General features: G+C 61.6%; 41 protein-coding genes and 1 pseudogene. 18 read left to right on the top strand and 24 right to left on the bottom strand.

Annotated elements, in window-relative coordinates:
* Positions 1–1256: recombinase family protein (locus V7066_RS25485; RefSeq protein WP_334185735.1), on the bottom strand; the 1256-nt coding region annotated here is incomplete at its 3' end.
* A 255-nt stretch (positions 1257–1511) separates the two neighbouring features.
* Here V7066_RS25485 and V7066_RS25480 point away from each other — a divergent pair.
* Positions 1512–1775 (top strand): DksA/TraR family C4-type zinc finger protein, encoded by a 264-nt coding sequence (locus V7066_RS25480; RefSeq protein WP_004212606.1) that lies wholly within the window; start codon positions 1512–1514, stop codon positions 1773–1775.
* 71 nt (positions 1776–1846) lie between these two features.
* On the opposite strand, the gene xth is transcribed toward V7066_RS25480, so the two are convergent.
* Genes xth through V7066_RS25465 form a run of 3 tightly spaced genes read right to left on the bottom strand, consistent with a single transcriptional unit; the run spans position 1847 to position 6152 of the window.
* A complete protein-coding gene (xth, locus tag V7066_RS25475; protein ID WP_048939609.1) occupies positions 1847–2674 on the bottom strand; it encodes an exodeoxyribonuclease III in 828 nt (275 codons plus the stop codon).
* Positions 2671–5190 carry a DNA ligase D gene (gene ligD / locus V7066_RS25470; protein WP_284110941.1) on the bottom strand — a complete coding sequence of 840 codons (2520 nt, stop codon included), beginning with the start codon at positions 5188–5190 and terminating at the stop codon, positions 2671–2673. Before ligD ends, xth begins: the two co-directional genes overlap by 4 nt.
* A gap of 20 nt (positions 5191–5210) precedes the next feature.
* The gene (locus V7066_RS25465) at positions 5211–6152 is read right to left on the bottom strand and encodes a GNAT family N-acetyltransferase (protein ID WP_279729628.1); all 942 of its coding nucleotides are present in this window, start codon (positions 6150–6152) and stop codon (positions 5211–5213) included.
* Positions 6153–6300: 148 nt separating this feature from the next.
* Here V7066_RS25465 and V7066_RS25460 point away from each other — a divergent pair, with 148 nt between their 5' ends.
* Entirely contained in the window at positions 6301–6513 is a 213-nt protein-coding gene (locus V7066_RS25460; RefSeq protein ID WP_103094708.1) for a KTSC domain-containing protein, read from the top strand.
* Positions 6514–6517: 4 nt separating this feature from the next.
* Here V7066_RS25460 and V7066_RS25455 read toward each other — a convergent pair whose 3' ends face one another.
* Both V7066_RS25455 and ku read right to left on the bottom strand, forming a co-directional pair.
* Positions 6518–6775, bottom strand: a complete 258-nt coding sequence (locus tag V7066_RS25455; protein ID WP_103094709.1) for a hypothetical protein — start codon at positions 6773–6775, stop codon at positions 6518–6520.
* A 3-nt stretch (positions 6776–6778) separates the two neighbouring features.
* Positions 6779–7681, bottom strand: coding sequence for a non-homologous end joining protein Ku (gene ku, locus V7066_RS25450; protein WP_103094710.1), 903 nt, complete (start codon positions 7679–7681; stop codon positions 6779–6781).
* Positions 7682–8143: 462 nt separating this feature from the next.
* On the opposite strand from ku, the gene V7066_RS25445 reads away from it, so the two are divergent.
* The 3 genes from V7066_RS25445 to V7066_RS25435 all read left to right on the top strand — a co-directional run bounded on the left by V7066_RS25445 (position 8144) and on the right by V7066_RS25435 (position 12004).
* On the top strand, positions 8144–9367 hold the full coding sequence (locus V7066_RS25445; protein ID WP_279776309.1) for a HEPN domain-containing protein: 1224 nt from the start codon (positions 8144–8146) through the stop codon (positions 9365–9367).
* A gap of 265 nt (positions 9368–9632) precedes the next feature.
* Positions 9633–10634, top strand: a complete 1002-nt coding sequence (locus V7066_RS25440; RefSeq protein ID WP_004212623.1) for an FUSC family protein — start codon at positions 9633–9635, stop codon at positions 10632–10634.
* Between the two features lie 977 nt (positions 10635–11611).
* Complete coding sequence (locus V7066_RS25435) at positions 11612–12004, top strand: hypothetical protein (RefSeq protein ID WP_004212624.1); 393 nt, start codon at positions 11612–11614, stop codon at positions 12002–12004.
* 547 nt (positions 12005–12551) lie between these two features.
* Here V7066_RS25435 and V7066_RS25430 read toward each other — a convergent pair.
* The 3 genes and pseudogenes from V7066_RS25430 to V7066_RS25420 all read right to left on the bottom strand — a co-directional run.
* The gene (locus V7066_RS25430) at positions 12552–12839 is read right to left on the bottom strand and encodes a hypothetical protein (protein ID WP_004212625.1); all 288 of its coding nucleotides are present in this window, start codon (positions 12837–12839) and stop codon (positions 12552–12554) included.
* 55 nt (positions 12840–12894) lie between these two features.
* Positions 12895–14036 (bottom strand): IS3 family transposase gene (locus tag V7066_RS25425; protein ID WP_442947377.1). Its coding sequence is split into 2 segments (ribosomal slippage): positions 12895–13796 and positions 13796–14036, totalling 1143 coding nucleotides; the frame shifts between segments, so codons are not numbered across the junction.
* Positions 14037–14256: 220 nt separating this feature from the next.
* A pseudogene (locus V7066_RS25420) lies at positions 14257–14376 on the bottom strand (DUF6766 family protein); the annotation flags it as partial.
* A 172-nt stretch (positions 14377–14548) separates the two neighbouring features.
* On the opposite strand from V7066_RS25420, the gene V7066_RS25415 reads away from it, so the two are divergent.
* Complete coding sequence (locus tag V7066_RS25415) at positions 14549–14920, top strand: PRC-barrel domain-containing protein (RefSeq protein WP_004212627.1); 372 nt, start codon at positions 14549–14551, stop codon at positions 14918–14920.
* A gap of 45 nt (positions 14921–14965) precedes the next feature.
* Here the strand turns inward: V7066_RS25415 and V7066_RS25410 are convergent, their stop codons facing one another.
* Positions 14966–15232, bottom strand: coding sequence for a DUF2171 domain-containing protein (locus V7066_RS25410; protein WP_004212628.1), 267 nt, complete (start codon positions 15230–15232; stop codon positions 14966–14968).
* 112 nt (positions 15233–15344) lie between these two features.
* A complete protein-coding gene (locus V7066_RS25405) occupies positions 15345–16196 on the bottom strand; it encodes an SDR family oxidoreductase (RefSeq protein ID WP_103094715.1) in 852 nt (283 codons plus the stop codon).
* A 106-nt stretch (positions 16197–16302) separates the two neighbouring features.
* On the opposite strand from V7066_RS25405, the gene V7066_RS25400 reads away from it, so the two are divergent.
* The 4 genes from V7066_RS25400 (at position 16303) to V7066_RS25385 (ending at position 18828) form a co-directional block, all read left to right on the top strand.
* Positions 16303–16911 carry a flavodoxin family protein gene (locus V7066_RS25400; protein ID WP_004212632.1) on the top strand — a complete coding sequence of 203 codons (609 nt, stop codon included), beginning with the start codon at positions 16303–16305 and terminating at the stop codon, positions 16909–16911.
* A gap of 385 nt (positions 16912–17296) precedes the next feature.
* Positions 17297–17593, top strand: coding sequence for a hypothetical protein (locus V7066_RS25395; RefSeq protein ID WP_004212633.1), 297 nt, complete (start codon positions 17297–17299; stop codon positions 17591–17593).
* 106 nt (positions 17594–17699) lie between these two features.
* Entirely contained in the window at positions 17700–18308 is a 609-nt protein-coding gene (locus tag V7066_RS25390; protein WP_004212634.1) for a DedA family protein, read from the top strand.
* A complete protein-coding gene (locus V7066_RS25385) occupies positions 18301–18828 on the top strand; it encodes an MgtC/SapB family protein (RefSeq protein ID WP_037491505.1) in 528 nt (175 codons plus the stop codon). The genes V7066_RS25390 and V7066_RS25385 overlap by 8 nt, the downstream gene beginning before the upstream one ends.
* 328 nt (positions 18829–19156) lie before the next feature.
* Here the strand turns inward: V7066_RS25385 and V7066_RS25380 are convergent, their stop codons facing one another.
* A complete protein-coding gene (locus V7066_RS25380) occupies positions 19157–20359 on the bottom strand; it encodes a mechanosensitive ion channel family protein (protein WP_334185733.1) in 1203 nt (400 codons plus the stop codon).
* Positions 20360–20948: 589 nt separating this feature from the next.
* Here V7066_RS25380 and V7066_RS25375 point away from each other — a divergent pair.
* The 3 genes from V7066_RS25375 to V7066_RS25365 are packed head-to-tail and all read left to right on the top strand — an operon-like array spanning position 20949 to position 24393.
* Positions 20949–22826, top strand: coding sequence for a sensor histidine kinase (locus V7066_RS25375; protein ID WP_159078589.1), 1878 nt, complete (start codon positions 20949–20951; stop codon positions 22824–22826).
* The gene (locus tag V7066_RS25370) at positions 22823–23248 is read left to right on the top strand and encodes a response regulator (protein ID WP_004212641.1); all 426 of its coding nucleotides are present in this window, start codon (positions 22823–22825) and stop codon (positions 23246–23248) included. The genes V7066_RS25375 and V7066_RS25370 overlap by 4 nt, the downstream gene beginning before the upstream one ends.
* A gap of 2 nt (positions 23249–23250) precedes the next feature.
* Positions 23251–24393 (top strand): ATP-binding response regulator, encoded by a 1143-nt coding sequence (locus V7066_RS25365; protein WP_334185732.1) that lies wholly within the window; start codon positions 23251–23253, stop codon positions 24391–24393.
* Between the two features lie 16 nt (positions 24394–24409).
* On the opposite strand, the gene V7066_RS25360 is transcribed toward V7066_RS25365, so the two are convergent.
* Positions 24410–24796 (bottom strand): response regulator, encoded by a 387-nt coding sequence (locus tag V7066_RS25360; RefSeq protein WP_004212645.1) that lies wholly within the window; start codon positions 24794–24796, stop codon positions 24410–24412.
* A 303-nt stretch (positions 24797–25099) separates the two neighbouring features.
* Between V7066_RS25360 and nhaA the strand changes: the two genes are divergently transcribed.
* Positions 25100–26479, top strand: a complete 1380-nt coding sequence (gene nhaA, locus V7066_RS25355) for a Na+/H+ antiporter NhaA (protein ID WP_103094718.1) — start codon at positions 25100–25102, stop codon at positions 26477–26479.
* Positions 26480–26516: 37 nt separating this feature from the next.
* On the opposite strand, the gene V7066_RS25350 is transcribed toward nhaA, so the two are convergent.
* Complete coding sequence (locus tag V7066_RS25350; RefSeq protein ID WP_159832381.1) at positions 26517–27299, bottom strand: N-formylglutamate amidohydrolase; 783 nt, start codon at positions 27297–27299, stop codon at positions 26517–26519.
* A 14-nt stretch (positions 27300–27313) separates the two neighbouring features.
* On the opposite strand from V7066_RS25350, the gene V7066_RS25345 reads away from it, so the two are divergent.
* The gene (locus tag V7066_RS25345) at positions 27314–28264 is read left to right on the top strand and encodes a transglutaminase family protein (RefSeq protein ID WP_103094722.1); all 951 of its coding nucleotides are present in this window, start codon (positions 27314–27316) and stop codon (positions 28262–28264) included.
* Positions 28258–29073 (top strand): transglutaminase-like domain-containing protein, encoded by an 816-nt coding sequence (locus tag V7066_RS25340; RefSeq protein WP_279731276.1) that lies wholly within the window; start codon positions 28258–28260, stop codon positions 29071–29073. The genes V7066_RS25345 and V7066_RS25340 overlap by 7 nt, the downstream gene beginning before the upstream one ends.
* Before the next feature lie 501 nt (positions 29074–29574).
* Here V7066_RS25340 and V7066_RS25335 read toward each other — a convergent pair.
* Both V7066_RS25335 and V7066_RS25330 read right to left on the bottom strand, forming a co-directional pair.
* Complete coding sequence (locus V7066_RS25335; RefSeq protein WP_103094724.1) at positions 29575–29997, bottom strand: glycine zipper 2TM domain-containing protein; 423 nt, start codon at positions 29995–29997, stop codon at positions 29575–29577.
* Between the two features lie 309 nt (positions 29998–30306).
* On the bottom strand, positions 30307–30627 hold the full coding sequence (locus tag V7066_RS25330) for a hypothetical protein (RefSeq protein WP_334185731.1): 321 nt from the start codon (positions 30625–30627) through the stop codon (positions 30307–30309).
* A 573-nt stretch (positions 30628–31200) separates the two neighbouring features.
* Here V7066_RS25330 and V7066_RS25325 point away from each other — a divergent pair.
* Positions 31201–31590 carry a hypothetical protein gene (locus V7066_RS25325; protein WP_146037180.1) on the top strand — a complete coding sequence of 130 codons (390 nt, stop codon included), beginning with the start codon at positions 31201–31203 and terminating at the stop codon, positions 31588–31590.
* Between the two features lie 517 nt (positions 31591–32107).
* Here the strand turns inward: V7066_RS25325 and V7066_RS25320 are convergent.
* Positions 32108–32464: a hypothetical protein gene (locus V7066_RS25320; RefSeq protein WP_103094727.1), complete on the bottom strand. Its 357-nt coding sequence runs from the start codon at positions 32462–32464 to the stop codon at positions 32108–32110.
* Between the two features lie 269 nt (positions 32465–32733).
* Positions 32734–32904 carry a hypothetical protein gene (locus V7066_RS25315; protein WP_170065827.1) on the bottom strand — a complete coding sequence of 57 codons (171 nt, stop codon included), beginning with the start codon at positions 32902–32904 and terminating at the stop codon, positions 32734–32736.
* A gap of 86 nt (positions 32905–32990) precedes the next feature.
* Between V7066_RS25315 and V7066_RS25310 the strand changes: the two genes are divergently transcribed.
* The gene (locus V7066_RS25310; RefSeq protein WP_293981887.1) at positions 32991–33497 is read left to right on the top strand and encodes a hypothetical protein; all 507 of its coding nucleotides are present in this window, start codon (positions 32991–32993) and stop codon (positions 33495–33497) included.
* On the opposite strand, the gene V7066_RS25305 is transcribed toward V7066_RS25310, so the two are convergent.
* Genes V7066_RS25305 through V7066_RS25280 form a run of 6 tightly spaced genes read right to left on the bottom strand, consistent with a single transcriptional unit; the run spans position 33494 to position 41523 of the window.
* Positions 33494–37249: a conjugal transfer protein TraG N-terminal domain-containing protein gene (locus V7066_RS25305; protein WP_103094729.1), complete on the bottom strand. Its 3756-nt coding sequence runs from the start codon at positions 37247–37249 to the stop codon at positions 33494–33496. The genes V7066_RS25310 and V7066_RS25305 overlap by 4 nt on opposite strands.
* Before the next feature lie 8 nt (positions 37250–37257).
* Positions 37258–38697: a conjugal transfer protein TraH gene (locus V7066_RS25300; protein WP_048939502.1), complete on the bottom strand. Its 1440-nt coding sequence runs from the start codon at positions 38695–38697 to the stop codon at positions 37258–37260.
* 46 nt (positions 38698–38743) lie between these two features.
* The gene (locus V7066_RS25295) at positions 38744–39343 is read right to left on the bottom strand and encodes a hypothetical protein (protein ID WP_048939484.1); all 600 of its coding nucleotides are present in this window, start codon (positions 39341–39343) and stop codon (positions 38744–38746) included.
* A complete protein-coding gene (locus V7066_RS25290) occupies positions 39340–40227 on the bottom strand; it encodes a conjugal transfer protein TraF (protein WP_048939485.1) in 888 nt (295 codons plus the stop codon). The genes V7066_RS25295 and V7066_RS25290 overlap by 4 nt, the downstream gene beginning before the upstream one ends.
* On the bottom strand, positions 40224–40820 hold the full coding sequence (locus V7066_RS25285; protein ID WP_334185730.1) for a S26 family signal peptidase: 597 nt from the start codon (positions 40818–40820) through the stop codon (positions 40224–40226). The genes V7066_RS25290 and V7066_RS25285 overlap by 4 nt, the downstream gene beginning before the upstream one ends.
* Positions 40792–41523, bottom strand: a complete 732-nt coding sequence (locus V7066_RS25280; protein ID WP_442947378.1) for a type-F conjugative transfer system pilin assembly protein TrbC — start codon at positions 41521–41523, stop codon at positions 40792–40794. Before V7066_RS25280 ends, V7066_RS25285 begins: the two co-directional genes overlap by 29 nt.
* Between the last annotated feature and the right edge of the window lie 125 nt (positions 41524–41648).

Genomic DNA, 41648 nt, shown 5'->3' with positions numbered 1-41648 from the left:
ACGCCCTTGATCGCTTTCAAAACCTTCTCGAGTTCAGCGCGATCTGCCGTGTCGGTTGCCCGGCGCTCGCGGTTCAGACGATTGGTCTCCTCTACGCAGGTGCGAATGGCCTTGGCGGCCACTTCGGGGCTCATCATCCGATCGCGGAGGCCATCGAGAACCCGCGCCTCCAGTTTCTCACGAGAGATGCTATGCCCGTTCGAACAGCTTCTCGTGTCGATATGGTTCGAACACGCAAACCGCCCCTGCCCGCGAAGGGTATAAGACCCGCCGCAGCATCCGCAGTAAACGAGGCCGGAGAGAAGGCTCCTCGGCCGACGGGTTCGGTTCAGTTTGTTGTGTGCCGCGCGCGTCGCTTCGATCACGCCGGCATACTGGACCGCTATATCTTCCTGTCTTGCCTTGGCTGCCTGCCACAGTTCCTCATCGACGATCCGTAGATCGGGGACGTCGGTGACGATCCATTCCGATTGCGGATTGATCCGTGACACGCGCTTGCCGGTCTGAGGATTCTTGAGATAGCGAAGCCGGTTCCAGACCAGCTTCCCGATATAGAGCTCGTTGTTAAGCAGACCGGTCCCACGCTTTGCGTGCCCCCGGATCGTCGTCGACGTCCAAAGTGTGCCGGTCGGCGCGGGTATGCCTGCTTCATTCAAGCGTCGCGCAATCGCCTGAGGGCTGAGTCCGTTGGCGAACTGCCGGAAGACCTGACGCACCACCTCGGCTTCGACGGCATTGATGCTGCGCTCGCCATGGACTGCCTCGCCTTCGCTGGAGAAGCGGCGAACAACGTCATAGCCGTAGCACAGGCCACCACCAGACTTGCCTTTCTCGACGCGTCCGCGCAGGCCACGATGGGTCTTCTTCGCAAGGTCCTTGAGGAACAGGGCATTCATGGTGCCCTTAAGGCCGACATGTAGCTCGGACACCTCGCCTTCAGCCAGCGTGACGATCTTCACGCCAGCGAATTGCAGGTGCTTGTAGAGCGTTGCAACGTCGGCTTGATCGCGGGATACGCGATCCAACGCCTCCGCGAGCAGAACATCGAACCGGCCCATCTGTGCGTCCTGAACGAGGGCCTGAATGCCGGGGCGCAGGATAACGCTGGCGCCGGAGATCGCAGCGTCCTTGTAGCTGCCTATAACATGCCAGCCTTCACGCTTCGCCTGCTCCCGGCATATTAGGAACTGATCCTCGATCGAGGCAGCACTCTGCTTGTCGTCGGAATAGCGGGCATAAAGGGCGACGCGGGTCATATCGTTCTCCTCGCGGAGAAATTAACATGATGCTCGTTACCTGCCAAATTGGGCGGCCCGCATTTAGGCAGTGGAGCATTCCTGCAGCTCACGAGGACAAGATAGCCTAGGCTTCAGAATGATCCATGGCGACGTTCCTCATTGGCGGACAAAGATTTCATAGGCGGGTACCGCTCGCATTCGAGTGCATCTTTGTAATCGCTTATGTCGCTCCCTATCTAGGGGGGTCGCAATTACTTGATCGAGGAATCCGACATGGCGAACGGATGGGCGCGCGATGGCGCCGTACAGGATCAGATCGATGATACGGTGACCGATGCTGTCTTGCGAGCCCGAGGCATGATGCCGACGGGCGAAGGTAGCGACGAATGCGACGATTGCGGCGAGGACATTCCGCAGGCTCGCCGCGCCGCCTTGCCGGGTACGCGGACCTGCGTTGCGTGCCAGGCGAAGCGGGATGCGAATATGCGCGCTGTCGGGATCAACCGGCGCGGGAGCAAGGACAGCCAGCTACGATAGACCTGTCGGTACGGTTCAAACCCGTCATTCAGCGCACTCGGGGAAAATCGTTCAGGGAAAAGCCTCTAATATCACGACATCGCATCGTTCTTCCTTGCCGATGCGGACTTCCGGCGGCGTACCGGCTTGCCGGCAATTTCGATCCAGACCGGTGCGTGGTCGCTGGTCTTTTCCCAGCCGCGCACGTGGCGGTCCACCTGCGCGTCGGTGAGCCGGTCGGTGAGCACCGGACTGAGCAGCAGATGATCGATCCGGAGACCGGCGTTGCGGGCGTAGGCGTTCCGAAAATAGTCCCAGAATGTGTAGATCGTCTCGCCCGGGTGGAGGATGCGCAATGCGTCGGCCCAGCCCTGGTCGAGCAGCCGGAAATAAGCCGCGCGCACCTCGGGCGCGAACAGCGCGTCGTCGAGCCAGCGCTCGGGTTTGTAGACGTCCAGTTCGGTCGGCATGACGTTGAAATCCCCGGCGAGCATCACCGGCAGGCCGGTTTCAAGCAGCCCCGCAGCATGCGCGATCAGGCGCTCGAACCAACGGAGCTTATAGTCGAACTTGGGGCCGGGTCTGGGATTGCCGTTGGGTAGATAGAGGCCGCCGATCAGGATTCCGTTGACCGCCGCCTCGATATAGCGGATGTGACTGTCATCGGGATCGCCGGGCAAACCCCGGCGGGTTTCGTGAATCTCGCCGACACGGCTGAGGATGGCGACGCCGTTCCAGCTCTTTTGCCCGTGCCAGATCGCATCATAGCCAAGATCGCGGATCGCTCGCAGCGGGAATTTCTCCTGCGGCGCCTTCAATTCCTGCAGGACGACGATGTCGGGCTGGCGTTCGGCCAGCCAACGCAGCAGCACCGGCAAGCGGCCATTGACCCCATTCACATTGTAGGTTGCGATGATCACAGGTCGGGAAGGATCTGATCGGCGCGCCCCCAATGGGCAAGGTTCTTCGACGCCGCGCGCTTCACCATCTCCGCTCCATCGCCGATATGCCAGTGCGATGGCTTGTCGAGATCGCGCAGTTCCTCCCAGGTCAGCGGAACCGCGATCGGCGCATATTCGCGTGTCCGCGCGCTATAGGGCATGACTGCGGTCGCGCCGCGCTGATTGCGCAGATAGTCGATGAAGATTCTGCCCGTGCGCTTCGCCTTGGCCAACGCGGCGGTGAAGCGGCCCGGCTCGGCCTGGGCGAGCGCCAAAGCAAAGCGATGTGCGAAGTCCTTTACTACCGGCCATTCGGCCGAGGGCGTGAGCGGCGCGATGACATGGACGCCCTTGCCCCCGGTGACCATCGGGAAGGTCGTGAGACCCATCTGAGCGAGCACGTCCTGCACATGGAACGCCGCCGAGACGACATCCTGGAAATCCAGTCCCTCGTCGGGATCGAGATCGAAAACCAGGCGATCAGCCTTCTCGACATCCTCGATCCGCGCGCCCCAGCCATGAAACTCGATCGTGCCCATCTGGACGCAGGTGAGCAGGCCGGCGGGCGTATCGACGAACAGATAGGGTTCGTCATGGCCGTCCTTCTCGCGGATGCCGACTTGTTTGACGTCGTCGCCAAAGCTGCCGGCGTCATGTTTCTGGAAGAAGCATTTCTTCGATCGACCCTGCGGACAGCGTACGAGGCTGATCGGCCTGCTGCCGGCCCAAGGCAGCATGATCGGCGCGACGATCTCATAATAATCGGCGAGCTGGCCTTTGGTGAGCTTGCCTTCCGGAAAGATCACCCGCTCGCGATTGCTGATCTTGACGCTGCTGCGGGCCGGGGTGGTCGCGATGGCAACCGGTGTCTCGGTCTCCAGCACGACGGCTTCGGGCTTCTTGTCCTCGCGAAGCCCAAGATAGCTCGGATGACGCAGCACGCCTTCGTCGGTGAACTCGACAAAGGCGATCTCGGCCACAAGCCTGGGTTCGATCCAATGCGCGCCGCGAACAGCGGCGCGGGGCGCGTCGACGGTCGGGCCTTTGCGCGCGAGCGGCGCCATGATTTCCATGAGCCGCTCGATCTCATCGGCGGTAAAGCCGGTCCCGGCCTTGCCGGCATAGCGCAGCTTCCCATTCTCGTTGACGCCGAGCAGCAGCGAGCGGAACCCGCGCTGCTTATCCGAGGGCGTCCAGCCGACAATGACGAACTCCTGCCGGCGGATACACTTGGTCTTGAGCCAAGTGCCCGAGCGCGAGCCGCTGTATCGCGCGTCGGCGCGCTTCGAGATCACCCCTTCGAGGCCGGCGCCGCAGAAGCTGGCTAGCAGCTTCTCGCCATTGCCGACGATGTGATCGGAATAGCGGATGCGCCCTTTGGCTTCGCCGATCAGCGCCGCCAGCTTCTCCTTTCGCTCGATCAGCGGCGACCGGGTCAGATCCTCGCCGTCCAGTTCAAGCAGGTCGAAGGCGAAATAGTCGATCGCGTCAGGATCGCTTTTGAGCGCCGCCTGCAGGGCCTGAAAGCTGGTACGGCCGTCGGGAAGGGTCACCACCGCCTCGCCATCGATCAGCGCGCTGCCGACGTTCAGCTTCAACGCGTCGGTGATCAGCCCGGCGAACCGATCGGACCAGTCGAGACCCGAGCGCGTATAGGCGCGCCCTTCGCCGCCACCGATCGCGAGGAGCGTTCGATAGCCGTCATATTTGAGTTCGTGCAGCCAGCGATCGCCCGGTGGGACATGATCGACGAGCGCGGCCAGCTGCACCGGCTGAAACGGCGGCAATAGGCCAGATTTCTTGCGGCGGGCGGGCGCGGCGGCGGGCGTTCTGGAATTGCCGGCCGCCGCAGGTGACGCTTTGGCGCCCGCCTTGCGCTTGCGCACAGCCTTGCCCGCTGCAATCTCCTCCATCGTGCGCCCCGTATCGACGCTGGTAAGATGGGTGCCGATCAGATCGTCTGAGCCGCCGGCGAATTCATCCTGCACCTTTCGCAAAATCCAGTTCTCGCCCTTTTCCTTGCCGCGCGGCTTCAGACGAAAGAGGATCCACTCACCCTGCATCCGCCGGCCGTGAAGAATGAAATGGAGGTGACCTTCGGGCAGCGTCTGGCGAGGATCCTTGCCGGGGATCGATTCCCAGGTGCCATTGTCCCACAGCATCACCGTGCCGCCGCCATATTCGCCCTTGGGGATCGTGCCTTCGAACCGGGCATAGTCGAGCGGGTGATCCTCGGTGCGGACCGCGAGGCGCTTGTCGTCGGGATTGCTGCTCGGCCCGCGAGTGACCGCCCAGCTCACCAGCGTGCCGTCCAGTTCGAGGCGGAAATCATAGTGGAGGCGTGACGCCGCATGCTTTTGGACGACGAACCCGTTGCCGCTCGTCGGCTCGGTTGCGCCCGACGGCTCGGCCGTACGGTCAAAGTCGCGCTTCTCGCGATATCTTGCGAGGCGCTCGTCGGCCGAAGTGTTGTTCGCTCTCGAGGCTCTGGCCATATTGATTTCCGATCACCCCGTTAATTCGTACGGTGGTGCACTCGTTCCCCGCTCGCCCCTTCGCCGATCGTGCGGACGAAGCGATAGCTTGCCTGTTCGAACTTCAGAGAGCGGAAGAAATTGTGGCTGTTGTCGATCGTGATGTCGCTCATCGCCTCGATTTGACGGCAGCCGGCCTTCGCCAGTGCGGTCTCGGCGGCCGCCACCATCGCCGTTCCGACGCCGCGACGACGATGGCGCTTGTCGACTATGAGCACTGTCACGCGCCCGATCGGGCCGCGGTGGACAGTCGCTACAACCGCCCATCCGCAGCAGCCGACGATATCGCCCAGCTCGGCGACCACCATGCCGGCCTTCGCCTTTCGGGCTGCCGCGAGATTGTCTGCGACCTCCCTGCTACCGAGCGATACGCCGCTGAGCTGGCCGAGAAGCGCCGCCAGCGAACCAGCATCGTTCGCGGTGACAGCGCGAATACGCAACTCCGGTTCGGGTGCGGGCAAAGGCTCGGGATCGGGCTGGGGCGCTGGCTCAGCTTTCGGGACGAGCCGGAGTGAAGGCTGCGGACGCGCCTTCTTGGAAGGTTTCCGTGCCGGACCTGGCTCTTCTCGTCTACGCGGCGCCGGACGATCTCGTAACACCGGTTTTGCCCGGCGGCGGATGGGTTCCTCGTCCTCCTCGGGCTCGGCCGGGCGGGGTTTGTCTCTGGGGGCAGGTCGGTCGGGCGTCGCGTCGGCCGACTGCTTCCATGTGCTTTGCTCGCTGCTACGCAGATAGTCCTGAATGTCGTCGGCGCTCGCGGTCAGGCCATCGTCGCCGATACCGAGCAGCGCCTTGCCGCCCGCATCGGTCAGGCCATATTTCCCGAAGTCGCCGGTGCCGGGCTTGCGCCGCCGCGATTTGACCAGTCTCAGCCCCCGGTGCTGCGCCATCTCGCGGAGCTCGTCGTCGCTGACCTCTGCCATCTTACGACGAGCCTGCCATGCCAGCATTTGCAAGTGCGGCAGGATCGCCTCGGCATCTTATGGGTTCCAGATGACGCGACGCCCGGAACGACACGCAACGATACGCAGTTCTCCAGATATGCGCGCGCACCGCTTCTCTCAGTCCGCTATGATCGATCGCATCGGCTTCGATGACGATCTCGGCATCCTGTCGATCTCGTTTCGCGATACTGGCACATATCTCTATTATGACGTGCCGGCCGAGACCTTCGAGGGCTTCTGCCATGCGGCTTCGGCCGGAAGCTTCTTCAATGAGCTGATCAAGGACCGTTTTCGCTACGCACGCGATCCCGAACGGCGGCGCTTCGGGCCGAACGCCTGATCGCTCAGGCTTCGCCAAGGGCACGATAAACCGACATCAGATGGCGAGAAGCGACGGCCCGCGCGCGCGGCGACCGGATCGTCTCCTCATTGGTCTCATGAAGCATGGTGAGCATGTCGAGCACTTCCTGGCGGGGTGTGCCGGTTTCTCGCAAGTGCGTGCCGATCAACGTCAGCAGATTGGCCCACAGCGTGATGGCGCCTTCGGCAAACGCTGCATCGTCGTCGACGGTCGCCGCTACCGAGTCTGATCTGTCCGCCACGGATCAGGCCCGCTTGCGCGCAGCCGGTTTCGTGGCCGGCTTGGCCGCAGCCTTCTTGGCGGCCGGTTTCGCGGCAGCCTTGCTGGTCTTCTTTGCCGCCGCCTTGGACGAGCCACCACCCGATGAGCCGAGCGAGTTCTTGAGCGCGGCCATCAGGTCGACGACGTTGGAACCACGCGAATCGCTGCCCTTGTCATCGCTCTCGATGTTAAGCGTTTTGCCCTTCTTCTTGCGCTCGATCAGCTCCTTGAGCGCGTCGGCATAGCGATCGTGAAACTCCCTCGCATCGAACTTGCCGGTCTTCTTGTCGATCAAGGTGGTGGCGAGGTCGAGCAATTCCTCGTCCGGATCGGTATCGCCGATCTCGCGGAAATAGCTCGTCGCCTTATTGACCTCATCGGCGTATCGCAGTGTCTCCATCACCATGCCGCGCCCGCAAGCTTTTATGCTGACGACATATTCCCGTCCGCGCATAGCGAGCTGGCCGAGGCCGATCTTGCGGGTGCGTCGGAGCGCCTCGCGCAGGACGATGAAGGCCTCCTCGGCGAGATCGTCGGCCGGCACGACATAATAGGGCTTCTCGAAATAGATCGCGTCGATGTCATGGCTATCGACGAACTGGGTCAACTCGAGCGTCTTCTTGCTCTCCAGTTTGACCCCCTCGATCTCGTCGTCGTCGAGCAGGACATATTCGCCCTTGGCATATTCGAAGCCCTTGACGATCTCATCGACGTCGACCGGGCCGATCCCCGGCACGACCTTTTCATACTTGATCCGCTGGCCCGAGGGCTCATGAATCTGGTTGAACGCGATCGTGGCGCCGCTCCTCGTCGCCGAATAGATTTCAACGGGAATGGAGACCAGCGCCAGTCGGATCTGACCTTTCCAATAGGGACGTGCAGCCATCGATCCTCTCCTTCGCAGATTCTCCTAATCCCTAATGCCTTCGGCTCGTTCCCGCGCAATCTGCATCGCCGCGTAATCTACGTCGCCGCACCAGGCAAAGGTGTCGATGACCGGTGCATGGGGCTGTCGCTAGCCCGCGATCAGCGGCTCGCTGGTCGGGATAAGGAACGGCATCAGCAAACTTTGCTTCCCTATGGTTGAGTGCTAGAAGGCGAGGGCGCTGCGAAAAGGGCAGGGCCGGGACTGCTAATCCCGCAAATGGCCAAGGAAGCTCGGGAAACTCTGTTTTCCGGGATGCCGCCGTGCATGTCCAAACCTTCGGGTGAAAGACGGCGGCGCATGTCATTTGCGTGTTAGCAGTCCCGGCGGCTCCCGCGTCCAGTGCGCGGGAGTTCGGGATCGTCACCGCATCCGCCTCGGCACTTCCGCCTCATCCGCCATGGATGCGGGATGGAGCTTCCCATGCACGAAAGCCGTGGAGACGATGCACCTTCCCTATCGGGCCGTACGGGCGATCACGTCACTGTCGAGGAATTCGAAAAGCTGCGACAGCGCGTTCCGCCGCGCGTCATGCATCTATGTCCCCACGACCGAATAGCGATCGAGCGCACGACGCGGATATTATGTGCCTGTCTCGATGACGGGCAGGAACGTGCGTTCGGGTACGGCTCGCTCTACTGGCTCATGCTCGTGGGCGACAACGCCGATCCGCAAAAGATCGACAAGCACCAACTTGAACTCTCCAAATTCGAACTCTGGGCATTCGTCGATCCCGAGTTCAATAAGGGAAGGGCACGCCATCTGGATGAGGCCCGACATATCATTAAAGCGGAAGTGGATCACCTGGCGACGATCACGTTGTCCATCTTCACCATCGATGAGCCCAAACGGTTCCGCGTTGAAGACAACCACTTCCTGACGGATCGCTATGACACGGGCATCGTTCTCTACGACCGCGCAATGGATGGACCGCGGGAGCCAAAGGCGCAGGCGCGTTTTGACAGGATTACGGCCGCTGCCATGAGGCTGCCCGAACCGCAGCATTCTGCCTTCGCCTGGTACCGGCGCCATGGGCTGGGCACGGTCAAGGGACTGGCGAAGTGCACACGCAGCTCAGCTAAAGAAGAGATGCACCTCGCTCAGGCCTTTGGGAAATTGCTCGGGTGCATCGGGGACGATGCCCTCCCGCATTCGCTTCGTCCCGGAGCGCGCAATCACCCATCCCACAACCTCAACCTCTATCACCGCCCCCAGGACTTCGACCGGATTCTGGCGGTGTCTCATTACCGTCACGCCCTGTATTTCCTGGAGACAGCGGAGGAGACCCTGCCGAAATACGGGCTTGATGTCCTCGTCCGCCATGCCGCCTATGCTACCGAGTTTGGGCTCAAGGCGATCCTTTTGAAGGCAGGCTACCACGACCACTTGATCCGCCGGCAAATCGGCCTCGATCTCGAGCATGCCTTGCTGGACGCCTTGAGGAACGGGTTGCCCGAGCCCTCGCCAGATCTGATGCGGTTGATTGGCCCGCTCTCTCGCTATCACAGCCAGGGCAGAACCCCGGAGCTGGCGCGGGCCGTAGGGGCGGCGGTGCCGCCTGACGAGATTGTGGGGACGGTCTGCGCGTTGATCCGGTCCGTAGGGTTGGTGACAGGCTATGAAGGGTTACCCGCCGATACCGGTTGAGGAAGCGTTCTGCGAAAGGAAAGTCCCGGAGTGGACCGCGCGCCGCACTGCATTGAAATGCACCGCCCAAGGTCCCGAATTACCGAGGATGTGAAGGGCTCCTCGACGGGAGAACCCTGCTGGCAGCTTCGTGGCATGTCGCAAGCCGTAGCCGGCAGTGATGAAACGGCAATGTATGTCGCACATGCCGCTCTCGTCCGCATGCGCATGTGGCAAGCGCGAGATCATCACGATAGGAGTGTCCTGCAGGAGGGCGCCCCGATTGATGCCTCAGTTCAAAGATATATTTCGATTCAACACGCATAGTGCTTTGTTGGCGATGCCAGGGTTCGCCCTGTTGCTTGTGGGCGGTGTGAGTGCCGGCGCCGCGATGCCGGCCTCCATCGCAGCGGGTGCGGCGTTCTCGGTCGGCTTCGGGGCGACCAAGCGAGTGTTTCATAATCGATGGGCCGCGATGACGCTGGCTGGAATCGGCATGACACTTGTCGCCTTTATCGGCACGATCCTTGGCAACGATCCATATGTGACACTGGCGGCGACAGCCCTGATGGGAGGTCTTTGCGGTGCGTTGATCAGCCGCGACATCGATTTGTGGTGGGTCTGGCTCCAGATCATCATTGCCTTTCTGCTGGCGCTGCACTTCCCCGGAAGCGTGCTCGATGGTCTGCGCCGGGCTGTGTTGGTGGCGGGTGGGTCTGCGATCCAGATCGCAGCGGTCGGATTGATGGTGGGAGTGATCGGCGAGGGAAAAGAAATTCCGGCAGCGCGCAGCGATCGGGCGACCCGACAGGAAATGCTGCTCCACGCGCTTCGAGCGGCGCTGTGTATCACCATCGCAAAAGTCGCCGCGGACAAGGCAGGTGTCGAGCATGGCTACTGGGCTGCCCTGACCGCTATGGTCGTTCTCAAGCCGGGGCTACGCGATACCGGTGTACGTGGCATCGAGCGAATTGGCGGCACGGTCGCCGGCATTGTTCTTGCGACGATAGTGCTGCATCTGCTGGCTGCGGTACCGCTTCCGCTGGCGGGTGCTGCTGTGTTGTCCGCTGGTTGTGCGTTCGGGTTCCAGAAAGCGCGTTACGCGGTTCTGAGCGCGGCCATCACCATGAGCGTCATATTGATGATCGCGCTGGCGGGCGGAGAGATCAAAGGCGCGGAAACCGACCGATTGCTCGCAACGCTGATCGGTGGCGCTGTCGCCCTGGCCGGGGCAATGATCGCACCGCGCCGATTGCCGGGTCAGCGCAACGCCGATGACAACGAATGAATCTGCTGCAAATTCATGCGATCACCATTCGAGCGGGGCGGTCGCGCTCTGGCCATACCCGCTCCCATAAGGAAGGCCGCAGCGTTTAACCAAGAACGGCAAACCGCTGCAGTCTCAGGCTGACAGTGCCGGTCCTGGTGCGTCGGTGATACGGGACACTGCAACGAGCCCGCCATCGCAGAAATCGATCGCAGCCTCAGCTCCTTGCCAAGCGCAGTAAGGCCAGCCAGCTTACAGTCACGTCCAGAAGATTCTCCCTGGCGATCCTGTCGATGCCGGAAATGCCCAGCAGCGCGCGAACCTGATCGAGCGAGACCCAAGATCGCGGGCGCGCCGGAGGAAGGACAGCCGACCCATAGTTCGCCCATGGTGCCGAGTTGGACATAGGGCTTGCTTTGCGTCCTGTAGGGATTGCTGTGCAGAACTGCCGCCCGATATAGGTGGCATCGATTGCTAAGTGCCCACGTCCTTCATTCTCCCACATACCGACACAAGGTGCGCGCCTTGGAATGCCCGGTATGCCCAACCACAGCGTTGGGAAGCTGTACGGCTTCAGGATAGCGTTTCAACGCTCCTATCGACCGCAGTGGAGAGAATAACGGCTGTATCCTGCCAGGCGGCAGCCCCTCTTTCGGGGGCCTGGCAGGGCGTAACAACATCCATGACGCGGCTTGTGGCCCAAGATCGGCCGCCACGCACCGAAGCCGAAATGCCTCGGATCGGAACGAGAAAGACTGTAAGAACGGCCTTGTCGAGGCCCAGGAAAGAGATCGCCTGCTTTGAGCTGAAAGAGAACTTTCTTTCCGCCTTGCATAGGCTTGTGCCTCAAGGCATCCCATTAGGGGGATCAGGCTGAGGGCGGCGTACCCTGACAATGCTGCACAGCCCCCGCAGCGGTGATGAGAAAGGCTTCATCGCTAAAACGGACGGAAGGCAGGATGATGGATCAGCGTGTCACAGATCTTTGGAATCGCCTCATGGCTTACAATGAGGGCGACGCTATTCCGCTTGCCGCATTCCGTGACGAGGTTCTGCAGTTGCACGAGGCCATCACCGATGAGGAGAGCCGAATTGGCCTCATGCGGATCTTCAATCTTGTCTGTGACTTAGTGGCGGTGCATCTCGAAGAAACGGGGGGCGATCTCCACGCTTTTGCCGCTCATCGGCAAAGCCAGATTTGGATGTTCTTGCGGGCCGAAAGCCTTCTCGATGGCGTGCTGGACCGTAGCCGACTTCGTGATGTGACCGGGCGTGAGGTGCAGGCCGGTCGCATGACGCCGGACGATCCGCTGCGACTGTACGCCCTGGGCGATGATTCGGCTTTCGCCGAGTTCTTGGAAGCGCCGTCAGCGCAGCCGACGCGCCACTAGGACGGAACACCGGCCTGCGGGCTCGCAGCAAGAAACAGCGCAGCGAGCGGCGCAAAGCTGGCGCCGATAAACCACGACGCAGTCGCTTTTCTGCCTGCGCCGGTGTAACGTTGCTTGGGTGAAAGCTGCTATTCACCGGCCTTGAGGACTGTCCGAAGGAAAGGCCGAGGAGGATGAATCCGAGGATTATGTAGATGCACTCACCTGCGCTGCCTTGGCTGAAAAGCTGGGGAGCAAATCCACTGCGCGCCGCAATCATCCCAGTCGAGCAGCCCAATCGGATGGACGCTGGACCCTCCTTGCGTTCCTTCTCGCCTGGGCGATCGTTGTGCTGACAATCGGTGGGGCGATCTGTATTATCTCAACGTCAATATGATGCCGATGCCCGCGAGCATATGAGCACCATGTTCGGGCATTGATGGAACCGATGGCGAGCAGCCGAAATAACGCCAGCAAAATACCTGTGGTGTCTAGTTGCTCCCCAACAGTAAGACGGTGCTCCCGATAAAACGATCGGGGCCATTTGGTCATCCTGTCGGTACCGGCATCAAGTATCTGCAGTGCTCTGCGACGCGGCGGTGCCGGAAATGCCTGCTTTTGCGAGATCTGGATTTTGCGCGACCTGTTGGTCGACGCCGTCCTGGGCGCCCTCTTTCGCCGCCTGCTTGACCGATTTTTCGAACATGCGCTTCAGCACCCAACCGACCGCGAAAGTCACCGTCGCGGTGACAACGGCGCGAGCTGCGGTATCCTCGAGCGAGCGAAAGAGCTGTTTGCGGCGCTGGCGTCCATTCTGACCGGCAATGAGGTCGGCTACTTTCTCTCGTTTGCGCATTCGATCACCTCCTGGTTTCGGTCGTAGTATGCGTAACTAAGTAGCCCCTAGTTTTCTAGACGCCTTCTGCTTTCAAAATCTGCTGCCGTTCGAACTGTGCGGGGGACAGCATCCCGTTCCTGACCTGCTTGCGGACCGGATTGTAGAACATCTCGATGTAATCGAATACGTCTTGTCGGGCTTCGTCGCGCGTTTTGTAGGTCCGGCGCCGGATGCGCTCTCGCTTGAGCGACGAGAAGAAGCTCTCGGCTACCGCGTTGTCATGGCAGTTGCCGCGCCGGCTCATCGAATGCTCAAGATTGTGAGCCCGGATGAAGGCCGCCCAGTCCATGCTGGTGAACTGCGAACCCTGATCCGAATGGATCAGCACCCGCTGCTTCGGCTTGCGCCGCCATGCCGCCATGTGCAGCGCTTGCAGCACCGCATCGGTGGTCTGCCTGCTCTGCATCGACCAGCCCACCACGCGGCGGGAATAGAGATCGATCACGACAGCCAGATAGGCAAAGCCCTCCAGGGTGCGGATGTAGGTGATGTCCGTCACCCAAGCCCGATCGGGAGCTGCGACGTCGAACTGACGATCCAGAGTATTGTCGACCGCCAGGGACGGTTTGCCGCCATAGCTGCTGGGCCGGCGCTTGTAGCCGACCTGCGCCCTGATACCCGCCAGCCTGATCAACCGGGCAACGCGGTTGGGGCAGCAGGTCTCGCCATGATCCAACAGGTCATCGTGTAGCTTGCGATAGCCGTAGACCTTACCGCTGTCGCTCCAGGCCTGCCGCAGCAACTCTGTCTGACGAGCATCGTCCCGAGCCCGCTGGCTCAGCGGGTTCTTCTGCCAAGCATAGAAGCCGCTTGGCTGGATGCACAGGCACCGACACATCGACCGAACCTGGAACTGGTCACGATGCTCGGCAACAAACGCGTATCTCACTTTGCATCCCTGGCGAAATACGCGGTGGCTTTTTTTAGTATATCGCGCTCCTCGGTCACCCGGGCCAGCTCGCGCTTCAACTGGCGGATCTCGGCATCCTTGCTGGCATCGCCAGACACCACCTTTGCCAGTTGCCGCTTCCATGCGTACAGCGAATGCTGACTGACGCCGAGCCGCTCGGAAACCTCCGCTACCGGATACCCGCGCTCGGTGATCTGGGCCACCGCATCACGCTTGAACTCATCGCTGAAATTGGGCTTCCCCATCGTCGTCTCCTGTCCTCAAAATTAGGATAGAAGGCGTCCAGAAATCTAGGGGCTACTCAAACGCACGAAAAGGGAGAAGGGTGGCCGAGATAAAAGAACAGCCGGCTGGCAGATGATCCGAGCGCCCTTCAGGGCGATGCCGGGGAAAATCCTGAGGACTACAGTCCGCCCGCGAAAATGGTTCTCAGAGGCGTAGCAGGTTTTCAGCCGGCCAGCCTCGTCACTCGCCGGTTTGGGCATCTGGAGCGGCAATCTGCTTGGATACTGGTGCTTCACCTTGGCGGAAGAATAGGGAAAGTATGAGTAGGACCGCGGTCGAGAGAAATTCGCTCTCCCAGTTTTCGAAGACCCTTCGGCAAGCTTTTTACAGGCGACGCCAATTGACGAGGAAGTCTGGGAAGCGGTTGAGCAGCTTTTACGGGCAGTCCGACGATCAGGTATCACGAGGCGGGATACACCTTTCCCTCTGTCGCGTTCGCCTTGATCATTCATCCCATGGAAGGAGAGATGTCATGGCACAGACCGATATTGCCACGGACGAAACCAATCGGCTAATCGCCTCGAACAAGGTTGAGGGCACCACCGTCTACAACGCCCAGCGCGAAAAGCTCGGCTCTATCTACAATTTCATGGTCGAAAAGCGCTCGGGCAAGGTGGAATATGCCGTACTTCAGTTCGGCGGCCTGTTCGGGCTGGGGAGCGATTATTATCCGCTACCCTGGGACGTGCTGACCTATGATACCGATCAGGGAGGCTATGTCGTCAATCTCGACAAGAGCGTGCTGGAACAGGCGCCCCGCTATGCAGGCGACAGCGAGCCGGCTTTCGATCGCAACTACGGGCGAGAGGTATATGGCCATTACGGCGTCGACTACCCCTATTGATCGGACAGAAGTGGCCGGCCCGTAGGGCCGGCTACTTTTTCGCGCTTATGACGACTTGTCGCTGAGCGCCTCGCCACCTTCCTCCTCTTCCAGCAGAACGGCTGCCGATCCGGCTGCAGACAGACGTACCTGATTGCCTTCGACAGCGGCCACCAATCCTCCTGAAAAATAATGGTGATGATCGGAGTGCGAGCCGCTGTCGGCTTTCGTCATCTTGATCCGATCGCCCTCGACCTTGTCGACAGTGCCGATATGGACGCCATCTGCGCCGATGATCTCCATATGCTCCTTGATTTGGCTCAGGTCCGTCATCTCAGTTCCTTTCATCGGGTGAAATTTCTGTACCCATTTGCCAGGCCGGGCTCGATTTTCCCGTCGCCGGGCAGTTGGTTTGCGCTATGTCCCGTCGAGCGGCAGAAGCGATCTAGCCGTTCACAATGATCCCGCCATTTGGATGGAGCACCTGCCCGGACATGTAGCTGGAATCCTCGCAGGCGAGAAACAGGAAGGCCGGGGCGACTTCATTGGGCTGGCCCGGCCGACCCATGGGCGTGCTCTCGCCAAAATGCTCCAGCTTCTCAGGTTTTGCGCCGCCGCATGGGTTGAGCGGGGTCCAGATCGGTCCCGGTGCGACCGCATTCACGCGAATGCCATCGCCGACCAGATTTTCCGACAATGACCGAGTAAAGGCCGTGATCGCACCCTTGGTCGAGCTATAGTCGAGCAGATCCTTGCTGCCCTGGTACATGGTGACGCTCGTGCAGTTGACGATCGCCGCGCCCGGCTTGAGGTGCGGGCGCGCGGCCTGCGTCAGGAAGAACATGCCAAAGATATTGGTCTGGAAGGTTCGGCGCAGCTGTTCCTCGGTTATGTCCGTGATGTCCTCATCGGGATGCTGCTCGCCGGCATTGTTGACGAGAATGTCGATCCTGCCGAATGCATCGAGCGTCTTGCGTACGATCTCCTCGCTGAAATCCTTCTCGCCGATATCGCCGCGGATGGTGATCGCCTTGCGTCCTTCGGCCTCGACGATCCGCTTCGTTTCGGCGGCATCGTCGTCCTCGAGCAGATAGACTATGGCGATGTCAGCGCCTTCACGGGCATAAAGTGCCGCCACGGCGCGCCCGATGCCACTGTCGGCGCCGGTGATGATCGCAACCTTGTCCTTGAGACGCTCAGCCCCCTTATAGCGAGGCTGCCACTCGGGCTTTGGCTCGAGTTTGCTTTCATGCCCGGGAAGCGCATCTTCGTGGATCATCTGGGCGGTCTCGGTCATTGCGGCATCTCCTTTGGAGACAGAACCCTTTTCTTGCCGATGAGTTCTCCTGTCAGTGAACGGATGATCGCACGCCTGCGTCAGTCGACACCAAAGGAGACGATTGATGGCACTCAAGGCCCTGGCTCTCAATTGCACCCTTAAGAGCAACGCGAAGGAAGCCAGCTCAACCGACACCATGATCGCGGTGTTGAAACAGGCATTTTCCGACTGTCAGGTTACGATTACCGAGACAGTGCGGGCGGCAGCGCTCGATATCAGAGCCGGAGTAACATCCGACGAAGGGGACGGCGATGCCTGGCCTGCGCTGCGCGAGAAAATACTGGCGCACGACATCCTCGTCTTCGGCGGCCCGATCTGGATGGGGCAGATATCCAGCGTCGCCAAGCGCGTGCTCGAACGGATGGACGCGTTTCTCTCGGAGACGGACGATCAGGGCCGCATGCCCAGCTATGGAAAAGTCGCGGTGGCGGCGATCGTTGGCAACGAGGACGGCGCGCATTTTTCATCCGCCCAGCTTTTCCAGGCCCTGAACGATGTAGGCTGGACCATTCCAGCGGTCGCGGCATGCTACTGGGTCGGCGAGGCGATGGGGTCCACGGATTTCAAGGATTTGGCGACGACGCCGGAAAAGGTGACGGAAACTGCGAAGATGGTGGCTGGCAACGCCGCCCATCTGGCCGGCTTGCTGCAGAAAAATCCCTATCCCGGCTGAGCCAAAATTCTCGTTCTGATCAGCTTCCAGGGAGAAAGCTTTCGTGAAAGATACAGGATGGATTGCCGCAGGGGAGTTCGTCCGGCATCCGTCAATGGTCGGCTCGGCCTTTCCCGCAAGCGCCCGAATGGTGCGCCGTATGCTGGCCCCGTTGAACTGGTCTAACATCGAGGTTCTCGTGGAATACGGGCCGGGCAGCGGCAGATTTACCTTCGAAATGCTCAGGCGCATGCATTCGAAGCGCGCGTCGATCTGGCGAAGATCGCGCCAAAGCGCGATTTCTGACCACCAAGAAATTGCGGCGAGCCGATCGAAACAGATCGGGACGAATTGGCTGCTGCCGCGTTCAAGGGATTGGCGGTGGCAACCGACAAGGAGAAGGATCATGCCTCGCGGAGACAAGTCGAGCTACACCGACAAGCAGAAGCGCAAGGCCGAGCATATCGAAGAGGGCTATGAGGATCGCGGCGTAGGCAAGGAGGAGGCAGAGAGGCGCGCCTGGGCGACGGTCAACAAGGAGTCCGGCGGCGGAAAGAAATCTGGCTCTGGCCGCGGCAAGAAAGAAAACCACGAAAGTTCGCGCAAAGGTGGCCGCAAGGGCGGATCGAGTCAGAGCGCGGAAAAGCGCTCTGCGGCCGCGAAAAAGGGCTGGGAAACCCGCCGACGCAAGGGAAATGCCTGATGTCGACCCACAAGATGATGGCGCTGCACACGAATGTGAGTGGCGTGCATGACGCTGGGGTGTCCTGGTGACGCACTGCAAATCTTAATTTTCGGGATAGGCGTGTATGACGGAATGGATCACAGATATTGTCGAGCGGATGGGGTACTGGGCCATCGGCCTGCTCATGCTGCTTGAGAATGTCTTTCCTCCCATACCCTCTGAAGTGATCATGCCCCTGGCCGGCTACACTGCCGCCGACGGCGGCCTCAACATCATACTTGTCATCATATGCGGCACGATAGGGACGGTCACTGGCGCCGCCTTCTGGTGGTGGCTGGCAGGAAAATGTGGTGAACGGCGATTGAAAAAGCTGGCTGACCGCCACGGACGCTGGCTTACCTTGTCGGCTAACGAAATCGACCACGTTGATGCTTGGTTTGATCGGCACGGTTCCTGGGCCATTCCCGTCGCTCACATCATTCCTGGTCTGCGCACGCTGATCTCGATTCCGGCTGGCGTGTTCGGCACTCCTTTTCCAAGGTTTCTCATCTTGACCACGCTGGGATCGGCTGTGTGGAACAGCCTTCTTGCAGGAGCCGGATACTTCCTCGGCCGACAATTTTCGGCCGTCGATCGTTATCTTGGGCCTGCTGGCCTCACGATCATGGCAGCAGTGCTGCTGTACTACGTTTATCGCGTCATCACCTTTAAGCCGAGTGTCGAAAATGCTTGAGGACGATCTCTCCGTCACCCTCATGAGGCTCGGGCTCGCGACGCTTCTGGGCCTCGTGCTGGGGTTCGAACGCGAACGCCACGGCCATGATGCAGGCCTGCGAACACATGGTCTAGTCGCGCTGAGCTCAGGGATGCTTACCTTGTCTGCCCTGGAACTCGTGGAACACCATGGGGAGGGCGACCCTGTTCGCGTCATACAAGGGCTTGCACAAGCTATCGGCTTTATCGCCGGAGGCTTGATCTTTGTGCGCGGGGGCGATGTACGAAACATGACAACGGCGGCCAGTCTCTGGATGGCTGCGGCTGTCGGCATAACCGCCGGTGCTGGGCAGTATATTCTTGTGCTGGCAGGTACGGCCCTCGCCGTCCTACTCCTGGTCGCTGCGACCTTCGTTGAACGCATGCTGCCAAAAAATGGCGGATCGCCAGATAGCCAGAAATCGGTGCAGATGCCGAACCGGCGTGGCTCTGTCGTTCCCTCTCCTCCACCCGGTCAGCTTGGCGAGGAGGAAAAGTAGAGCCGCCTTGAGGAGCACCATAGCACAAGGCTTCGAGCCCTGACTGGGTTTCGCCCCCTGGAATCCGACCTAATGCAGGTACATGGAATTGGTCATAACGCGAGCGATGCCACGGCAGCGTGCGCCACACGCGGCCCAGAACCCACCCATAAATCGGCCAGGACGGCAGGGCTAACGGCCAGCCCGTGCTGCCGGTTAAGAGGAGTCCTTAGGAGCAGACTGTGCAGTTCGGGCCCGCAGGGCCCGCTGCTATATGGCGGGAAAGCTACATTTCCGCCTCCATCTGGCCAATTTCCGCAGAAACGCATGCGGGGCTTCGACGAAGGGCCTACAGCGCCCTTGCGTCGTCGTCAGATGACGTGGGGCTCGGATAGGGCATGATCAGCTTTCCGTCAGGGGCGGCGGTGAACGTCGTTTGCGTGGGATAAGGAATGGAAATCCCCTCCTGGGCGAACCTTTGCACGACCGCCACCATCAGCCGGTCGCGCAGCGGATGCGCCACGCCCCAGTCCTTGCCCGGCACGTCGACCAGCAGGCTGAAATCGAGCGAACTAGCGCCGAAGCTCTCGAACCCGGCCCTTGCCGCCTTACCGCCTTCCGCCTCGACAAGTTCGGTCAGGATGCCGGGAATGCGCGCGAGCGTCTCGGGCGGGGTCTCGTAGGCGACGCCGATGGTGAACGGCAAACGGATATGATCACGCCCGCTGACGTTCAGGATTTCCTTGTCGAGCAGGTTCTTGTTGGAGATGATCCGCAGTTCGCCCGTATAGGCGCGGATGCGCGTGGACTTGAGACCGATCGCCTCGATCGTGCCCGACGAATTGTCGAAGCTGATCTGGTCGCCCTTGGAAAACGGTCGGTCGAAGATGATCGCCAGCGCGGCGAACAGGTCGGCGAAGATACCCTGCGCAGCCAGACCTATGGCGATACCGCCGACGCCCAGACCCGCGACGAGGCCGGTAACGTTTACGCCGATGTTGTCGAGCAGCACCACGGCCGCCACCGCGAAGACCACCACGCTGACCAACAGGTGGATGAGGCCCATGGCATTAATTATCGCCTCGCCCTTGAAATGCTCGGCCGAGGTCTTGTGCTCTATCGCGCCGAGGATGAACTCGCGCGCCCAGATCGCGCCTTGCATCACCGCAGCCAGGGTGAACAGGAACGTTACCAGCTTGTCGAGCATCGGAGGCGTCTGCGCGTATCCGTCCACCGCACGGATGGCGACCATGATGATGAAGTAGTTGGTGGTCTTGGTGATGGCCCGGCCGACGATGGTACGCCAGTCGCCCCGCCCGCGCTCCTTTCGGCACAGACGCGCGCCAAGCCCGCGCAGGGCGTAGAGCGCGGAGACGATGGCGACGGCGATGGCCAATGCGATGATGATCTGCAGCCAGTATGCCTGGAACCACGAAACCGTCGATCGCGACAGGTCGCGAATTTGCGTGGATACGTCCGGGATGGCGGTTCTTGCGAGAGCTGGGGAAGTTGCAGCGGGCGTGGCTGCGGCGATAATCTGGATTACGCTCATCGTATGCACATGATCCTGCGTCTGTGGCGCGGTTGCGGATGGCGACCCGAACCGGCGGATTGGCGACGCTTGCACGACAGGCGCGCAAAGTGTCGGCGCGGGCCTCTAAAATGGACTGACCCCGAGTTTGTTCCCGTATCGAGTGATGAAGTCCCTCACGCTTTCGGGAATGCGACCGTAGCGGCGGCGATTGGCCTAATCTTGAACATCGTCAGCGCCCTACCGCTATCATCACCACGGGCACACGAGCATCACGATCATGATCATGGGCACCGTGACCATCGTCATGGATGAGCGCAAACGACAACTACCTGCGTTCGGCCTATCTGCCTGTTCTGGGCGGCGCACTAACGTCGATGAGGGAGATCGTCACGCTGCTGGCGAGGCATTGCCGGGGCTCGACGGTCCTCAACCCGCTGATGAATGTAATCGATTCGGTGGTCGTCGCGCGCCGCCGACGGGGAGAAAAGCCCGCAATGCCGAGCGGGATCCCTGGAATCGTCACCGGCTCGTACTCAGAGTCTGGCGCCCAACCAAACCCTAAAAACTGTTGCTGTTATTTTCCCACAGGCTGGGTATGCGAAGGGCGATGCGAGAGAACACCTACAGTCTGAATCGAACTTTCGGTTTCGCAATCGCGATGATCGCCCTCATTGCGCTCGTCGGCAGCGGAGGCGTCCTTATCACCTTGTCCCAATTGCATTCTGCGACGGCGTCGCGCTTCCGCTCTTCGCAGATCATTGTCGGACTGAGCGCCATCAAGAACGAGATGCTCAACCAGGAGACCGGCGCGCGAGGCTATTTGCTGACCGGACGTCGGACAAGTCTGCAGCCCTATGAAGAGGGGCGACGCAACTTCGACCATAGTATCGCGGAGCTGAAGGTTCTGCTGGCCACGAACCAACCTCAGTTGGATGCGCTTGAAGAAGCCGAACAAGCGGCGCGAAACTGGCAGCGTCAGGTGGGCGCCGTCATCATCAGGGACATGGCCTATCCCACGGCGCGCGATCACGCCCGTTCGATCGAAGCAGACGGGCAGGGCAAGGCCATGTTCGACACCTTCCGCGCACGGCTCGCCACTATCGAACAGCGCGAACAGGATTCGCTGGTTGTCCAGACCCGCCTGGTTGCGCGCGCGGAAGAAACCGCGCGGTTCACCCTGTGGGCTTCGTTGGTCCTGACATTGTTGATCAGTCTGGGGGTCGCAGTAGCCCTCAGCCGGTACATAGCCCGTCCCCTTGTGGGTTTGGCGGAAACGATGCGGAGGCTTGTCGCGCGTGACACGTCGGTATCCATCCCAAGCCTCAACCACCGCAATGAGGTTGGCGCCATGGCGCGTGCCGTCGCGGTGTTCAAAGACAGCCTCATCGAACTCGACCGCACGTCGGTCCTGCGGGTGACCGCGGATACCATGCCGGCGATGATCGCTTATATCGAGGCGGACAGATCCATCGGCTTTCTGAATGAGGAGTTTGCGCGCCGCTTCAGCGTTACGGCGGAGGACGTAGCTCATGTTTCGGGCCGAAATCTGGATCAATTGTTTCCTCAAAAGACGTTCCCAGGCGCTGGCGACGAACTCCAGACGGCACTCAGCGGGGAGGAAGTTCGGTTTGCCTTCCAGCTGCCCGATGCCGCGTCGCCGAGGGATTTCGAGGGTTACTTCCGTCCCCACCGCGCCAATAGCGGCCGTATCCTTGGGGTCGTCGCGCTCTTTACCGATGTGACGGATCGAAAGGAAATCGACCAGAAGCTGCGGCATCAGGCTCATGATCTCCAGCGTTCCAATGCCGAGCTCGAGCAGTTCGCCTATGTCGCCTCACACGATCTCAAAGCGCCTCTTCGCGGGATCGAGAACCTGGCGAGCTGGATCGAGGAGGACCTGGGTGACAAGCTGGAGGGCGATACCCGAACGAACATGGATTTGCTGAAGAGCCGGGTACGTCGGCTCGAGAGTCTGCTTAGTGATCTGCTCGCCTATTCGCGCGCCGGGCGCGACGACAATGTGATCCGGGAGGTTGATACGAGGGCGCTGGTCTCGGATCTTGCGGCCCTCATCAGCCCGCCGGAGGGCTTTCGGATCGAGGCGGACGCGAGTTTGCCTACGCTGGTAACCGCGCAAGCCGCGCTCACCCAGACGCTGCAGAACCTCATAGGAAACGCGGTAAAGCATCACCCGGATCCGGCCCATGGCCTTATCCAGGTTAAGGCGGCATCTGTGGGCAACATGTACGAGTTCACCGTCAGCGATAATGGGGCAGGGATACCCGAACAGTTCCGCGAACGGGTGTTCGGTATGTTCCAGACCCTCAAGCCAAGGGATGAAGTGGAAGGTAGCGGAATGGGGCTTGCGATTGTAAGGAAGCTCGTCGAACGGCAATCCGGACAGGTGTGGTTGAGCGAGAATGAGGCCCGCGGCCTCACCGTGCATTTCACCTGGCCCGCTATCTCCAAGGAATCTCGAGCATGAATCCAACCGTCAATCTGTTGCTCGTCGAAGATGACGAGGTCGATGTGCAAGGCCTAAAGCGCGCGTTCGCCAAAAGCCGGATCGCCAACCCGATCACAGTGGCTCGTGACGGCATCGAGGCACTGGAAGTGCTGCGGGGCGAAAACGGCCAGGAAAAGCTGCCCAAGCCTCACCTCATCCTGCTCGACCTCAACATGCCCCGGATGAACGGCATCGAATTCCTGGAAGCCATTCGGGCGGATGAGGAGCTGAAAGGCTCTGTGGTGTTCATGATCACCACCTCCAAGGCGGACGAGGACAAGGCGCGCGCCTATGGGCACAATGTCGCGGGCTACATCGTCAAGCAGGACCCGGCAAACACCTTTATGGAAGCCGTATCACTGCTTGAACATTATTGGAGAATCGTTGAGTTTCCGCGCTGACGATGCCGACCCAGACCCACATCCTCCTTATCGATGACGATGAAGTCGATCGCCAGGCCGTCCGGCGGGCGCTGTCGGCCTCTGACCTCACTTGGGTTCTGACGGAGGCAGCAAACGCTGCCGAAGGACTAGCGCTCGCAGGCGAGAAAGCCTTCGACTGCGTCCTGCTCGATTATCGCTTGCCCGATGCCGATGCCTTCGATGTGCTGGGGGCTTTGCTCGCTCCAGGGTGCGGTATCAATGCCGTTCTGATCCTTACCGGCGAGACCAACCCCGAGACGGCCCTCGATCTGATGCGAGCGGGGGCGCTCGATCATTTGAGCAAGGCGGAGCTCAACCCATCGGGCCTTGCGCGTGCAATCCGCTATGCCAAGGCAAGGCGCGCCTTTCTGGCGGAACTCGAGCAGGCGAAGCGGGAAGCCGAGGAAAAATCCCTCGCTCTCGATGCGCTCAATCGTCAGAAGGCCTTGCTGCTTTCGATCATCGCGCATGATCTGCGCAATCCCTTCCAGGCAATCATTGGTCTCTCGGACTCTTTGAGCCGGACCGCCGCGCAAAAGGATCCCGCGAAGGTTCAAATCCGTGCGCAGGCCGTGCAGGAGGCGGCAGTGCAGGCACACGCCCTGATGGAAAGCCTTTTCGACTGGGCACAGCTCCAGATGGATAGCGGCAATGTCGAACTCGAGATGGTCGATGTGGTTGCTATCGCACAGGAAGCGACGAGTGTGTGCCGCCACACGGCTGAAGAGAAGGGCGTATCGGTGTCATTCGATTGTGGCGGCGGGATGGTCCGTGCCCATCGCGACATGCTCGCGACGGTGCTGCGCAACCTGGTCGGCAATTCGATCAAGTTTACGCCAGCAGGGGGCGGCATCACCATCGCCTGCGAGAAAGGAACCGACGGGCGGTTCGTTATCCATGTTCGGGATTCCGGCGTAGGAATGTCGCAGCAGGCCATCGACAATCTCTTCCGCATCGATCGCCGCGTCACGACGCCAGGGACTGCGGGAGAGAAGGGGAGCGGGCTGGGACTACTGCTCTGCCGCGACCTTGTCGAACGGATGGGGGCAAGGATGGAAGTCGCCAGCAAAGTGGGCGAAGGAACCGCCTTTTCGCTAGTTTTCAAAGGCTTATCTAAGCAATAGCAGGAGCTTAGCCTCGTTACGCAGACAACATTTTGCTCACCGTGCGTAGCAAAACGGCGTGATCGACCGGTTTGGGCATGAAGATGGCGGACTGCGGCAGCGCGCCTCCATCAGGTGATATCGCGCCCGAGCACACGATTAGCGCGATTGGCGGATATGCATCATGGATATAGTTCGCGAGGCGCAGGCCGTCCATTGATCCGGGCATCTGAATGTCGGTCACGACAATGCGGATGGAAGGATGCGCTTTCAATAGTTCAAGTGCTTCGCCAGCATCGCCCGCTTCCTCCACCCGGAAGCCTGCATCCTCGAACAAATCCACCAAAACCATTCTGAGCAGCGGCTCATCATCAACGACCAGAATCTCCTCTCGGCAGATCGGATGGGCAGCGTCTTCCTTCATACCGCATAAAATCAAAATTCGGCGACATCGTTCCCGGTGGAAACAGAGTGTTAATCAGACAGTCGGCATTGCTCGAATAGTTCGCTGCGTGAAATAGTCACGCAAGGCTTTGCCGATCATGCGGCGAACCGGAATATCCCATGGCACGATCGCATAGTCCGCCGAGCGCCGGCAATCCTACTGGCACCTTCCTGCTTACCGGACATCTAACTTGCCTCTGCCCGACAGCATTTTGCAACGATTTCGCTTTGGTCGGGTTGGATGAGACATGCCCGGCGATTTTACCGAATCCAGGAACGGCAAATGAGTTTGCCCCCTCGTCAGTCGGGCCGCATCGCCGCCAGGGCCCATCACTCGCCCGCGGCTGCTATCCTTAGGAAGTTTGAACCGTTCTTCGTTATCGGCGAGGTATCCGGCGGCCCGCTGCTGATCGCGTCGATCGCCGCACTCGTGCTGATCAATACCGCTTGGGGTTCAACATACGCGCACATCTGGGACGCCCCCCTGAGGCTGACCTATGATGGCTGGGCAATAGCTAAACCCCTGTCGGGATGGATCAATGACGCGTTGATGCCGCTGTTTTTCCTCATAATCGGAACAGAGGTGAAGCGTGAGTTCGTGAAAGGGTCATTGTCTTCAGTTCGGACCGCGGCCCTCCCTGTCGTTGGTGCGATAGGTGGTCTCGTTGTTCCGGTGGCTGTTTACCTTGCCTTCAACCTTGGTACCCAAGCGCAGCATGGCTGGGGAACGGTAGCGGCGATGGATACGGCGTTCAGCCTGGCGATCGTCGGTATGTTCGCGACCTCCTTGCCGCCATCGCTTCGCGCCACGTTGCTCGCCTTCGCAGCGATCGACGATGTGTTTGGCCTGCTAGTTATAGCCTTTGCCTACACCGCTACGCTTCAACCCTGGTTTCTCGCACTGGCAGGAGCCGCATATCTTGGCATAATCCTGTTCCTGCGCCTTAACTGGGTCACTCCAATCCTTTATGTCTTTCTGGGCATCGTGGTTTGGATCGGCATATTGGGATCGGGGGTTCATCCCACGATAGCCGGTGTCGCTATTGGTCTGCTGCTTCCGACAAACTCGCGCCTTTCAGAGCGGCGCTTTGCAGCGCATGTCCAGCGACCCATCGACGAGATCAAGAAAGCCGAGGCTGCGGCCGCACGCGCCGACGATCCGGATGAAGAGGATACTCATCATCTGTCCGCTCAGAAAAACCTGGGCTACGTCCACGAGATGGCAGCGGCTACCGATGAAGCCGCGGCCAGGCTGATCCGGATATTGACGCCGTGGGTCTCTTATGTGGTCTTGCCGCTATTTGCTCTTTCCAACCTGCGGATACATTTCTCCCCAGACCTGCTGAGTGACATTCTGCATTCAAACCTGGCGATCGGCATCATCGCCGGTCTGGCGGTCGGCAAACCGGCAGGCTTTCTCTTCGCGACCTGGCTCGCGTGTCGGCTGCATCTCGCTCGCTTGCCGGAAGGGCTGACCTGGAGAATGATCCTTGGTATCGGGGGCGTTGCCGGCATCGGCTTTACCATATCCCTCTTCATCGCCGAACTGGCCTTTACGGACGAGACGCAGTTCGAGGAGGCCTCCCTGGGCGTATTCGCAGCCTCGGTCCTTTCCGGTTTGTTCGGGTACGCCGTATTCAGGAGCGTGCCCGCGAAAAGGTAGGGATGCTAGTGGTCGTTCTCGTAATCTAGGCACAGAGCTAAAGCGCTATCCTGTCCAGCGCTTCGCGGGCCGCAGTTCCGAGGCGAGCCGCCCAGACGGCTTGCCCCTGCGGATCATCGATCAGACTCTGCTTCACCTCGATTTCCACATAGGGCAGGGCGCGGCTGAATGCGTGGTACGGGACCGTATAATCTGTGTCGTCCATCGCATAGGGGACATTGTCGCCAACAACGATGCCAGTTTGTCTTGCCAGCGCATCACGTAGCCCAAGCGCGAAGTCCGTACGCCCCCGCCAATATAATATGCCGACGTCCCAAGGTCGGGCGCTTCCGTTCAGGATGGGGGTGAAACTATGAAGTGAAACAAGGACGGTCGCGCGGCCCTGGTGCTGACGATCATCCAGCATTCTTGAAATGGCTGCGTGATAGGGCACGTGAATGCTTTCTATCCGGGCCCTCCGGACGCTGTCCGGAAGGTTCATGTTTCCAGGGATATAGGTGCGGTCGGATATCTCCGGAACTGCGTCGGCCCGTTCGCTATGGCGATTGCAGTCGATAACCAGTCGCGAATAGATTTGACGCAGGAACGGACAATCCAGCTCGCGCGCAAGCACTTGGCCCAGTCCCTCGACGCCGATGTCCAGCGCGATGTGACGGCCTCGATCCTCCGGGCCTAACCCGAGACTTTTGAGCGAAGCCGGTATCGCTGTGCCCGCGTGATCGCCGAGCAGGAGGAACGGTGAGGCGCCGCCCGCGTTGTACACTTCGAATGGCGCCGGATCGTCGGGTCCAAGCAGGCTATCCGCCTCCAGCGCGGCCATCAGGAGTTACTCCCATGCCGCTGCTGACCATCCATCATTCCACGCTGTATCGCTATCAGCAGCCCGTATCGCTCGGTGAACATCGGATCATGATGCGACCGCGTGAAGGATTTGACCAGCATTTGCTATCGGCGCGTCTCGTGATCGAGCCGGAGCCCACCGGACTGCGGTGGCTGCACGACGTTTTCGGGAATTCCGTGGCGGTGGCGGCTTTCGATCGCCGCACGGAGAAACTGCTGGTCATCAGTGAGACCACTCTGGAACACGCACCGCTGGCTCAGCAACAGGTCGATGTCGAACCTTACGCTCGCCTCTTTCCTTTCACCTATTCGGCAGAGGATATGCCCGACCTGCTACGCTCGATCGAGCGCCAGCATCTCGATCCCGAGCGAACCGTGGACAATTGGGCGCGCGCCTTCGTCAAGAACGATGGCAACACCGAAACAGTTGCGCTCCTGACTTCCATCGCGACCAGTATCAAACGGGATTTCACCTATGTACCTCGACATGAAAAGGGAACCCAGACGCCGACGGAGACACTTGCCAAGCGACAGGGCACCTGCCGTGACTTTGCCGTGTTGATGATCGAGGCGGTGCGCGCGCTGGGCTTCGCCGCGCGCTTCGTCTCGGGCTATGTCTATAATCCCTCGCGCTCGGAGGGAGTGGTCGGTGGCGGAAATACGCACGCCTGGGTCCGCATCTTCCTGCCCGGATCAGGTTGGGTTGAATTCGACCCGACCAACGGCATCGTGGGCAATCGGGGGCTGGTCCGCGTTGCGGTCGCGCGCGATCCTTATCAAGCGATCCCCCTGTCGGGAACCTGGTTCGGGCTCCCCTCCAGCTACCTGGGAATGGACGTTGAAGTAGACGTTCATCGTACTGAGCATTCCCCCTCTCACTCCCGCGGCGATGGCGCCGTCAACAGCCGGCTTGCCGGCCCTTCGGAAAGGTCACAGAGATGCTGATCCGCTGCGGATATGACATTCGGTTCGAAACGCAGGCGAGAACCGCGATGGTGGCATTGCTCAGCGTTCACCCTTCACGCCACCAGGATTTACGCACTCCGCAACGACTCCTGGCAAGTCCGGACATACCACTTTATCAATTCGAAGATGCATTCGGCAACGTAGCTACCAGGCTCACGCTTCCGCTCGGCGAAGTGTCCCTCTCATGCGACTTCGTGATCGAAGATGAGGGTGAGCCCGATGAGGAGGCGCCTGATGGCCCGCAAAGCGCAGTCGAGGATCTGCCAGATCACGTGATCCCGTTTCTCCTGGGCAGTCGTTACTGCGAGACCGATCGCCTGATGACGGTGGCGTGGAGCAATTTTGGCCAACCTATGTCGGCTCGTGAGCGTGTGCAGGCGATTGTCGATTTCGTTCATAACCATATTGAGTTTGGCTACCATTACGCCCGATCGGACAAGACGGCCTGGAACGGTTATCAGGAGCGTCAGGGCGTGTGCAGAGATTTCGCCCATCTCGCCATCACCCTTTGCCGGTGTATGAATATCCCTGCTCGCTACTGTACAGGCTATCTCGGCGATATCGGGGTCCCCCCGGTCGATGCACCGATGGACTTCAGCGCCTGGTTTGAAGTGTATATCAATGGTGGCTGGTACGTTTATGATGCGCGGCACAACCAGCGCCGCATAGGTCGAATCTTGATGGCGCGCGGCCGCGACGCAACCGATGTCGCTTTGACGACCGCATTTGGGCCGGCGATACTGCAGCACTTCGAAGTCCGAACTGAAGAGACCTCAACAATGGGATGATCGTCACGCTCTAAACGGCATACCCTCTCTGAAAAATGAGAAAATCTGTCACACTCCGGCTGCGATTTTCAAAACCTGGCTGGGCCAGACAAGTGGGGCAAAACTTAGGCGTGTCGCGGGCGAAGTAGGAGGGAGACCTTTACTTGAACCCCGCAGGCTGCCGATAAGCCCTGCGGCTTTTTATTCTGTAATAGATCGCAGGCGGCTACAGTCAGGGGATCGCCGAATTCGATCAAAAGAAATGCAGCGGATCGCCGCCTTCTCGTCAGAGTGCAATTTGCGCCCGATGCTTGGCGGCGTCTGTCGGTCCAGTCAAATCGAGCGACAGGCTCCCGGAGGGGTCGGGAGAGTTGAGCTTCACCGGCCGTCGTCTCCATTCTTGAGGCCCGCATTCATGGCTTCGACTATCGCGCGGCCGCATCGCCGGTATAGCGCAGCGCGCTCATGGGAACGGAAGCCGGGGCGCGCACGCCCCTGCTTCCCGATCTCCCGATCACGACATTAACGGCATTTCACTTCGCCCCTGTCAATCTGTCGGCCGACGAGGGCGCCGCCAGCTCCGCCGGCCAGGGTGCCCAGAGTGTTGCCACCGATCAGCTTCGCGAGAGCTGCGCCGCCCAATGCGCCCACGACAAGACCGGTCGTGCCATCCGAACGACGACAATAGGCCCGTCCGTCGCGGCCTCGATAGACCCGGTCATTTCGACTAAGACGCCGATCCTTGTAATTGCCGCGGTGGTAGCTCTGGGCCGGATCCCAGTTCCGATCCTTGTCGCCGCGCCATTCGTGCCGGCTATCACCGCGAGTGCGGCTAACCTCACTGCGTCGATCACGATTGTTGGAATGTTGCGCCTCTGCGGGAATGGCCGTGACAGCCAATGTGGTCGCTGCGAGCGAACCGAGAATTCCTGCCAGATACTTCATCTTTCGGCTCCTTCTTTCTCACGAGGATATCGATGTCGACCCGACTGGAGTAACCATCCGATGGGATCAAGGGTTGCCCGCCAGCGAGATGAATCGTGCCTAGTGCAGGAAAAGTCGCTTGAACGGCGCTCCAGGCAAATCACTGTTTGCACGCGGTCTTTGTCTACCTCTGTTGGCGTCTTCCCTCGACGGATTCAGGCGAGACATCCCATGAGGCGTTCCTGGCCTAAAGCAGAGAGGTCCGAACCGGGACGCTGTCGATAATCCAGGAACGGCGGGGCATAAGGCTGGAAATACGACCATGCCCGCCTACTGCAAGCGCGTTTCGGTACCCCGCATACGCGGAAGATCCGATGGCCGATCATACAGCGAAACCGGCTCCGAAGCTGTCAGCGCCTGCGGTCCCCATGTCGTCACGCTCGGAACGCAGGGAAAAACCTGCGGCAGAATCTGCGTGAACCTTGCCCAGATCCGATCCGCCTCGGTGACAATGACAAGGCGCGCGCTGCCTTGCCTGTCGATGTCCGCCGCCAGAGCCAGATGCCACATTTCGTTGTCCATGCGAACACGGCCCGCGCTGATCCCCTGGACGGCATCCCAGGGCACTTCGCAAGGGTTGCCGTCGATCATGAGAACCATGCCCTGCTCCGTAAAATCTGTGGGACGAAACCAGTCGATATTCCCGTTCAGCACAGGGGCGCACCATCACAAGACGTATCGCCGGCGATGATCCTGGCGCTGCGCTGACCGGTGATCCTCTCGGCGCGGCCGCGCAGCGTCTGGATCGACGCTTCGGGAAAGGCGATTTCGAAGACAGGAGCATCTGGGCCGGGCTGTCCCTTGGCATCGACAGGATGGAGGCGAGGTATGAGTCTGACGCGATAATCCATCAGGTCGATTTAGCGCGGCCTCTCCGGGGGATAAAGACGGGTGATGTCGAAATAGGTAGGCGGAATGTTGTGGGACACGCGCCGAAGCTGGCTCTATTCAGCTCCGCTTCCCTGCCGCCCGCCAGCCAACAGTAATCCGGTCACCTTCCGGCAAAAATCCACCTCTGACTCCGCAGTCTTGCAACACCGATCTCCCAGGCCCGTCGCTATCTCGTGGACAGCCGATGCGATCGGCGCAGAGGGCCGATTTGTATGCGACCAGGCAAATCGATTATCGTGCGCCGCGCCTGCAACTGGTACGGGGACTTTGAGGATGACATCGCGAGACGACATGGTCGCGACGTGGCTCGCGGCGATAGAGCAATTTCGGAAGAGCCGCCATGCCTTCACCGAGTGGCGGGCGAGCACGCCCTGTCCTGATCCTAATCTCACCCCCGAAGACTATGATAAAGCCTGTGCGAGGGTACACGAATGGGAACGAACCGATGCCAGTTTCGCCGTCCCCTACGAGTCTGCAGTCCAGACTCTGCTATCCCTCCCGGCGCCGAATATCGAAGCGGCGATCGTCAAGGTGCAACTGGCTCGTGAGGCGTTGCGCGATCAGGACGTCGAGGAAATCATCGTGCCGATCCTGCAAACCATCGAGCAGGATCTCCATCGCCTTGCCGATGAAGAGAATGGTTCTGAGACCGAGCCTAACTAGGTGGCGCCACAAAATCGCGCCATCTACTCCGCACGCCCGGACCTCGAGCGAAAAAATTGAGCCTTCCGCATGGACACTCCCGGAAGGCTCCAGTCTTGAGCGCCGCCTCACCGGTGGCGTCCTTCGGGTCGCTGCCAGTGAATAACTCATTTGGGCCGTCAAATCGCGTTACAATATTGCAAGGTCGGACCATGGTATGTGCAGTCGAACATAGCATGTTGACCACGTTCGTCCTTGCTGCGAACGTTGCCATGCGGCGGGGCATGGTTCTCGGCACGACGTCCTGAAACATCATGCGAAAAAGAAGCTGGCCGCCAGGGCCAGCCTTTAAAAGTCAGGAGAGGATGCCCAAAAAGGCTGTGGATTGGCTGCGCTCGTTCAGAACCTGGTGCAACATCAGATTTTGCATGAGGGCGTTCGATAAATAAGAACGTCGTTGGCTCCAATGCCTTGGGCGCGGCAATCCCGCATTGATTAGCTATGGGGCCATCGGAAAAACCGCCCTCACGCGCCGCCGTTATAGCGGTAAGTGCCTCGTTCCCGATCGTCGAAAGGCGGCCGAACGATGTTTCCCGCCGCCAAGGACGTGTGCAGCAGGATCGATGATGGTGACGCCATCGTGTGAATTGCTCGCGATGGCATCGGCCATGCCGAACAGTTCCACCCGTCCGCCGTCGTTGTAGATGCGCCCGGCGACGGTTCCGCGCACCACGGCGCGGGCATCTTTCTCCACCCGCAAATCGCCGGCGATCGTGCCATGGAGGATGAATCGCTTGCCGCTGCGAACTGTCGCGCCCCCGGAAATCCTGCCGTAGAGTGCGATATCCTCGTCGAGCGCGAGAGGGCCATCGATGTTGCCGTGAACTGCCTTCACTTCAGCTACTCAAAATATCCGTACCATATCCGCGCCGGCAATATGTCGCGCCGGGAGGCATCCATGCCAAACGGCACTCATCTGCGAGGATCATACGCGAAGCGGGCCCATACTGTTTATAGCGTCGGGAGTCAGTACGCCGCGGAGCCATTCGTCGCTGAAGCGGGTGAAACAAGCGCTCAATGCAGCTGCACGGCCCGGCCCATCCGCGTCTTCCGACGAGATTCCCGAAGACCGGATAAACTCCTCATGCTGATAGCGTGCCATCACTACGGCTGTCTTGCCGGATCATCCTTCTGTTCCCTCTGCCGGTTCTGCTCTTCATGCAGTTCCCGCGCGATCTGGCGGCCAAGAAGCTCCGCCAGACGCATGATGGCAGCCTCGGCTCGCGGCGACAGAGCAGGGCAAGGCTCGGGATCGCGCCGCTTCCGCTTCGTCACGGTGACCTCCAGGACGGCAGCGGCCGTCTCGCCTGGAAAACGATCGGTGAGCGTCGGCGGGGAGGGTGGAGAGGAAGGGAGGGAAGGTGGGTAAAGGCGGCGATGGTTCGCATCGTCTTTTCCCTCGACCCACCGCGCCAGGTTTCTCTGCTGTGGGAGCCTGTGCTATTCTCCTCTTCGGAAAGGCTCTGCACATGCAGGATGTTGATCACGTCGAACCGGCAGAAGAGGCGCCCCCGCCATCGCCGCGCGCGGCCGACTGGTTCTGGCGCCCCTGGTATGCCAAGCTCTACATGGCTCTGGCGCTGCTCTACTGGATCGGCCTCGAACTGATGATGGCCACCCCCTTCGATCGGCTGAACATCTATCTCGCTAACACGATGGTGTTGCTGATCTTTGTGTTCAACCCAGTCACGGTGGCTGCTGTCCTGGGATATGGCTTCCTCAAGGCCAAGGTTGCCTGTGGGGAATGGGTGATTATGTCGGGGCCACCGTCGCAAAAACCTATGATCGATCCCTATACAGATCCGTTTGATATACGATCTGGGAGCATCTACCACAGACATATCGGCCTGATGAAAGATAAACATTAGGGATCTCGACGCTCTTTAAACGTCGGATCTCCGTCCGCAGGGCCATGATCTCGATCCATCAACAATCGACCCGAACTCAGAATCGATGATTGTTCCATCGACGTGAGTGGGGCGGTAAGCTGCATAGTACCGCGGCCGGAATCTGCTTGCTCTAGGTAACGATTTCGAAGTCCCTGATTGCCGAGAACTCCGTCGCTCAATCCTTTTGCAAATGTCTCCTCAGGACGTCCCGAACGGGCCGCGGCCTTCTCTGCGGACGCGATCACCTCACGAACGTCGTAGTTGACAATGTCCATCGATGACTGTGCCGAAACGGTTGCAGCGCCTCGATCGGAGATATCCATTCCCACCTTGCCACTTAGCGATCCCACGGCGTTTCCGGAACTTCCCGAATTATCGTCCTTGCCCTTGTCCTTGGCTTTGCCGCCACTGCTTACGCCTCTGCTCGCCGTTGCTGAGAGATCCCCAGATACGCTCTCAGTGTTTGACGTCTGATGGTCTGCGTTTCGGGAAAGCGACCTTTGCCATCCCGTCTGCGCGATGATCGCGGTGACGTCGCGTTCCAGCGTATCGGCCACCTGGGGCTTTAGCCTCCAGTTGCCCCGCCGATCCATTTCGAACCCGCCGCGAAGCCAGTTGGCCATGGCAGCCTGACCCTCCGGGCCACTGCCAAGGAAATGCTCGATCGTGTCGGGGCCGGCCTGTTTGCCGGCCTCGAAGCGCGTGCTGGTGTCATTGCGCGCGGACCGGCTGAACCCGGTGCTGCTCGAGACGAGCAGATCGTTGTGCGCGAAACTGAAGCGCGCATGCCCGCCATTGGCGATGGCGCCGAGCTGGCTTTCGTTGATGAGACCGCCGCGCCACATCTGCGCCGCGAGTTCGGGTGTCAGGTTGAGACTGACATCGCCATTCTGGTCCATGGCGATCTGGCGCTTCGACATTGCGACACCATGCGCGCGCAGCAGCGCCTGGGTGCGGGTGAGGCGCTCCCGCTCGACGATCCCGGTCAGGCGCTCGTTGCGCGCACGATCGGCGATACCTTCCGCGCCGCCCTCGGCCATGTCGACCTGGTTGCCAGCGGTACCGGCCAGCGCGCGGATGAAGGCATCGAGACGCGCAGCTTCCCGAACCGATGCTCCGGCCGCCGCAGCCCCTTCGGCAAAGCCGGCATTATCCGCCTGCCGCCGCTGCTCTCCGATCTGCGCATTGCTGCGCACCCCGTCGGGCCCGATCTCGCGCTGGGCGTCGAGCTTGCCCGACCGCTCGGCGAAGTCGTAGCCCGCAGCCTCCCGCGTGCGCCCATAGACGCTGGTGCCTTCACGCGCCGCCTCGGCACTCGCGCCATCGGCCGTGCCGACCTGGACCGCGGCATTGTAACTTTCCAGCGCGCGCAGCACTTGCGCTTCGCTCCGCCCGGTCGCGCGGGAAAGTTGGCTGATCGCGGTCGATCGCGCCTCGCCCGAGAGAGCATTGATGAAGCCGATGCGACGGCTGGTCTCGGTTACGGAGAGGCCGAGCATACCCGCAGCCTGGCGCTGACCCTGGTTGCCGCCGGTGCGATGCGCCTGCTCGGTCGCGACATTGCCGCGCTCGACGGCGGCGACCCGGTTCCCCGCATAGTCGCGTCGGCCCTCCATCGCCCCGATCTGCGTCTCAGCTGCGGTCAGGTCATTGCGCAGCATCTGCTCCTGGTCGAACGCATTGGCGGTCAGCTTGGCGAAGGTCGGATCGGCGCCTGCCTGCCCGATCACGGTGGAGGCCTTTAGCGCCGCATCCTTCGCGTCATAGCCGCTGCGCTCAAAGTGCCGCTGTGCGCCCGACTGCATCATCTCGTAGGCTTGGCTGTCGCCGAAGGCCTTCCACTGCACCATGTTCTGCGCGAAGGCGGCAAAGGCCCGCTCGCCGGGCTGTCCTTCCCCGAAATACGTCGTGCCAAGCTTGCGCAAGGCATCGCCCTGGGCGAAGTTATGGATGGCCGATGTCGCGGCATTGGCGCGAACCGCGTGGGCCGTCGCCGGATCGCTGAGGTCCCGCCCGGCGAGGGCAGGGGCGAGGCCACCCAGTTCGCGCGCGGCGTCGGTCCGGCCAAGCCCAAACGCGGCAGTCCCGCTCGCGCCGCCGCCCTGTTCGCCGAGCACGGTGCCGGAGGAGCCGAATGCCCGGTCGAGACCGAAACTGCTGCGCTCGCCGAAGTCGCCGAACCCGGAGGACGCCGATCGCCGCGCAGCCGTGCCGCTCGCCGACGCCTGCGCTTCAAGCGCCGAGGCGTAGCCCTCGCTGGTCCCGACCGTCGCCGCTGCCATGCTGCCCTGGCCCTGGACCCCGAGCATGCCCGAGGTGAAGGCGGTGAACATGTTGCCCGAGAAGCGGAAGACCGTGAACACGAACGCGCCCGCCAGGCCAGCGGCTGCTGTACGGAACGAGCCGAAGATCGCGAGTGCTTTCATCGCCGCCGAAGGCGCGAGAATCCAGCTGTCGGCGGCGACACTGGTCGCGCGCAGTTCGGCCAGAACGTCCATCGCGCGGCCGAGGGTCAGCTGGTAGATGCCGGCATCGATCACGCCCCACAGCGCGACGAAGACGAAGAGGCCGAGCGCGAAACTCGCGACCCGAAGGTTGATCGGCGTCAGGATGAAGAGCAGCGCGATCGGCATCATCATCAGCATGATCGCGAAGACCGAGGCGCGGATGGTCGGCATCCACTCGTTGGCGGTCGAGAGCGTGGCGAGCCCGTTGGACTCGATCGCGCGGTTGGCCATCACCCGTGCGGTCGCCGCCGGCGAATCCTCGAACAGGACGTCGCCCACGGTCTGGCCGAGCAGGATGTTGGTGAGGAACTTCTGCCGGTTCATCGCTTGCCCCAGCATCATATCGCCCAGGCCGTCGATCTGCTGGCGGCAGCGATCGCGCTGGGCCGTCTGGGTCACGTCGAAGCCGGTGCGCGCGCAGACCTGGTCGCTGTAGGCATCGAGCAGCGTGGAATCCGACAGACGCTCGGAAATGTGGTTCCATGCCGCCTCGCAGCTCACTGTCGTTCCCGCCTTGTCGCTCGCCGTGAACACGGTCGAGAAGGTTGCCGGCCCGGCCATCGCTGCGAAAGAGGCGGGAAGGTCGGTCGAGGTCCGGAAGAGCTGGTCGTCGTCGACGCCGTAGGCCGGGGAGACGCGCGCCACCGGATAGCACTGGCGCACATAGTCCTTCACCGTCGCATCGAGGAAGGTGTCGACCATCGGGCTACGCGGAGACACCGCGTTCAGGAAGAGGTCGAACGCGTGACCACCTGCTCCGAACTCCAGCTTGGCGTTGGGTTCGGTGGTGTTGTCGTCGATCGTCTCGGCAAGCGCCCGCTCCATCAGATTGGTGACGCCCGCGACCAGCACGATGAGATTGGGGACATCGCCCACCGGCTGGTAGGCGTTGCGAACTCGGTCGTAGACATGGACCGTGCCGGTAGTGGCGATCAACCCGGCGAACAGGCCGATGCCGACCAGCATCTGGAAGCCAAAGGCGACGAGCCCCATGCCCGAGCCCCGGATGCTGGCGATCACCGCGCCGAAGGCGATGCCCGCCACCGCGATGATCACCACCAGCGTCTCGTAGCGCGGATCGCCGAAGATCATCGCGATCAGGTGAAACGCATCGACGGTCTCGGAAAAGCCGTCCCAGGTGTAATAGCTGGAATCGATCGCCAGCGCGGGCGTCGCGACAAGCGAGCCGGCGAGGGCAATCAGCAGGCGAAGGAGGGAGCGCATGACGGACCTCACCGGTTACGATTGGCGTTGGCGCCCGCGGCATCGCGGGCGTCGCGGTCGCGCTGGCGCAGGACCCCGGCATAGCTGGCGGAGAGGTTCGCCTGGTTCATCGCGGCCATGTAGGACTGGCGCATCTGCGCGCGCTGGCGCAGCACCTCGTCCCGGAGTTCGCGAAGCTGCTCGATACCCTTGGTGAGAATCCGCGTCTGGCACACGTTCGTGTTCTCGGCATCGGCCGCGCCCGCCGTGGTGACGCCGCGCTCGGCGTTCTGGAGGGCGAAGTCGATCGAACGGGTCAAGTCGTTGAGCATCTGGTAGGCGAGGGTGAGGGCGACCAGTTCGTCGGTGTCGGCGATCACGCTGTCGGTCAGGCCCTGGCGGACGCCCCATTCAAGCAGGCGATAGACTGGCAGGGTCCGCACGTTGGCGACAAACTGCTTCTCCTCGCTCGTCAGCGCCGAGCGGGTGCGGATCTTCGCGGCGACCGATTCCATCTTCTCGCGCGCCAGCACCAGCGCGCCGCGCCCGCTGCCGTTCACCGAACAGTCCGAGGCGGTGGCGGGAATGTTGAGCGCACGGGTCGGCACGCGGCCGGTCAGGAAATCGTCCGCGCTTTCGGTGTCCTGGTGCGGGCAGGCGGGAATGGCCGAGAACACCGGCACCTTGTCGTTCGCATCCCAGCGCATGTAGACGTCGCCGACCCGGGCCCGCATGACGCCCGCCCAGTCCGAAGCGCCGACTCGGGCGGCGGCATGCGCGAGGAGCGAGCCGGTCTTGAAGATCTCGGTGACCTCCGCCGGGCAATTCTCGAGCGCGTCCTTCAGGTCCTCGGTCGGATTGCCCTTGTTCGCCTGGATCTTCTCGCGGCTCTGCTGCCAGCTGTTGGCATAGCCCTCGCGGATCGACTTGTAGCCGGTCATCTCCTCGAGGATCCCCGACATGTTGTCGTCGCCCTTGGCGATCTGAACCATGCGGTTGGCAAGACGGCAGTCGTTCACCTGGATCGAGTTCAGGTAATTGGTCGCGGCCTCCATCTTTGAAATTATATTCCCCATCTTCTCGTCGAGGGTTTCCAGCAGATACTGGAAGGCGACTGCGGGCGCGGCCTGGAGGATCGTCTCCAGCTTCTCGACGAGATATTCCGGATCGAGGAACGACATACCGCCGAGGAACATGTCGATGCCGCCGCAGCCCGCCTTCACCTTGGGGAGCGTCAGGCTCATGAGATAGTCGTCATGGACATCGACCCGGCCCGACATCCCGCCCGCGGTCACGTAGCCGCGGGTCTGGTCCTCGAAACTTCCGGGCGATGTGTAGGTGACATTGTCGAACCAGCTTTCTGCCCAGCTCTGCGCATGGGCGGGAACCGCTTGGCCGCACGACGCGACCACCAGGAAGAGTACTAAGGCAGGAGCGCGACGGTTCAGGCGGCGTGGATTACATTCCATGGCGGGCATCCCGGTGAGGTGGAAAGGTGACGCGGCCCCGCCATGATCAGCGTCCCTTCGGGTTGGAAGAGGAGGCCGGCGCCCTCACGCCGACGATCCCGGTGAATTTGGACATGGCGCGCACGCCGACGGCGGGCCGCGCCCCGGTCAGCATCCGGGCCGCGAGCCAGGCATTGCGCGCGATGTTGGGTCCGTGGTCCGTACCGATCGCGATCGGGACCATGCGGTTCGGATCCGTGGCCGCGCGGACCCATGCGACCGGGCTGCCGACCCAGGGGAGCCCCAGACGCCCCGAGCGCAACATCGCCTCCTCAGCGCCAATGGTCCGCACCTGCCAGCCGTAGCGGGCGCGGAATGCGAGCAGCTTCGACCACAGATCGGCGCAGGGCAGGCAAGCGGGCGCGGTGCTCATCTCGATCACATAGAGCGAGGCCTGGCCACGTAGCATGGTTTCGAAGTCGGGGGGAAAGGCGTGTGTGACCGGAGCGCGCGATAGCCACTGTCGCATGTCGGAGGCGGTCGATACCGGGTGAATGGCGGCCCGCCTGGCGATGTCCCTGTTCGCCTGCTGCGCGGCAGCTTGGTTCGCCGCGCAAAATCCTGCGGTGATCAGCAGGGCGTATCCAAGACGCACGCGCAGCCTCATGGTTTAGGCTCCCGCACATCGATAAGATCGCCGCCGATCACGCGCGGATCGGTCGAGGAGACCGGGCCATTGGCGAGCGCATCGAAGAAGCCGTCTTCCTCGCCCGCGCCGGTCAGCCACTGCTCGGGCCGGATATCGCCGCTGAGCAGCCGCACCGCCTGGTAGGCCATCTGCGCGATGTTGGGATAGGTCTCGACCCCGGCGGCGATGACCATGCGCTGCTGGCTGTTCCGGCGGATGACCATGGTCGTGGGTGTCACCTCCACCCCGAAGCGCTGCCCGAGTTCGGGTTTCCGGTCGAGATCCATGAGGCTGACCTGCCAGCCCATCTCGTCCTGGAAGCGCTGAACGATCGGCCACTGCACCCGGCAATAGCCGCAGGACCCGCGCGCGAACATGACGAGCGCGAATTCTCCCGCTTTCGAGCGCAGATACTGCCGGCGCAGCTGTTCCTTCTGCGCGCCGAGCACATCGCGCGCCTCGCCGACCATCGGGTTTGCCGCCCTCGCATTGAGCTCGGGATGCGTGAGCATGGCGAGCTGGGTGACGCCTGCGAAGGCGCGGGCCTTGCGCCGCGCGAAGTCCTGCAGCCGCCAGAAGTCCGATACGGCCTCGACGGTAAGCACCGTCGCGGCATAGTCGCGCTGCTGTTCGATCAGCGTGCGTATCTTCGGCGGCGTCCAGGTCGCCAGTTCCGCCATCGGCGGGATCACCGGCTTCACCAGCGCGTCGGGATCGGGCTTCTCCTCCTCCACCGTGGCCGGCGCCTGATACCACCAATAGCCACGTGCTCCGCTTTCCATGGCGGCAGGGCCGGTTGCCTGGGCCAGCACCGCCTGGGTGGGGAGCAACAGCGCCGCGGCGAAGGCAAACTGCCGTCTCACAGCAGCTTCTCCATCCGTGTCAGACGATCGATTGCGACCGGCCCGTAATAGCGGCTGTCATATCCATCGGGATGCTTCGAGCCGACGAAGATCATGCCCTCCGGAATGTGGGTGACGCCCGGGCGCCAGTGCGTCAGCGCCTTGCCGCCGCGGCCGACCGGCTTGCTGACGCCCATCAGGCGGCCGTTGCAATAGTACCATCCATTGCCGGGCTGCCCGAGGCGACCGGCCTTCTCGATCATGACGATCCGCTCACCCGGCATGCACAGCGCATATTTGGTAACGTTGACCGCCCTCGGACCCGCCACCGGGTCAGACAGCATGAACGATACGAGATCGCCGCGCCCGATCGGCCCGGGCGCGCGGTGCACCACCCAGGCGTCGATCGACGGGGTCATCACCAGCGTCATGTGCGGCATCGCCCACCAGGCGAAGAGACCGATCGGGAGAACGATACCGTAAGCCTTGAACAGCTGCGCGGGGCGCGCCGGCTGGCCAAGGCCACTGGCGCCGAGCGCCACGGCGGCGCGCAGCGGCAGATCCATGGCCTCGCGCCAGAGCCGCTTACCGGCGCGCCAGGCGAGCGAGAGCATCCCGCACCTCCTCTCCGCCGCCGAGGCGGCCATATTCCTCGAGCAGCCCGGTAAGCGCCGCGTCGCCGAACACGAGATGCCGCGCGCGCGGGGCCGTTTCGTCGCGCTCGCAATAGGGCTGGGTGGGATCGCCGGGGACCATTGCCAGCGCGGGCACCCGGGTGACGCCATGCTGGCGGAAGACCAGCGGATCGACGATCAGCTGCACATCGCGCATGGCGCAGGCGGGACCGTCGCAGCCCGGATCGATGCGCAGGATCGCCGCCGACAGCTTCGCCATCGGCGCGACCTGCCGCATCCCGCCTGGCATTCCCCGAAACGCCATGACGCCGCCGGCCCGCTCGAGTTGGCCCGCGTAGGTCCGCAGTGTCGCGACCGGCATCGCGGACGACACGAACAGCACCGGCACCCAGCGCGTCTCACCACCAGCGGAGACCACGCCGGCCAGCGCCGCGGCTTCGGGCTGTTCCAGTCCCAGCGCCTGCGCGACCCGGCGACTGGCAGCTTCCCGCTCGGCGGCGAGCGCTTCGCGCGCCGCCGTGACGTCTTTTTCCGCGCGTGCCGACATGGCAGAATCCGTCTTGCGGCGGCGAAGCCCCTCGAAAGCGCGGCGCTGCGTGGCGGTGTCTGGCATCGCGGGCAGAACGGGCGAGGGGACCCTTGTGGCCTTCGCTTTGCCGGCGGCGCGTTTGACGCGCTCCATCGTTTGCGCGCCCTGGCCCTCGATCCGCGTGCGGGCGTTTTTGTGCTGTGCCTGTTCAGTCGCGACCGGCGGCTCGTTCGCCTCCGCGACGGTCGCGAAACAGGTGAGGCCGACCAAGTAGACAG

The sequence above is a fragment of the Novosphingobium sp. genome (assembly GCF_036820275.1).
Classification (GTDB): domain Bacteria; phylum Pseudomonadota; class Alphaproteobacteria; order Sphingomonadales; family Sphingomonadaceae; genus Novosphingobium.
Note: the sequence above shows the minus strand (reverse complement) of the source record. Positions and strands in the feature narration are given on the sequence as shown.

What these genes read in the sequence shown, in the direction of transcription:
- V7066_RS25345 (WP_103094722.1), top strand. Translation starts at nt 27,314, where the DNA reads ATGCCGCTGCTGACCATCCATCATTCCACGCTGTATCGCTATCAGCAG.
- V7066_RS25465 (WP_279729628.1), bottom strand. Translation starts at nt 6,152, where the DNA reads ATGGCAGAGGTCAGCGACGACGAGCTCCGCGAGATGGCGCAGCACCGG.
- V7066_RS25410 (WP_004212628.1), bottom strand. Translation starts at nt 15,232, where the DNA reads ATGACGGACCTGAGCCAAATCAAGGAGCATATGGAGATCATCGGCGCA.
- ku (WP_103094710.1), bottom strand. Translation starts at nt 7,681, where the DNA reads ATGGCTGCACGTCCCTATTGGAAAGGTCAGATCCGACTGGCGCTGGTC.
- V7066_RS25340 (WP_279731276.1), top strand. Translation starts at nt 28,258, where the DNA reads ATGCTGATCCGCTGCGGATATGACATTCGGTTCGAAACGCAGGCGAGA.
- V7066_RS25375 (WP_159078589.1), top strand. Translation starts at nt 20,949, where the DNA reads ATGCGAGAGAACACCTACAGTCTGAATCGAACTTTCGGTTTCGCAATC.
- V7066_RS25300 (WP_048939502.1), bottom strand. Translation starts at nt 38,697, where the DNA reads ATGGAATGTAATCCACGCCGCCTGAACCGTCGCGCTCCTGCCTTAGTA.
- V7066_RS25350 (WP_159832381.1), bottom strand. Translation starts at nt 27,299, where the DNA reads ATGGCCGCGCTGGAGGCGGATAGCCTGCTTGGACCCGACGATCCGGCG.
- V7066_RS25430 (WP_004212625.1), bottom strand. Translation starts at nt 12,839, where the DNA reads ATGCGCAAACGAGAGAAAGTAGCCGACCTCATTGCCGGTCAGAATGGA.
- V7066_RS25380 (WP_334185733.1), bottom strand. Translation starts at nt 20,359, where the DNA reads ATGAGCGTAATCCAGATTATCGCCGCAGCCACGCCCGCTGCAACTTCC.
- V7066_RS25460 (WP_103094708.1), top strand. Translation starts at nt 6,301, where the DNA reads ATGATCGATCGCATCGGCTTCGATGACGATCTCGGCATCCTGTCGATC.
- ligD (WP_284110941.1), bottom strand. Translation starts at nt 5,190, where the DNA reads ATGGCCAGAGCCTCGAGAGCGAACAACACTTCGGCCGACGAGCGCCTC.
- V7066_RS25435 (WP_004212624.1), top strand. Translation starts at nt 11,612, where the DNA reads ATGGCTTACAATGAGGGCGACGCTATTCCGCTTGCCGCATTCCGTGAC.
- V7066_RS25395 (WP_004212633.1), top strand. Translation starts at nt 17,297, where the DNA reads ATGCCTCGCGGAGACAAGTCGAGCTACACCGACAAGCAGAAGCGCAAG.
- V7066_RS25385 (WP_037491505.1), top strand. Translation starts at nt 18,301, where the DNA reads ATGCTTGAGGACGATCTCTCCGTCACCCTCATGAGGCTCGGGCTCGCG.
- V7066_RS25480 (WP_004212606.1), top strand. Translation starts at nt 1,512, where the DNA reads ATGGCGAACGGATGGGCGCGCGATGGCGCCGTACAGGATCAGATCGAT.
- V7066_RS25405 (WP_103094715.1), bottom strand. Translation starts at nt 16,196, where the DNA reads ATGACCGAGACCGCCCAGATGATCCACGAAGATGCGCTTCCCGGGCAT.
- V7066_RS25390 (WP_004212634.1), top strand. Translation starts at nt 17,700, where the DNA reads ATGACGGAATGGATCACAGATATTGTCGAGCGGATGGGGTACTGGGCC.
- V7066_RS25365 (WP_334185732.1), top strand. Translation starts at nt 23,251, where the DNA reads ATGCCGACCCAGACCCACATCCTCCTTATCGATGACGATGAAGTCGAT.
- V7066_RS25415 (WP_004212627.1), top strand. Translation starts at nt 14,549, where the DNA reads ATGGCACAGACCGATATTGCCACGGACGAAACCAATCGGCTAATCGCC.
- V7066_RS25285 (WP_334185730.1), bottom strand. Translation starts at nt 40,820, where the DNA reads ATGCTCTCGCTCGCCTGGCGCGCCGGTAAGCGGCTCTGGCGCGAGGCC.
- V7066_RS25370 (WP_004212641.1), top strand. Translation starts at nt 22,823, where the DNA reads ATGAATCCAACCGTCAATCTGTTGCTCGTCGAAGATGACGAGGTCGAT.
- V7066_RS25295 (WP_048939484.1), bottom strand. Translation starts at nt 39,343, where the DNA reads ATGAGGCTGCGCGTGCGTCTTGGATACGCCCTGCTGATCACCGCAGGA.
- V7066_RS25330 (WP_334185731.1), bottom strand. Translation starts at nt 30,627, where the DNA reads ATGATCGACGGCAACCCTTGCGAAGTGCCCTGGGATGCCGTCCAGGGG.
- V7066_RS25305 (WP_103094729.1), bottom strand. Translation starts at nt 37,249, where the DNA reads ATGCGCTCCCTCCTTCGCCTGCTGATTGCCCTCGCCGGCTCGCTTGTC.
- V7066_RS25360 (WP_004212645.1), bottom strand. Translation starts at nt 24,796, where the DNA reads ATGAAGGAAGACGCTGCCCATCCGATCTGCCGAGAGGAGATTCTGGTC.
- V7066_RS25325 (WP_146037180.1), top strand. Translation starts at nt 31,201, where the DNA reads ATGACATCGCGAGACGACATGGTCGCGACGTGGCTCGCGGCGATAGAG.
- V7066_RS25280 (WP_442947378.1), bottom strand. Translation starts at nt 41,523, where the DNA reads ATGGAGCGCGTCAAACGCGCCGCCGGCAAAGCGAAGGCCACAAGGGTC.
- nhaA (WP_103094718.1), top strand. Translation starts at nt 25,100, where the DNA reads ATGAGTTTGCCCCCTCGTCAGTCGGGCCGCATCGCCGCCAGGGCCCAT.
- V7066_RS25445 (WP_279776309.1), top strand. Translation starts at nt 8,144, where the DNA reads ATGCACGAAAGCCGTGGAGACGATGCACCTTCCCTATCGGGCCGTACG.
- V7066_RS25440 (WP_004212623.1), top strand. Translation starts at nt 9,633, where the DNA reads ATGCCTCAGTTCAAAGATATATTTCGATTCAACACGCATAGTGCTTTG.
- V7066_RS25335 (WP_103094724.1), bottom strand. Translation starts at nt 29,997, where the DNA reads ATGAAGTATCTGGCAGGAATTCTCGGTTCGCTCGCAGCGACCACATTG.
- V7066_RS25400 (WP_004212632.1), top strand. Translation starts at nt 16,303, where the DNA reads ATGGCACTCAAGGCCCTGGCTCTCAATTGCACCCTTAAGAGCAACGCG.